This is a genomic window from uncultured Roseibium sp. (assembly GCF_947499295.1).
Taxonomy (GTDB): Bacteria; Pseudomonadota; Alphaproteobacteria; order Rhizobiales; family Stappiaceae; genus Roseibium.
In genome coordinates, this window is record NZ_CANMNP010000017.1 from 1 (window position 1) to 57,671 (window position 57,671).

52 protein-coding genes (1 of these 52 running past the window's edge) are annotated in these 57,671 nt (G+C 55.6%); 36 read left to right on the forward strand and 16 right to left on the reverse strand.

All coding sequences use genetic code 11. The features are described from left to right. The coding region (locus Q0835_RS22565) for a hypothetical protein (RefSeq protein ID WP_298964497.1) at positions 1-1,250 on the forward strand (1,250 nt) is incomplete at its 5' end. 80 nt (positions 1,251-1,330) lie between these two features. Here the strand turns inward: Q0835_RS22565 and hemA are convergent. Beyond that, the gene (hemA, locus tag Q0835_RS22570) at positions 1,331-2,548 is read right to left on the reverse strand and encodes a 5-aminolevulinate synthase (protein WP_298822343.1); all 1,218 of its coding nucleotides are present in this window, start codon (positions 2,546-2,548) and stop codon (positions 1,331-1,333) included. A gap of 362 nt (positions 2,549-2,910) precedes the next feature. Here hemA and Q0835_RS22575 point away from each other — a divergent pair, with 362 nt between their 5' ends. The 7 genes from Q0835_RS22575 to Q0835_RS22605 all read left to right on the forward strand — a co-directional run bounded on the left by Q0835_RS22575 (position 2,911) and on the right by Q0835_RS22605 (position 7,531). Continuing rightward, on the forward strand, positions 2,911-3,537 hold the full coding sequence (locus Q0835_RS22575) for a TetR/AcrR family transcriptional regulator (protein ID WP_298964501.1): 627 nt from the start codon (positions 2,911-2,913) through the stop codon (positions 3,535-3,537). After that, entirely contained in the window at positions 3,534-4,322 is a 789-nt protein-coding gene (locus Q0835_RS22580; protein WP_298964503.1) for an enoyl-CoA hydratase/isomerase family protein, read from the forward strand. Before Q0835_RS22575 ends, Q0835_RS22580 begins: the two co-directional genes overlap by 4 nt. A gap of 43 nt (positions 4,323-4,365) precedes the next feature. After that, positions 4,366-5,907: an AMP-binding protein gene (locus Q0835_RS22585; RefSeq protein WP_298964504.1), complete on the forward strand. Its 1,542-nt coding sequence runs from the start codon at positions 4,366-4,368 to the stop codon at positions 5,905-5,907. Positions 5,908-5,912: 5 nt separating this feature from the next. Further along, positions 5,913-6,302, forward strand: coding sequence for a MaoC/PaaZ C-terminal domain-containing protein (locus Q0835_RS22590; protein ID WP_298964508.1), 390 nt, complete (start codon positions 5,913-5,915; stop codon positions 6,300-6,302). Next, positions 6,299-6,670, forward strand: a complete 372-nt coding sequence (locus Q0835_RS22595) for a phosphate acetyltransferase (RefSeq protein ID WP_298964512.1) — start codon at positions 6,299-6,301, stop codon at positions 6,668-6,670. The genes Q0835_RS22590 and Q0835_RS22595 overlap by 4 nt, the downstream gene beginning before the upstream one ends. A gap of 83 nt (positions 6,671-6,753) precedes the next feature. Further along, positions 6,754-7,101 carry a metalloregulator ArsR/SmtB family transcription factor gene (locus Q0835_RS22600; protein WP_298964513.1) on the forward strand — a complete coding sequence of 116 codons (348 nt, stop codon included), beginning with the start codon at positions 6,754-6,756 and terminating at the stop codon, positions 7,099-7,101. Then, positions 7,094-7,531 (forward strand): SRPBCC domain-containing protein, encoded by a 438-nt coding sequence (locus tag Q0835_RS22605; protein WP_298822334.1) that lies wholly within the window; start codon positions 7,094-7,096, stop codon positions 7,529-7,531. Before Q0835_RS22600 ends, Q0835_RS22605 begins: the two co-directional genes overlap by 8 nt. A gap of 26 nt (positions 7,532-7,557) precedes the next feature. Here the strand turns inward: Q0835_RS22605 and Q0835_RS22610 are convergent, their stop codons facing one another. Further along, positions 7,558-7,947, reverse strand: coding sequence for a DUF427 domain-containing protein (locus tag Q0835_RS22610; protein ID WP_298964516.1), 390 nt, complete (start codon positions 7,945-7,947; stop codon positions 7,558-7,560). A 299-nt stretch (positions 7,948-8,246) separates the two neighbouring features. Here Q0835_RS22610 and Q0835_RS22615 point away from each other — a divergent pair, with 299 nt between their 5' ends. From Q0835_RS22615 to ugpC, 8 genes are all read left to right on the forward strand, one after another. Continuing rightward, the gene (locus Q0835_RS22615; protein ID WP_298964518.1) at positions 8,247-9,428 is read left to right on the forward strand and encodes a GAK system CofD-like protein; all 1,182 of its coding nucleotides are present in this window, start codon (positions 8,247-8,249) and stop codon (positions 9,426-9,428) included. Positions 9,429-9,461: 33 nt separating this feature from the next. Further along, the gene (rbsD, locus tag Q0835_RS22620) at positions 9,462-9,872 is read left to right on the forward strand and encodes a D-ribose pyranase (RefSeq protein ID WP_298964520.1); all 411 of its coding nucleotides are present in this window, start codon (positions 9,462-9,464) and stop codon (positions 9,870-9,872) included. A gap of 355 nt (positions 9,873-10,227) precedes the next feature. Continuing rightward, complete coding sequence (locus tag Q0835_RS22625) at positions 10,228-11,334, forward strand: substrate-binding domain-containing protein (protein WP_298822329.1); 1,107 nt, start codon at positions 10,228-10,230, stop codon at positions 11,332-11,334. Positions 11,335-11,336: 2 nt separating this feature from the next. Further along, the gene (locus Q0835_RS22630; protein ID WP_298964523.1) at positions 11,337-12,686 is read left to right on the forward strand and encodes an extracellular solute-binding protein; all 1,350 of its coding nucleotides are present in this window, start codon (positions 11,337-11,339) and stop codon (positions 12,684-12,686) included. A 186-nt stretch (positions 12,687-12,872) separates the two neighbouring features. Next, positions 12,873-14,177, forward strand: a complete 1,305-nt coding sequence (locus Q0835_RS22635; RefSeq protein ID WP_298964525.1) for a sugar ABC transporter permease — start codon at positions 12,873-12,875, stop codon at positions 14,175-14,177. Further along, positions 14,174-15,406, forward strand: a complete 1,233-nt coding sequence (locus Q0835_RS22640) for a carbohydrate ABC transporter permease (protein ID WP_298964528.1) — start codon at positions 14,174-14,176, stop codon at positions 15,404-15,406. The genes Q0835_RS22635 and Q0835_RS22640 overlap by 4 nt, the downstream gene beginning before the upstream one ends. Positions 15,407-15,450: 44 nt before the next feature. Beyond that, positions 15,451-16,740 carry a hypothetical protein gene (locus Q0835_RS22645; protein ID WP_298822324.1) on the forward strand — a complete coding sequence of 430 codons (1,290 nt, stop codon included), beginning with the start codon at positions 15,451-15,453 and terminating at the stop codon, positions 16,738-16,740. 18 nt (positions 16,741-16,758) lie between these two features. Next, positions 16,759-17,817, forward strand: coding sequence for a sn-glycerol-3-phosphate ABC transporter ATP-binding protein UgpC (gene ugpC / locus Q0835_RS22650; protein WP_298822323.1), 1,059 nt, complete (start codon positions 16,759-16,761; stop codon positions 17,815-17,817). A 66-nt stretch (positions 17,818-17,883) separates the two neighbouring features. On the opposite strand, the gene Q0835_RS22655 is transcribed toward ugpC, so the two are convergent. From Q0835_RS22655 to Q0835_RS22675, 5 genes are all read right to left on the reverse strand, one after another. Next, the gene (locus Q0835_RS22655; RefSeq protein ID WP_298822321.1) at positions 17,884-19,323 is read right to left on the reverse strand and encodes a serine protease; all 1,440 of its coding nucleotides are present in this window, start codon (positions 19,321-19,323) and stop codon (positions 17,884-17,886) included. Between the two features lie 135 nt (positions 19,324-19,458). Further along, positions 19,459-20,334: a transglutaminase family protein gene (locus Q0835_RS22660; protein ID WP_298964530.1), complete on the reverse strand. Its 876-nt coding sequence runs from the start codon at positions 20,332-20,334 to the stop codon at positions 19,459-19,461. A 42-nt stretch (positions 20,335-20,376) separates the two neighbouring features. Continuing rightward, on the reverse strand, positions 20,377-22,782 hold the full coding sequence (locus tag Q0835_RS22665; RefSeq protein ID WP_298964533.1) for a circularly permuted type 2 ATP-grasp protein: 2,406 nt from the start codon (positions 22,780-22,782) through the stop codon (positions 20,377-20,379). 88 nt (positions 22,783-22,870) lie between these two features. Further along, positions 22,871-26,203, reverse strand: coding sequence for a transglutaminase family protein (locus tag Q0835_RS22670; RefSeq protein WP_298964536.1), 3,333 nt, complete (start codon positions 26,201-26,203; stop codon positions 22,871-22,873). A gap of 128 nt (positions 26,204-26,331) precedes the next feature. After that, complete coding sequence (locus Q0835_RS22675) at positions 26,332-27,240, reverse strand: hypothetical protein (RefSeq protein WP_298822317.1); 909 nt, start codon at positions 27,238-27,240, stop codon at positions 26,332-26,334. A gap of 573 nt (positions 27,241-27,813) precedes the next feature. On the opposite strand from Q0835_RS22675, the gene Q0835_RS22680 reads away from it, so the two are divergent. The 5 genes from Q0835_RS22680 to Q0835_RS22700 are packed head-to-tail and all read left to right on the forward strand — an operon-like array spanning position 27,814 to position 32,335. Then, positions 27,814-28,950 (forward strand): ABC transporter substrate-binding protein, encoded by a 1,137-nt coding sequence (locus Q0835_RS22680; protein WP_298964539.1) that lies wholly within the window; start codon positions 27,814-27,816, stop codon positions 28,948-28,950. Positions 28,951-29,006: 56 nt separating this feature from the next. Continuing rightward, positions 29,007-29,927, forward strand: a complete 921-nt coding sequence (locus Q0835_RS22685; protein WP_298964542.1) for a branched-chain amino acid ABC transporter permease — start codon at positions 29,007-29,009, stop codon at positions 29,925-29,927. Beyond that, positions 29,924-30,907 (forward strand): branched-chain amino acid ABC transporter permease, encoded by a 984-nt coding sequence (locus tag Q0835_RS22690; protein WP_298964545.1) that lies wholly within the window; start codon positions 29,924-29,926, stop codon positions 30,905-30,907. The genes Q0835_RS22685 and Q0835_RS22690 overlap by 4 nt, the downstream gene beginning before the upstream one ends. Continuing rightward, positions 30,900-31,649, forward strand: coding sequence for an ABC transporter ATP-binding protein (locus Q0835_RS22695; protein WP_298822312.1), 750 nt, complete (start codon positions 30,900-30,902; stop codon positions 31,647-31,649). Before Q0835_RS22690 ends, Q0835_RS22695 begins: the two co-directional genes overlap by 8 nt. Beyond that, the gene (locus tag Q0835_RS22700) at positions 31,646-32,335 is read left to right on the forward strand and encodes an ABC transporter ATP-binding protein (protein WP_298822311.1); all 690 of its coding nucleotides are present in this window, start codon (positions 31,646-31,648) and stop codon (positions 32,333-32,335) included. The genes Q0835_RS22695 and Q0835_RS22700 overlap by 4 nt, the downstream gene beginning before the upstream one ends. A 37-nt stretch (positions 32,336-32,372) precedes the next feature. Here the strand turns inward: Q0835_RS22700 and Q0835_RS22705 are convergent, their stop codons facing one another. Continuing rightward, positions 32,373-33,431 (reverse strand): NAD-dependent epimerase/dehydratase family protein, encoded by a 1,059-nt coding sequence (locus Q0835_RS22705; protein ID WP_298964548.1) that lies wholly within the window; start codon positions 33,429-33,431, stop codon positions 32,373-32,375. 494 nt (positions 33,432-33,925) lie between these two features. Here Q0835_RS22705 and Q0835_RS22710 point away from each other — a divergent pair, with 494 nt between their 5' ends. The 14 genes from Q0835_RS22710 to Q0835_RS22775 all read left to right on the forward strand — a co-directional run bounded on the left by Q0835_RS22710 (position 33,926) and on the right by Q0835_RS22775 (position 48,588). Continuing rightward, a complete protein-coding gene (locus tag Q0835_RS22710) occupies positions 33,926-35,665 on the forward strand; it encodes an ABC transporter substrate-binding protein (RefSeq protein WP_298822309.1) in 1,740 nt (579 codons plus the stop codon). Between the two features lie 127 nt (positions 35,666-35,792). Then, positions 35,793-36,857, forward strand: coding sequence for an ABC transporter ATP-binding protein (locus tag Q0835_RS22715; RefSeq protein ID WP_298822308.1), 1,065 nt, complete (start codon positions 35,793-35,795; stop codon positions 36,855-36,857). Positions 36,858-36,869: 12 nt separating this feature from the next. Further along, on the forward strand, positions 36,870-37,958 hold the full coding sequence (locus Q0835_RS22720) for an ABC transporter ATP-binding protein (protein WP_298964551.1): 1,089 nt from the start codon (positions 36,870-36,872) through the stop codon (positions 37,956-37,958). After that, positions 37,955-38,824 carry a sugar ABC transporter permease gene (locus Q0835_RS22725; protein WP_298964759.1) on the forward strand — a complete coding sequence of 290 codons (870 nt, stop codon included), beginning with the start codon at positions 37,955-37,957 and terminating at the stop codon, positions 38,822-38,824. The genes Q0835_RS22720 and Q0835_RS22725 overlap by 4 nt, the downstream gene beginning before the upstream one ends. A gap of 11 nt (positions 38,825-38,835) precedes the next feature. After that, positions 38,836-39,633, forward strand: coding sequence for a carbohydrate ABC transporter permease (locus Q0835_RS22730; protein WP_298822305.1), 798 nt, complete (start codon positions 38,836-38,838; stop codon positions 39,631-39,633). Next, positions 39,633-39,911, forward strand: coding sequence for a DUF2160 domain-containing protein (locus Q0835_RS22735; RefSeq protein WP_298822304.1), 279 nt, complete (start codon positions 39,633-39,635; stop codon positions 39,909-39,911). Before Q0835_RS22730 ends, Q0835_RS22735 begins: the two co-directional genes overlap by 1 nt. Positions 39,912-40,046: 135 nt before the next feature. Next, complete coding sequence (locus tag Q0835_RS22740; protein ID WP_152500094.1) at positions 40,047-40,442, forward strand: BlaI/MecI/CopY family transcriptional regulator; 396 nt, start codon at positions 40,047-40,049, stop codon at positions 40,440-40,442. Then, positions 40,429-41,586 carry a M56 family metallopeptidase gene (locus Q0835_RS22745; protein WP_298822303.1) on the forward strand — a complete coding sequence of 386 codons (1,158 nt, stop codon included), beginning with the start codon at positions 40,429-40,431 and terminating at the stop codon, positions 41,584-41,586. The genes Q0835_RS22740 and Q0835_RS22745 overlap by 14 nt, the downstream gene beginning before the upstream one ends. A 249-nt stretch (positions 41,587-41,835) precedes the next feature. Then, complete coding sequence (locus Q0835_RS22750) at positions 41,836-42,921, forward strand: hypothetical protein (RefSeq protein ID WP_298964553.1); 1,086 nt, start codon at positions 41,836-41,838, stop codon at positions 42,919-42,921. Positions 42,922-43,308: 387 nt separating this feature from the next. Next, positions 43,309-45,195, forward strand: a complete 1,887-nt coding sequence (locus Q0835_RS22755) for an NAD(P)H-dependent oxidoreductase subunit E (RefSeq protein ID WP_298964555.1) — start codon at positions 43,309-43,311, stop codon at positions 45,193-45,195. Then, a complete protein-coding gene (locus Q0835_RS22760; RefSeq protein ID WP_298964557.1) occupies positions 45,192-45,920 on the forward strand; it encodes a 2Fe-2S iron-sulfur cluster-binding protein in 729 nt (242 codons plus the stop codon). Before Q0835_RS22755 ends, Q0835_RS22760 begins: the two co-directional genes overlap by 4 nt. Beyond that, complete coding sequence (locus Q0835_RS22765; RefSeq protein ID WP_298964559.1) at positions 45,917-46,486, forward strand: NADP oxidoreductase; 570 nt, start codon at positions 45,917-45,919, stop codon at positions 46,484-46,486. Before Q0835_RS22760 ends, Q0835_RS22765 begins: the two co-directional genes overlap by 4 nt. A gap of 85 nt (positions 46,487-46,571) precedes the next feature. Then, on the forward strand, positions 46,572-48,014 hold the full coding sequence (locus Q0835_RS22770; RefSeq protein ID WP_298964561.1) for a Ni/Fe hydrogenase subunit alpha: 1,443 nt from the start codon (positions 46,572-46,574) through the stop codon (positions 48,012-48,014). Positions 48,015-48,072: 58 nt separating this feature from the next. Then, a complete protein-coding gene (locus Q0835_RS22775; protein ID WP_298964563.1) occupies positions 48,073-48,588 on the forward strand; it encodes a hydrogenase maturation protease in 516 nt (171 codons plus the stop codon). A 38-nt stretch (positions 48,589-48,626) separates the two neighbouring features. On the opposite strand, the gene Q0835_RS22780 is transcribed toward Q0835_RS22775, so the two are convergent. The 8 genes from Q0835_RS22780 to Q0835_RS22815 all read right to left on the reverse strand — a co-directional run bounded on the left by Q0835_RS22780 (position 48,627) and on the right by Q0835_RS22815 (position 56,717). Beyond that, positions 48,627-48,902 carry an amphi-Trp domain-containing protein gene (locus tag Q0835_RS22780; protein ID WP_298822294.1) on the reverse strand — a complete coding sequence of 92 codons (276 nt, stop codon included), beginning with the start codon at positions 48,900-48,902 and terminating at the stop codon, positions 48,627-48,629. Beyond that, the gene (locus tag Q0835_RS22785; protein WP_298964566.1) at positions 48,899-50,248 is read right to left on the reverse strand and encodes a metallophosphoesterase family protein; all 1,350 of its coding nucleotides are present in this window, start codon (positions 50,246-50,248) and stop codon (positions 48,899-48,901) included. Before Q0835_RS22785 ends, Q0835_RS22780 begins: the two co-directional genes overlap by 4 nt. A 21-nt stretch (positions 50,249-50,269) precedes the next feature. Next, complete coding sequence (locus Q0835_RS22790; protein WP_298964568.1) at positions 50,270-50,971, reverse strand: histidine phosphatase family protein; 702 nt, start codon at positions 50,969-50,971, stop codon at positions 50,270-50,272. Further along, positions 50,968-52,068, reverse strand: a complete 1,101-nt coding sequence (locus tag Q0835_RS22795) for an HprK-related kinase B (RefSeq protein ID WP_298964570.1) — start codon at positions 52,066-52,068, stop codon at positions 50,968-50,970. Before Q0835_RS22795 ends, Q0835_RS22790 begins: the two co-directional genes overlap by 4 nt. Next, positions 52,065-52,955, reverse strand: coding sequence for a GAK system ATP-grasp enzyme (locus Q0835_RS22800; RefSeq protein WP_298964573.1), 891 nt, complete (start codon positions 52,953-52,955; stop codon positions 52,065-52,067). Before Q0835_RS22800 ends, Q0835_RS22795 begins: the two co-directional genes overlap by 4 nt. Then, complete coding sequence (locus Q0835_RS22805) at positions 52,948-54,582, reverse strand: phosphotransferase (protein ID WP_298964575.1); 1,635 nt, start codon at positions 54,580-54,582, stop codon at positions 52,948-52,950. The genes Q0835_RS22800 and Q0835_RS22805 overlap by 8 nt, the downstream gene beginning before the upstream one ends. Further along, positions 54,579-55,091 carry an NUDIX domain-containing protein gene (locus tag Q0835_RS22810; RefSeq protein WP_298964578.1) on the reverse strand — a complete coding sequence of 171 codons (513 nt, stop codon included), beginning with the start codon at positions 55,089-55,091 and terminating at the stop codon, positions 54,579-54,581. The genes Q0835_RS22805 and Q0835_RS22810 overlap by 4 nt, the downstream gene beginning before the upstream one ends. A 255-nt stretch (positions 55,092-55,346) precedes the next feature. After that, entirely contained in the window at positions 55,347-56,717 is a 1,371-nt protein-coding gene (locus Q0835_RS22815) for an alpha-glucosidase/alpha-galactosidase (protein ID WP_298964581.1), read from the reverse strand. A gap of 92 nt (positions 56,718-56,809) precedes the next feature. On the opposite strand from Q0835_RS22815, the gene Q0835_RS22820 reads away from it, so the two are divergent. Then, positions 56,810-57,671, forward strand: partial view of a helix-turn-helix domain-containing protein gene (locus Q0835_RS22820; RefSeq protein WP_298964582.1) — the 5' portion only. The gene runs 41 nt beyond the window's last position; the window shows 862 of its 903 coding nt (coding positions 1-862); its start codon is at positions 56,810-56,812; its stop codon lies off the right edge, out of view.

The window sequence follows — 57,671 nt, forward strand, 5'->3', positions numbered from 1 at the left end:
CACTGAAGATGTCGTACTTCAGTACCTTGAGAAGCACATCGATAATCCTACCGGCATCAGCCGGTAGTGGTTTAGTCTGCACGATTCTTTTGTTCCCTGACAGAAGTGCGGGTGCGGAGGAAGTGAGTGCGAAACCTGAAGGAGATATTCGGATAGAGCTGGAGGCAGACAGCTTTGCGATTGGCGAAGAAATCAAAATTCATGTTTACAATGAGCTGGCGCCGATTGGAGCCAGCGTTGCTCTTTGGTTGTTACCGGTCATGCCAGATGACTACAAGGAACGAGGATACACCGTTCCAGGCTGCTATGGCGCGCTAACTCCGGTTACACTGCCAGTTGTTCGCGACAAAGCAAATACATTATATTGGAGTGGTCTCTTCACCTGGTGGGCGCCGTATGATGTGCCTATCAAATGTAAACATTTTTCGGCCGGTCGCTTCCAAATACATGCGCAGTTCTATCGCGACAACGATGGTCTAGTAGTCGGGCGGCCTACCAAGTCACAAAACAAAAAATTGCAGCAGTCGGCGACATCTCGGCCGTTTGATTTGACGGGCGACATCGACATGAGCCGCCTCAAAGAAGATCTCAACGATAAGGCGGTTCGTTTCATCTGGGAATTGTTCGAGCTCCCAAATTCTGGCGATCTTTTGCAAGTGGCCCTTTCGAACAGCAATGAGTTGAGCAATTTGGGTGGTGGGTACTATTGCCTGACGAAAGAAATCCCTTTGCTTTTTTCTGGTGTCGTCGAGGCTTGCACTGCTGAACCAGTGGTTACACCACTTGGGCTGAGGCTTCCGCATGGCGACTACATAAGTGTTCGTGGAAAGGGTGAGCTTAAGAGTAATGTGGAAGAATTTGAAAGCATCTCTTCGGCAGCAAGCGGAGCAGTAGCAGAGTTGTTATTGGAAGAGTTCGATCTGACCTTAGACAATTTGGATGAGGATCGCGCTCGATGTCATTCACACGGTCGAATTTTCTGCCGAGTGGCAGCCAGCTATGCGAGCGACAACTCAGAGCTATTCATAACCAGCAGGAATTGGACGATTTTCCCAGCGAAAGAACTCTGGTTGTTCCATTTTGAGACCCGTGCTTCAAGAGGATCCGAGGCACCGCACGAAGGCGAGAGTTTTGTCTGTGTCGATAAAAACGGAGAAGTTCTGCGGATAGCAACTGCGCGGCTAGGCTCAAGTTCAGCCGCCCGATTGCAGGATTCGTTTCACAACAAAACCTTTGATTGCGTTCAATAAGGAACCGTTGTTTGCAATCAACCATAAGAAAACCCGCCCTCCAATGGAGAGCGGGTCTTGAAACCTATACTTCGTCTGGCTTAGGCGACGGCCCGGGCCAAGGCGCATTGCGACCAGAGATCGTTGATCGAATCGGCCAGATGCTCAATGTCGGCGGCCGTGTGCAGCGGGGTCGGTGTGAAGCGCAGGCGTTCGGTGCCAACGGGGACAGTCGGATAGTTGATCGGCTGTACATAGATGCCGTAGGTCTCCAGCAGAATATCGGAGATCCATTTGCACTTCTTGGCGTCTCCCACCATCACCGGAACGATATGGCTGGGGTTTTCCATGTGCGGGATGCCGCGCTTGTCGAGGGCGGCACGAACCTGCGCAACTCTTTGCTTGTGAGCTGCACGTTCAAGCTGGCTGTCCTTCAGGTGACGGATCGAGGTTGTCGCGCCTGCAGCCAATGCAGGCGGAAGTGCCGTCGTAAAAATGAACCCGGATGCGAAGGAGCGAATGAAGTCGACAACTGTCTTGGAACCAGTGATGTAGCCTCCCATCACGCCAAAGGCCTTGCCGAGGGTGCCTTCGATGATCGTCAGGCGGTCCATCAGCCCTTCGCGCTCGGCGACACCGCCACCGCGCGGCCCATACATGCCGACAGCATGCACCTCATCGAGATATGTGAGAGCGCCGAACTTGTCGGCGACGTCACAAATCTCCTTGATGGGGGCGATGTCGCCATCCATCGAGTAGACACTTTCAAACGCCACCATCTTCGGTGCGTCCGGATCGTCTGCTGCCATCAGGCGCTCAAGATCTTCGTAGTCATTGTGTTTGAAGATCCGCTTTTCGCAGCGTGCGTGCCGGATGCCTTCGATCATGGAGGCATGGTTCAGCGAGTCGGAATAAACTATCATGCCCGGAACTTGCGACGCCAGGGTGCCGAGTGCGGCCCAGTTGGAAACATATCCGGAGGTAAAGATCAGGGCGCCTTCCTTGCCATGAAGGTCAGCCAGTTCGTTTTCCAAGAGCACATGATAGTGGTTGGTGCCCGAAATGTTCCGGGTGCCACCGGCACCTGCGCCGCATTTGGAGATCACCTCCTGCATGGCACCGACAACCTTGTCGTGCTGGCCCATGCCGAGATAGTCGTTGGAGCACCAGACGGTCACGTCCTGTACCGAGCCGTCCTCACGGTAACGTTTCGCGCGTGGGAAATTGCCTGCCATGCGTTCCAGATCTGCAAACACTCGGTAATTACCGTTGTCATGCAGCTTGCCCAGGCGTTCCTCGAGATACGCGTTTACGTCCATCCTTCGGCCCTCTCTTCACTGGAAATTCTCCAGCGCCTCTTTTTTCTTCCGCCCCGATAATGCGTCCATGGGCGGGTCAGTTTTGACCAAGATCATCCCTGTAGATCTCAGACTACCAAGTAACGTCTATCTATTCAAAACCGCATTACCAGACAATTAGCCTTGATCAAGGTCAAATCACAGACATGCGTCTATCCGTCCTAGCCAAAAAACTAACGCATGTCCGCCAGATTTATGTGAGACACCGGTCACAGGCAAGATCTTCGTTGCGCGGTAAACTGGGAAATTCCAACAAGCTGCTTGCTTTCACAGAATAAACATGAATACTGATTCATGTTTCATGCTTTTGGGAGGAAAACCTGGTGCGAAAATCGGCCGGAGTTGCGGAAGTGCCGCAAAAGGTGCAGGGAAATCTGCCCAAGACCGCCCGTGGTGAAGCGACGCGAAGAGCGATTCTGGCAGCTGCAGAGCGTGTGATCGGTTCCAAAGGCTACAACGACGCGTCCATTGGGCACATTACCAGTGAGGCAGGGGTCGCCCAGGGAACATTCTACATCTATTTTACCACGAAAGAGCAGGTCTTTTCCGAGCTTGTGCTTGAGATGGGGCGGCTGGTGCGGCACGAGATCGCCGAGGCGACCCAGGGATATGAGAACCGTCTCGATGCAGAGCGGGCAGGTCTGAAGGCCTTTCTGGAATTCGTCCAGGCTCATCCGGATCTCTATCGGATTGTTCAAGAGGCACTGTTCGTCGATCCGGATGCCTATCAGGAGTATTACGAGACATTTGCCGCCGGTTACAAATCCGGCTTGGTTGCTGCGGAGGCGGCCGGGCAAATATCTGAGGGCGACGCGGATACCCGCGCCTGGGCTTTGATGGGCATTGCAAAGTCGCTGGGCGAGCAGCTTGTTGTGTTCAAGTCAGACAAGCCGATTCCTGACATCGTAGAGACTGCATATAGTTTGATTGAACGCGGTATCAGGCCGTGACACCGACGGTGCACAGGTTTGCCGCGATCGAAAACCGGGACGGTGTTGTCTGGATCTGGCTCAATCGGCCCGATCGTCATAATTCGCTTGTCCCAAATCTCATCTCGGACCTGAAAAGCGCGCTTGCGGACGCGGCTCAACAAAAGCCGCGAGCGCTTGTGGTCACTGCAAAGGGCAGCAGTTTTTCAACGGGTGGCGATATCGCCGGATTTCTGGATCACCGAGCCTCCCTGCAAGACCTCAAGGACTATGCACAAGAGCTGGTCAGCGGCTTGCACGGTATCATTCTGGATCTGATCGACTTTCCGGCACCGGTTTTGGCTGCGCTCAACGGTCCTGTCACCGGCGGATCGGTTGGTTTGATGCTGGCGGCGGACCTTGTTGCGATGGCCGAACACGCTTTTTTGCAACCTTACTATTCCAAGGTTGGCTTCGGACCGGATGGCGGCTGGACCGCGCTCCTGCCGGACCGCATTGGAACCGGCAGAGCGCTTGAGATCCAGTATCGCAATGAACGGATTAGCGCAGCCGAAGCGCTCAGGATGGGTCTTGTGTCCGCTGTGTGTCCGCTTTCAGAGTTGGAAGCGCAGATCAGCAAATGGGTGAATGATCTCAGCGAAGGATCATCCCGAACGCATCTTGCGACGCGTCGGGGTGTCTGGGATGAAGCGCGGCGCGAAACGGTCCGTCAACGCCTTGACCAGGAAAAAGACCGCTTCCTTGAGTTGGTCGCCCTTCCCGAGACGGTTGACGGCATGCTGGACTTCACACGCAAACGGGCATGAAAATTTTGAAAATTCTTCGAAGCACCAGGTGTTGGGAGGACACATGGAGTTTTTAACCGATATGGCGGCAAAGCGGGCAGAGTTGACGCCCGACCATGTTGCCTTCATCGATCATGAGAGCGGGCTTAGCTACACTTTCTGTGAAGTGAACAGCCGGGCAACCCGATTGGGAAACCTGCTTTTGGAGCGTGGTCTGTCCAAAGGTGACCGCGTGGCTGTGCTGTGCCTCAACCACCCGGATTTCTTCATATTACTTTTTGCTGCCCAGAAGACCGGAATTGTGTTGGTGCCGCTGAATTGGCGCCAGCCGGTTGCAGAATTGCGACCGGTTCTAGCGGCGTCCCAGGCGAAGATTTTGTTTCACGACCGTTCCTGCGCAGATCCTGCAATCGAGCTGGCCAAAGGCGCCGGCCTTCCTGTTCTCATGCTGGGTGCTGCGGATGGGGGTTCGAGCGAGCTCGACCAGGTGCTGAACGCAATAAGCCCGGCAGCAATCGGGTGTGGCCGGATGAAAGCCAGCGCACCGTGGTATCTGCTTTTTACCTCGGGAACGACAGGTCTGCCCAAGGCGGTTATTCAAACCGCGGGCATGGCCTACGCCAACATGATCAACTATGCGCAGGCAACGGGCCTCAGTGTTGGAGAAAAAGGCGTCAATTTTTTGCCGCTGTTTCATACGGCCGGCATCAACCTGCCAACTTTGCCGATCTACCTGAATGGCGGGTCGTCGACGGTCCTTCGAAAATTCGATCCTGATACCGTGCTCGGCTTGATTGATGCAGGCGCAGTGACCAGTTTCTTCGGCGTTCCAGCAATTTATCAGGCCCTGGCCCTGTCGTCGGTGATTGGGCGAACCGACTTTTCCGGTGTGCGCTCCCTGGGCTGTGGCGGCGCGCCAGTTCCCAAGCACCTCCTGACCGATTTTCAAAAGCGCGGCGTAACCATCTGCAATGGCATGGGGATGACCGAAACCGGACCGACAGTTTTTCTCATGGACCGGAGCCATGCTTCAAAGAAAATCGGTTCGGTCGGCAAACCGCAGATCCTGACCGACGTGCGGCTTGTGGACGGCGAGGGCGGTGTTCTTGAAGGGCCTGGAGAAGGGGAAATCCAGTTCAGGGGCCCGAATATCACTCCCGGCTATATGGACAACCCCGATGCCACGGCCGGTGCCTTTACAGTCGACGGGTGGCTGAAGTCAGGTGATGTGGGTCGACGGGACGAGGACGGCTATTACTTCATCGTCGACCGGATCAAGGACATGTACATTTCCGGCGGAGAAAATGTTTATCCGGCCGAGGTGGAAAAAGTACTGGTCGGTCATCCCGACATTCTTGAGGCCGTCGTTGTCGGTCTCCCGGACGAGACGTGGGGTGAAGTGGGGGCGGCCTTCGTGATCGCGCGGCCGAACCGGAAAATCGAAACTGCATCACTCCCCGCTTGGTGCCGGGAGTATTTGGCTCCCTACAAGATTCCGAAATCATTTGCAGTCGTTGATGATCTTCCCAGAACAGCTGCTGGAAAGGTGCGAAAGAACCTCCTCAAAGACCAATTTGCGACAAGAAAGACACCGGAGGACGCTTAGAACCGATGGACCGCGCAACCGAAGCAGCCATCAAGGCAACATTTAAGTGGGTACCCCGGCAGGCCGACTTTGACGCATTTGCAAAGCTTTCAGGTGACGACAATCCCATACATGTCGATCCGGAGTTCTCCGCTCGAACCCGGTTCGGCCGGACCGTGTCCCATGGAATGTTGCTCTATTCGCGCGTCTTTGCGCATCTCCAGGCACTCTATCCGGGGCGGGACCATCAGATGCAAACGCTGATGTTTCCCAATCCGTCCTATGCCGATGAAGAACTGGCCTTTGTCTTCAGTGAAAACCCGGAGGGCAACGGGGAGGTGCTGATTGAAGTGAGGCGAAGCACAGATGGCGCGGTTACACTTTCAGGTTCCTGCCAGCTGGGAGACCCGTCATGACTTTTCAACAAGGACAAAGGGCTGAATTGACGCGGACTTATTCGCAGCAGGATATGCTCGAGTTCGCCGCGCTTTCAGGGGACGCGGCCAATGTGCCCAACTCGGTTCCAGGCCCGTTGATCGGAGGGCTTTTTTCCTATTTGCTCGGGGTCGAATTGCCGGGGCGCGGCACAAATTATCTCAAGCAAAGTCTGGAATTTCTCTCGCCTGCCCCGGTCGGTGAAGCGCTGACGGCATCTGTCACGATCACGAAGCTGCGCCCCGAAAAGCATTTGGTCGATCTGGAAACCGTCTGCGTCAGTTCCAGCGGTACACGTATTTGCCAGGGCCGCGCACTTGTCTATGTCGAGGATGTCGGCAAATCCTGAGACCAAGAGTTCAATGGACCAACTGGCTCTGAATGATCTACTTCAGGGTTGACGGGAATTGCTATAGGGAGTAATTCAACCATATGGTTGAACAACGGCTTGACGACCAGAAACTCACTGTCATTTTGAAGGCGGTGAGCGATCCAAAGCGCCGGGAGCTGCTCACGCTGCTTGTGCAGCATGGGCCGACACGGGTCACGGATCTCGCCAAGCATTTCGATGTCAGCCTGAACGCTGTGTCGAAACACATAAAGATCCTGGAAGCAGCCGGGCTCGTAGGCCGACGAACCGAATGGCGCGAGCACCTGATTGAACCGGTCATGGAACCGGTCAGCGAAATCGATCACTGGTTTCAGGAATTGAGGTCCATCTGGACCCAACGTCTCGACGCATTGGACCAGGCCCTTTCCGGGGAGACGGATGATGAGTGAATTGACAGTTGTTGTATCCCGCAGGTTTTCAGCTCCGGCTGCCCGGGTTTTCGAGGCGTGGCTGGATCCGGACATGCTTGCGAAGTTCATGATCCCCGGAACGAACATGAGTGTGCCAAAGGCAACGGCCGACCCTCGGGTTGGCGGTGAATTCGAGATCATCATGCAGGCAGATGACCAGGAGATCCCGCATCGGGGGATCTACAAGGAAATCAGCCGTCATAGCCGTCTTGTGTTTACTTGGGACAGTCCCTTTTCAATTGCCGGCAGCACGGTGACGCTCGACTTCCAGGAAGTCGCAGACGGAACGGAGCTAACGCTTACGCACGTGAAATTTCCGTCTGAGGAAAGCCGTGACAATCATCATGCGGGTTGGGGTAAAATACTGGAAACACTGGATCTCAGTCTTTCAGGAGCCGGTGCCGGATAGGCGGGAGCGGTCGGGGTATTCGGAAATCAATCCCCTTCCACCAGGCGAACTTTGGCCGGCCAGAACGCATAATGTGACTTCAACTGGCTGGCCATGTCTATCGGCGACTTATAGACCCAGCCGATTTCCTCGCCGTTGAGTGCAGCATAACTCGCGTCACCTTTGATCGGGCAATGCGTGGATTTCTCAACTGGATCGAATTCAGATTTTAGATCGGCCTCAGGTACATAAACCACGGGGTCGTAGAAGGCCTTGCCAATTTCCAGGACGCGCAGAGCGGCAGAGGTATCGGCAAGCAGAGTATCGTCCTTGTAAATGCGGATACGGCGGGGCACGGCCTTGATCACCATCAGGTGCTCAGGATTGCTCGGGTTGCGAGCTGCATTGGCGAATGCCGCGGATTGATGTGCAGTCATCTGGATCTCCTTGTTTCCTGAGAACTAGGTGAGTATCGGCACACAAGAGCGCAAAAACAATTTTCTGACATTGCCGTGAACACCCCTTTTGCAGACTGCCGGGGCCAGCGTGTAAAACCTCGGTTGGACACCCGAAATTCTCTGAGCGGAAAAGGCATCTTTTGGCCGGTATTCGAAACGCCTATAGTGTCCGTTCAGATATGTCATCGCGGGGTTGTCCAATCTGTAACCACTTCTGTGCAACGAGGATTATCAACCGGCGCAAAATGCGACCGGCTTCCGCTTAGAAAGGGTTGGAAGTGTCGGAAATAACCATTACCCGTGCGGTGCGGATGCCGGACCCGTTCCGGATCGAGCGATTTTCCTCCAATCCGAAACTTGGGCCCCGTGTTCTGTTTTTCAGCGGAGGATCCGCTCTTAATGGCCTGTCTCAAAGGCTCAAGAAATACACCCACAATTCCATTCACCTGGTGACGCCGTTTGACAGTGGAGGAAGTTCTCAGGGGCTCAGGGTGGCTTTCAATATGCCCGCGATAGGAGACTTGAGAAGCCGTTTGATGGCGCTGGCGGACGAGACCGTTCTCGGTCACCCGGAAGTGTTTCGGCTGTTCACGCATCGATATTCCAAATCGGCTCAAAGAGACGATCTGAAAGGCGAACTCGATGCCATGATTGCGGGCACACACCCGTTGGTAACAGCCATCGAACAACCGATGCGAACGCTCATACAAAACCAGCTTGGCATGTTCCGCGCGGCTTGCCCGCAAGGCTTTGATCTGCGCGGTGCCAGTATCGGCAACTTGATCCTTGCCGGCGGCTACCTGAACCAGAACCAGCAATTGGAGCCGATTATCTTTCTCGTCTCCAAGCTTGTCGGTGTTCTGGGAACTGTGCGGGCAGTTTCTGATGACAATCTGCATTTGGGCGCTGAACTTGCCAATGGCCACGAGGTCATCGGACAGCATTTGCTGACCGCCAAGGAACATCCGCCGCTCACATCACCGATCAAGGATCTTTTCCTCAACAAGACGCTGGCTGGACGGGACCCCGCCGTGACAGCGTTTCCGAAACGAAATCGGAAGCTGGTACAGACAGCGGATCTCATCTGCTACGCGCCCGGCAGCTTCTACACCAGTCTGATTGCAAACCTGTTGCCGGAAGGTGTCGGTCGGGCGGTTGCCGAACGGACCGTCCCCAAGGTCTATGTTCCAAGTCTCGGACTGGATCCGGAAACGGGAAACATGAACCTGTCCGACAAGGTACACACCTTGCTGAACTATCTGCACCGGGACGTTGGACCTGATTGTCCAACCCACAAACTGATCAACTTCGTTGTCGTCGATCAAACGATTTCCGACGACGAAACGCATGAAATCAGCGCTCGCGGGATCACGGTTTTGAAACTGGATCTCGTCAGCACTCAGTCCGCTCCCTATTATGATCCTGAACCGCTGTGTGAAGCCCTGGTCTCGTTGACCTGATCGGACAAAAAAGAAATCTGCTGGAAAAACAACATGAAACGTACACCGCTGCTAAACCGTCACTTAAGTCAGCTTGTTGCCTCGCTCGGGCATCTGGACGAGATCGTGGTTGCCGATGCCGGCTTGCCAGTGCCTGCCGGTGTAGAGGTTATTGACCTTGCTGTTACTCCGGGCATTCCAGGTTTCTTCGATGTTCTTGAGGCCTTGTCCCGCGAACTTATTATCGAGCAGGCAGTGTTTGCCGATGAAACATCGTCCGAGCTAGGCACGGAAATTGAGGTGAGGCTGGCGCACTGGGAGGCGGATACCGGCAAACCGATCGCGCAGTTGAAAATCTCCCACGAGGATCTGAAATTGAGATCCGCTAAGGCACGGGCTGTTGTGAGAACAGGCGAGTGTACGCCTTATGCAAACGTCATTCTCGTTTCCGGGGTTCCGTTTTAAACCAATTCCCGGATTGTTTTTTCGATCTTGCCGTTGTTGGCGTTTCAACACCGGCAGTTGTTGCTAGGGGTCGAACGGCTGTCTTTTTTTCCTCCTGCAGCCTGCAATCCCGTTTCCGGATGTCATTGTTTCGGAAATGGAGGCAGCTTCCACAAAACACATCGGCGCAAGGTTTTGTTGTAAAGACAGCACCTTCCCGCTATGCGAAAAAGATTCTGCGGAGCACCAAAACCGATTTTGTTGACTTACAAAATCGGTTTTGTAACACTTTTTGTTAAGAAAGGCGGAATTGAAGCCAGATCTTCGATTTGCGCTAAAAACAATCAGGACATTCCAATGTCCAGCGGGAGGAAGCATGTCGCGGTTACGCGGTTCCGTCACAATTGATGATGTGGCACGCCATGTCGGCGTCGCCAAGGGAACTGTTTCGCGCGTTCTCAACAACTACACAGACATTTCCGACGAGACCCGCAAGCGCATTTTGAAGGCGGTCAAGGACCTTGGCTATCAACCTTCCGCAACCGCGAGAAACCTGAAGCGCGGTCGTCAGGATACGCTCGGGATTATCATCCCGGTCGGACATGGCAATGGTGCCGATCCATTCCTGTCTGAATTCATCGACGGCATCGCCCGCGCATTGGATGAGCTGGACCTGGACCTTCTTGTGACCACCGCGCATTCGCGCGAGCACATGATCGAGTCGCTCGAGCGGTTGATTGCACGCCGCAAGGTGGATGGTTTCATCGTCACGCGGACCGAAGTCAATGATCCACGTATTGCCTATCTGCAGGAGCGCAACTTTCCGTTCGTTGCCCACGGGCGCACGGCAAATCCGTCCGGATACGCCTGGTACGATATCGACAACGAGGCGGCGTTCGCCGAGGGCGTTCGTCATATCTACAGCCTCGGTCACGAACGCATCGGGCTGGTCGGCGGCACATTGGAACTGAATTTCGCGCGCCAGCGCAGAGAAGGATACCGTCAGGGACTGAAAGACCTGGGTGTCAAACATGATCCTGATCTCGAAACCATTCAGACAGTCAGCGAAAAGGGCGGGATCCTAGGTGCAGAAGAATTGTTGGCGCTGGACCAGCCTCCAACAGCCTTGCTGTGCGCAACCGACGCTCTGGCCATAGGTGCCGTTCAATACTGTCGCAAGATCGGATTGAAAGCCGGTGCGGATGTCACGGTCATCGGCTATGACGGATTGCCCGTCGGCGAGTATCTCGACCCGCCACTCACAACCTTTTCCCAGAGTGCGCAGGAAGCGGGTGGCCGTGTCGCGCGGATGCTCACCGATATTCTGGACGGGAAGTCACCGACAAGTTTGCAGGAGCTGTCCAAGGCAGACCTGATCCGACGCGCCTCTGATGGTGCGCCGGCAAAGACACCGGCAGCGTTGGCGACAGCGCTCCGGGAACGGCTGAAAGACCAGCCATATTCTGGCAACAAGGGAGAATGAGAATGTTTGGGAGGACTAAATTCCTGGCCTCGACCATCGCGGGTGTGCTCGCACTCGGGTTGACAACGGCCCAGGCTGACACTCTGCGTTTCTGGACGACGGAAGAGCAGCCGGAAAGACTGGCCAAGCAGGAAGAGCTGGCGGCTGCCTTCAAGGAAAAAACGGGTATTGAAGTCGATGTCATTCCGGTTTCGGAATCCGAACTGGGTACCCGCGCAACAGCTGCCTTTGCTGCAGGCGATTTGCCGGACGTGATCTATCACACGCTGCAATATGCTCTTCCCTGGGCGGAAGCCGGTATTCTGGACACGGAAGCTGCCACCGAAGTGGTTGAAACGCTCGGTAAGGATACCTTTGCACCAGGCGCTGTTGCCATGGCAGCCGTCGATGGCGGGATCGCATCTGTTCCGGTCGATGGCTGGACCCAGATGGTGGTCTACCGCAAGGACCTCTTCGACGCGAATGGCCTTGCAGCTCCCGACAGCTACGAGAGCATTCTGGCAGCCGTTGAGAAGCTGCACAATCCGCCGGAAATGTTTGCGTTCGTTGCCGCGACCAAGATTGATGAGAACTTCATGAGCCAGGTGCTGGAGCATGTGCTTCTGGCAAATGGCGTCAATCCGGTGAACAACGAAGGCTTCAAGCCGCTTGATGAGAAGAAGACCATTGAAGCGCTTGATTTCTACAAGGCGATCGCGAAGGCCTCGCCCCCAGGCGATTTGTTCTGGAAGCAGTCGCGCGAACTGTATTTTGCCGGCAAAGCAGCGATGATCATCTGGTCTCCATTCATCCTGGATGAACTGGCCGGTCTTCGCGACAGCGCGCCGCCGACCATCACCGATGACCCGACCTCCAGTGAGTTGGCATCGAAGACCGGTATCGTGACCACGTTGAGCGGTCCGTCCAATCCGGACGGCGCAGCGTGGGGCGATGTCCGCTACTTCGGCATCACCAACGATGCCGACACGGAAGCTGCGATGCAGTTCATCGAGTTCTCCATGGACGATGGCTACATGTCGACACTGTCGATTGCACCGGAAGGCAAGTTCCCGGTTCGCCGCGGTAACAAGGACAACGCAACGGCTTTCGTCGATGGCTGGTCCAAATTGCCTGTTGGTGTCGATCGCAAGGCGCCCCTGACCGATCTGTATGACGCAGAAACAATCCAAACAATCGTCTCGGGTCTGGACACCGCCAGCCGTTGGGGTGTCACGGAAGGCCAGCTGTCGCTTGCATCCAAGATCATCAACAGCCAGGTGATCAACCGTCTGGTGCGCGAGTATATCGACGATGAGCGCGACGCGGCCGCAACGGTTGCCAAACTCAATGAAGAACTGGCGAAAGTCCAGTAACTGAACACCCGCCACGCCTGGTGGCGGGGCCCCATCGACAACCGCATGGGACCGGACATTGCCGTCCTGGATTGCCCGGTCCACCTCCCACCTCCCGCACGACTGTGTGCGGGAGGGCCGGAGGAGATCTGCCCGGACGCCTGCGTCCTGCGGGACGCACGCATAGCCGAAAGCTGAGCTGGAACGATGAGCGCAACTGACCAACAGTCTGTTTCTTCAGGTCCCCCAAAAGTGATCGGACCCATGCAGCGCCGCGAAATGTGGCTGGCCTATCTGATGTTGGCACCGACTTTTGCCATCATCCTGATGATTGTTGCCGGTCCTCTTCTGGCCAATTTCTGGATAAGTGTGAAACCTGTCCAGCTTGCCGATCTGAGGCCCCCGACCGTCCTCGTCAACGAGCGTGTCCGCGGTCGCCCCGCGGCAGACGGTGACGAAGCAACGCTGGAATACAGGCTCCGGAATTCGTCCCGGACCGAGGAAATCCGGAATGTTGTCGTGAAGGATCAGGTGCCGGCCGGGTTCAATGTCGCTGTCGTGCCGGATGTTTGCGCACTCGATGGGCGTGCTTTGACTTGCACCATTGGCACGGTTGAACCTGGCTGGAGCGAACGGCTTCGCCTAGAGGGAACGGTCACCGAGGCTTTCCTGTCAGCCAATCGTCCGGAGCGTGCGAGCGAGCCTGAAGTATCCGGTGACGCCAACAACGTGCTCACCAATTTCGATTTCACGTTCGAAAACTTCCAAAGAATTTTCAGCGCCGATGAATTCTGGTCGGTTCTCCGGGTGACGTTCTACTACACGATTTTCGGCACTGGCGGTGCGCTTGTGCTTGGTCTCTTCGCAGCACAATTGCTCAATACGGTGTTTGTCGGGCGCGGTTTCATGCGCGGCCTGTTTCTCTTTCCGTATGTTTCACCAGTGATCGCCGTTGCCTTTACATGGGTGGTGCTGTTCGACCCATTCTCGGGGACCGTCAACGCGCTTCTAACGAAGATGGGCGTTGTCTCCGACCCGATCAATTTCTTCGGCCAGCGCGCGATCGAATACTCGATATTCGGCATCCAGATGGAGTTCCCGCTGGCTCTGACAACCGTGATCGCATTCGAGGCCTGGCGGTATTTTCCACTGTCGTTCCTGTTCATTCTTGCGCGCATGCAGTCGATCAATACGGACATGTATGAAGCCGCCGAGATGGATGGCGCCACACCACTGCAGCAGTTCTGGTACCTTTCTTTGCCGCAACTGATGGGCATTTTGTCCGTCCTGTTCCTGCTGCGTTTCATTTGGACGTTCAACAAGTTCGACGACATTTTCCTGCTGACCGGCGGCAACGCGGGTACGCGGACTTTGACGGTCGATGTCTATGAACAAGGTTTCGCGCTCTCCAATCTCGGGGCAGGTGCTGCCGTTGCGGTGGTCGTCTTTGTGGTGCTTGTCACCTTTGCCACCTTGTTCATCCGCTTCTCACCGAAGGAGGAAGGCCTATGAGACCGGGAAGTGTATTGCTCACGGCCATTACAGGCCTGATCTGGGGCGTGACCGCAATGGTGGTGATCGGTGTGACACTGACGCTGATCACCGGCGAAGTGGCTCTGCCACAGGCAACCGCCGCTGCTGTTGCCGGGTCGTTGAGTTCACTCATCTTTGTGTGGCGGCAGTCTTCAACGGCAGCTGGTGGTCTTCCGGCCTGGGCGCTGTCCGCTTCGGTTCTCTTTCTTGTGCTGATGGCTGCGACTTTTGCGGCGCCCTTCGGGCTTCCGCTCAACAAGGAGCCCGTGTGGCAGGGTCTTGCACTGATCGCCTTCATCTTTGGTGTCACCAGTGCCAACCATTTGTCGCTCTCCGGCGCATCCCTCGGTGCGATGACCCGCTACGAGCGTGAGGTTGTCTACATATGCATCGCCAAGGGTATCGGCTTCGTGCTATTCACCATCGTCGTCGCTCTGCCGTTTTATGTGATGGTGATGACGTCTCTGAAAAGTCAGCAGACCTTGCTCGCCAATCCGCTCGATCTGTCCATCGACTTTTCGCAAGGTCTTTACGGTCTGTTCCGCTCCTATGTGGAACTGTTCACAGAGTTCAACTTTGGCCGTTACTTGCTGGTGTCGACCTTCGTGTCGATTGCGACGGTGGTTCTGACCCTCGCTTTCTCCGTGCCTGGGGCGTATGCGGTCTCAAGGCTCCGGTTCCCGGGCCAGGCATTCCTCGCGCGATCCGTGCTGCTCATATACATGGTCCCGGCGATCGTTCTCGTGATCCCGCTCTATGCAGTCTTTTCGCAGCTTGGTCTTCGCAACACGTTGACCGGACTTCTGATCGTCTATCCGGCAACAACCATCCCGGTCGCACTATATATGCTGCAGGGTTACTTTCGCGGGTTGCCGTCCGAACTTGAAGAAGCCGGTCTCATGGATGGTCTTTCGCGGATTGGCGTGATCCTGAAAATCACCCTGCCGCTTTCATTGCCGGCGTTGGCGTCCGTGTCGCTCTACGTCTTCATGATTGCCTGGAATGAATTCCTCTTTGCATTCATGTTCCTGGATGATCCGGACATCTTCACCCTGTCTCGTGGGGTGGTCTCTCTGAATTCGTCAGAGGTGCCACGCCAACACCTGATGGCGGGCGCTGTTATCGCGACCGTGCCGGTTCTGTTTATCTTCCTCTGGTTCGAACGCTTCCTCGTGCAGGGCCTTACGGCCGGCAGTGTGAAGGGTTAGTGGAATATTCAAAAGGGCTCGTGAGAGGCCCATAGGAGTTACCTGTGTCAAACGCAGATCTAGACAAAGCTGCCCGGACTATCCTGATTGAGAATGATCAGGGCGGTTATACAATCCCGACCAAGGGGCTCTACCCCTATCAATGGAACTGGGACTCCGTCTTTGTTGCGCTGGGCTTTGCCACTTTCGATCAAAGCCGCGCTTGGCGCGAAATCGAAATGCTGTTCGAGGGACAATGGCGTGACGGCATGGTTCCGCACATCCTGTTCCGAAAGGACGATCCGAGTTACTTCCCCGGTCCATCTGTCTGGGGAACCGACGGCGGACCGATCCCGAGTTCCGGGCACTCTCAGCCGCCGGTCGCCGCGACCGTGATCAAAGATCTGGTTGATGCGGATGGCTCAGGCAAGGCTCTCGAACGGGCAGCAAAGCTGATGCCGCAACTGATGAACTGGCATCGCTGGTATCTTGCTTATCGGGATCCCAAGAACCTCGGCGTTCTCGCGGTCATCCATCCCTGGGAGTCGGGCCGTGACAACCTGCCGGATTGGGACGAAGCGTTGCGTGCGGTCGAGGTCAAGGATATTGGACCTTACGAGCGCAAGGACACATCCCACGTGGATCCGGCGATGCGTCCGCACAAGGAAGACTATGATCGCTACCTGAGCATCATGGCGGCCTGCCGGAATGTGGGATGGGACCCTCAGAAAGTTGCCGAAACCTGTCCCTTCTTTGTGGCAGATCCCGGCGTGACCTTTATTTTCCTGCGTGCCAACCGTGATCTCCTGATCCTGGCGGAAAGACTCGGTTTGGATGCCGACGCTGAAGAGATCCGGGGCTGGATTCTCAAGATGGAAGCTGGAGCCAAAACGCTCTGGAACGAAGAACTGAAGGCTCATGTGGCCCTCAACGAACGAACCGGACGGCAAACCGACGGCATTTCCAGTGCGTCCTTCCTTGCTCCGTACGCGGGCCTTGCGGATCAAGCGACGTTGACGTCGCTTCAGGGCCATTTCGATCGTATCGCCTCGAAAGTCCGCTATCTGATGCCATCCTACGATCCCGACCACAGGACCTATGAGCCGTTGCGATATTGGCGCGGCCCGGTCTGGGCCATGATCAACTACATGATCGCAAGAGGGTTTGCGGAGGCAGGTGACAGTGAGCGCGCCGGCAGGTTGCGTCAGGACACTGCCGACCTGATCGCGACAGGCGGTTTTGCCGAGTATTTCAGCCCGGAAAACGGTGCCGGTGCCGGAGGAGGGACCTTCTCATGGACGGCGGCCATCTGGCTTACCTGGGCGTCGCCCTCACACCAAAAACAGGCAGCTTAACGAGCGGGGTTTAATGTCATGGGAGCGATCCAGCTCAACAAGGTCGAAAAGTGGTTCGGCAGTCTTCAGGTCATCAAGGGTATCGATCTGGATATCCAGGACGGTGAATTCGTGATTTTTGTCGGTCCGTCCGGCTGCGGTAAATCGACATTGCTGCGGTTGATCTCCGGACTGGAGGAAACCAGCCGGGGAGACATAGAGATTGACGGCAAGGACGTCACTGCGCTGCCTCCGTCCGGCCGTGGCCTGTCCATGGTGTTCCAGTCCTATGCGCTCTATCCGCATATGTCGGTGCGGGAGAACGTCGGTTTCGGTCTGAAAACGGCAGGACTGCCCAAGGACGAAATCGATAAAAAGGTCAATGCTGCGGCCGATGTGCTCAAGCTCGACGAATATCTTGATCGCCGGCCAAAGGCGCTTTCCGGTGGCCAGCGTCAGCGCGTTGCCATTGGCCGTGCCATCGTGCGTGAACCGAGCGCGTTCCTCTTTGATGAACCGCTCTCCAACCTTGACGCAGCACTGCGGGTCGAAATGCGTTTCGAGGTCGCAAGGCTTCACAAGAGCCTCGGCACCACGATGATCTATGTGACGCATGATCAGGTCGAAGCCATGACGCTGGCGGACAAGATCGTTGTTTTGCAAGCCGGACGTATCGAACAGGTGGGTTCGCCGCGCGAACTTTATGAACGCCCGGACAATCTGTTCGTGGCCCAGTTTATCGGCTCGCCGAAAATGAATGTGCTGCCATGTTCAGTCGAAGGAGATCAGTTCTCGCTTCAAGGCCACGGAGGGGGACACTACCCGCATCAGGGCAAGCCCCAGAGACCTGTCAAACTTGGCATCCGCCCGGAACATATGAGCATCGTTGCGACCGATGAAGGGCACTGCACAGGTACGGTTGAAGTTGCTGAATATCTCGGTGCCGACACCTTCCTCTATGTGGCGCTTGACGGGCTTGAGACTGTTCTGGTGCGGATCAGTGGAAGCGATCAGGTGGAAGAAGGCTCCCGTGTCGGCCTTCGTTTCGATGAGAGCCGGATGCATTTTTTCGACAACAAGGATCAGGCTGTTCGTTAACTCGATCAGCTTCGGCGAGGCCTGTGACACTGCTTGAGGATTGAGGCTGTCGGTAGAGCCGGAGTTTCAGTTCCTGCACAGGATCTGAACCGTGTAGCGGGCAGCTTCCTGGTCTATTGCGGTCGGGGTCATGATGCTGGTCATGGTGTTGTAAGACGGCGCAAGGCCAAGGTTTTCCATGAACTCGGCCATCAAGCGGCCGCGAATGGCGAAATTGATATTTTCCGGAAGGTCGCCTGCGACCCTGAGAGTCTTCAACTTGTCTAGCCGTGAGAGCACGGTTCCGATGACGGATCCCGTCCGATCGAGAACCGGTCCGCCGGAGTTCCCCGGCTGTACGGGCGCGGACACCATGAAGTGGCGGATGTCGCCCTGAACACCGGCAAGCGAAGAGACGATGCCGTAGGTGAAGTTCAAATTGTTGTCCAGGATCTGCGCGAACGGATACCCCAGAACAAACACCTCCTCGCCACGAACGATAGGCTGCCTGGCCCGGAACTGAGCAAAGTGGTCGGCTTTTTTGCTGTCGAGCTGAATGATTGCAAGGTCATTGGTCGTGTCGGAAGCAACCATTGCTGCTGCGCCGTATCCTGCGACCTCAAGATTGTCGCAGTTGCCGACGACATGGGCATTTGTTCCCACGTGCCCATCGGGCGAGATAAAAAAGCCCGAACCGGTCGACGAACCGGTTTCGCCTGTTGTCGCAGTTTTGTTTCCAGCTGCCAGTTCACCCAACCGTTTTTCGGCATCCGGTGCGTTGTCAATGGCAGGAGCTGAAGTCACCGCATCCATCCGGCCAGTCGCCGAGCGGTCGTAGAAAGTCAGGCTATTGGACATTGCAACGGCGACCCGATCCATGAACACCGCATGTTTGGGCTGCCAGAAAAGCGAGAAGCCGCGGCTGTCCGCACCGGTTCTCATCATGCGTAGGTAAAAGTCGCGCCCGTTTTGGGTGCCCGACACGACAAAGAAGTCATTGCGGAACTGCTTGCTTTCAATCTCCCTGCCATCGTCTGTCGAGGTCAGGCGCCGATAGAGGGCTTCATAGTCGGATTTTTGACCGTCAACGCGCAGCGTCTCCAATTCGATGCTGTCGTCAAAAGCGCGCCAGAGGTGACCGCGCTCGGATTTCTTGGGAGGCCCGAACAAACTGGCGGGAATGCCGAGTGTGATACCAGCGGTCGGATCGTTCCGGGTTCTGAAGCCGACGCGTTTGACCAGATCCAGTCCATCCCGGTGAAGAATTTGTAGTTCCTCGGTGTCCAGGACCCCGTCCCGGCGAAATTCCCGGTTTCTTTGAAATTCCATAAGCGCGCCATAGGTCTTGGGGCCAAAGGCACCGTCGACAATGGCCGCGTAGTCTCCAGTAAAAACCAACAGGAACTGCAGGCGAATGCGCTCGTTTCGACTGAGGGAATTAAACCAGTCTTTCGACTGATCATAGTCGGCCTGTACGTTGCCGATAGATAAAACGAGAAAGGCAATTGCACAGATCAATGCACGCATCATGCAGCTCCCGGCCCAATGGTCGCTGAACAGACTTTATCAAAACCCGTGACATTGGAACAGGCGCCAGGCGCTCTTTGGGGGATATCTTTCGATTATCGCGCTGTGTTTACTCCGGCTTCATGTTTTGAAGTTTCAGCGCGGGATGACATCCACCTTGTGATCGGTCGTTTGCGACCCGGCTGTACGCAGCACACCCTTGACCGGCGCGGCATCACCGTAGTCGCGTCCTCTGGCGACAACGATATGATCCTGACCCACACGTGTTGCATTGGTGGGATCGTACTCGATCCAGCCGACCTCAATTCCGCACCATGCCCGCACCCATGCATGCATCGCATCAGCGCCTTCAAGGCGGGGCTGGCCTTCCGGCGGGATCGTTCTCAAAAACCCGCTGACATATCCTGCCGGAATGCCGATGCTCCTGAGGCAGGCGATCATGATATGTGAATAGTCCTGGCAAACACCGTGCCGACGCTCGAAGGCTTCAAGAGCCGGAGTGTCCACGGTGGTCGCGTCCGCATCGAAGCGCATTTCCCTGTGCAATGCTTTGCCAATGGCTTCAACCGCAGCAATTGCGCTCATGTTCGGGTTCGCATGCGCTTCAGCATAAGCCGCAAAGACCGGATCCAGCGGCAATCGCGGAGAGGTTGACGTGAAATGTACAGGGGCCTCTGGTTGGAGAGACTGAATCGCCACCAGTTCTCTGTCGAGATTGTATAGTGGTGGAGAGATATCAAATTGCTCGGCAAAGGCGGTGCGGTCGATCCGCGCCCTGAGCTTGAAGGTCAGTTCGCTATGGGTCTTGCGGTAAGCCACGTCGGTGACCGCATTGCCGTAGAAGTCGGTGCGATCGTGACGCTCCGTGGGACCTGGGGCCAATTGAATCTGGCCGGAGATCAGTCTTTGTTCGCCGGGGATCGTCGCGGGCATCAAGCGCAGCGCATGACGACCCGAATTTGCCGGACTGGCGTAGTCATAAGTGATTTCCAGGGCGACATCGTAGAGCACGCTTGACCTCACTTGGAAGGAGTTTTGTGCAATGCCCCGATGCTAACGGATATAGGCATCAGTCAGTTCCACGGAGAGGTAAGAAATCTGGTCACGCAGCTCGCTAAGCACTGCCGGATTTAGCGTTTCGGGCGTCGCAATGGCAAGACTGGTGTGAATCTGCAGTACCGAGCGGGCAAGATCGGACAGGTGCCCGTGCTCCGTCTCGCCAGGCAGGTCGTCTATGTGGTCTTTTATGTCCGTAAGTTGATAAAGCACCGCTCTCGGGTTCTTCCCGTCCATCGCCAAAAGATCCAGCACCGTCGCCTTGCTGAGCGACACCGCGTAGCGGCGGCTCATCGACATTGCGCTGTCGCCGACCTCCAACAGCAGTTCCAATGAGCCTTCCGGAGCATCCGGTTCGGTGAAAACGGACAGGAGGTCCGTCATCCGATGAGCGCGTTCAAGTGCCCTGCCTATGCTCAGGAACCTCCAACCCGTGAAGCGGTACATATTTTCATGGACGAGGCCGGAAAATCCGGTGATCTTTCGCAGAAGCAGACCCATAGCGCGTGGGATATCGCTATTGTGGCGCATCGCGCGCTTGGCACCGTTTGCGGTTTGGGACAGATCGTTCAAGGCGAGCCATCCATCGACCGAGAAACGGTCGCGGACCTTGCCGGCACTTGAGACGGCCGATTGCAGCATTGCGATCAGCGCGTCTGGTACCGGATCTTCAGATGCAACGCCTATTTTTTTCAGATAGTCCGCTGTCTGGGAGACCAGTGGGGCATCGGGATCGGCCGTTTCCATCAATCGCGCATGATAGGCACGCAGAAGGCGGACCGCACCTTCAGCCCGTTCCACATAACGGCCCAACCAGAACAGATTGTCGGCCGCCCGCGATGGCAACGCCCCTGGTTGAGATTTGAAATAGGGTGATTCAGTCTGGTGCAGCAAAGTGTCTTTCGCAGGCTTTTTGCCGCCAACGATCCAGACATCCGCCGTTGAGCCGCCGGCTTGCATGGCAATCGCGCTGGCATCTTCCGTCCGGCCTATGCGGGCAAAGCCTCCGCTCATGACCTCCCAGCCCTTCGCGGTTCTTGCCAGAAAAACGCGCAGGCTCATCGGCCTGGGTACAAGTTGCTCTTCGAAGTAGGCAGGGGTCGTGGAAAGCGTGACGGCTTCCTGGGCAATCAGCGTGTCGCTCTTATTGTCGATCCAGGTCTCGAGCATTCCCTGGTGGAACTTGTGGAAGTCTTTGCCGATAAAATCGGTCTGCGCAGACGCAAAGGGCAGAGCCGTTGAAAGTGCTGGGCTGAACATCATACTGTCAGCATGCTCTTTCACATAAGAGCGTGTCGCCGCTTCGCCGCACCACCAGGTCGCGACATTCGGCAGTTTCAGGGTCTCGCCCAGTAGGTGCTTGCTGACACGCGGCAAAAAAGCGAGCAGAGCCCTGGTTTCCAAAATGCCTGTGCCGAGTGCATTGACCATTGTGACGGAGCCGCGACGGACGGCTTCGACCAGACCTGGTGTTCCGATATGGGAGTTTTCGTTCAGCTCCATCGGATCGGACCAGGCCGCGTCCAATCTGCGCCAAAGAACACTAACCGGTCTGAGACCCGCGACGGTTCTTACCATCAGGCGTTCGTTTTCAACCGTGAGATCTTCGCCTTCCAACAGCATGAAACCGAGGTATCTGGCAATATAGGCATGTTCGAAATACGTATCGTTCAATGGGCCCGGCGTAAGGATCGAAACCCGACTGTCGCTTTCATCGCGCAAGTCCACCAAATGGTCTCTGAACCGCCTGAAAAAGCCTGCCAGTCGATGGACGTTGGCCTTGGCAAAGAATTCGTTGAATACCCTGCCGGTCGCGACACGATTTTCCAGCGCGAATCCGGCTCCTGAGGGGGCCTGCGCACGATCGGATAGTACCCACCAGGTGCCGTCCGGACCGCGCCCGATTTCAAAGGATAGAAAATGCAGGAAGTGTCCCGAGCTGGGCTTGATCCCGACAAGAGGGCGCTGCCATTCCGGGCTTTTGGCAATAAGATTGGCGGGCAGGAAGCCTTCGCTGACAAGTCGGTTATCGCCATAGAGATCTGCGACCACCTGCTCCAGGAGTTCCGCCCGCTGCACGAGGCCTTCGGCAATCACTTGCCAATCGTCTTCGCTTATGACGACAGGAATATGGCTGAGCGGCCATTCCCGCTCATTGGCGCCTTCCTGGCCGTATTGACGGAAATAGACCCCGGCATCATTCAGATACTGGTTACCCCTGGCAAAGCGGTCGCTGATCTCTTCCGATGTGAGCGAAGACAGATGGTTTAAGAAGGGCCGCCAGACGGGACGGACGTTTCCTTGAGGGTTCAAAAGCTCATCCGAAACGCCCGGAAAGGGCCGGTATGCCTTCAACAAGGCATATCCAGGCGCTCCAATCTCTGCGTTTTCGTCAAGACTCATCTACGTGTTCCTGAGCCGAAGCCGACATTCGGCCCGCTGACATAACCCTATCCGTATTCAAGCACTTTTCGATGAACGCGGATCGCCCTTATACATTTTGAGGCCTGCGCAGGTCTAGGGTCAACGGAAACTCCGGATGTGGATGCTCGACTGTTGGCACATACAGACCTGGTGTGTGGCCATGAGCTTCGAAGCGGGACAGCCGTCTCGCCTCGGCCTCGTTGCCGTTGACCGGGAACGTATCGTAGTTGCGCCCGCCTGGATGTGCGACGTGATAAACGCAGCCGCCCAGAGCGCGTCCGCTCCAGGTATCGAAGATGTCGAATGTCAGGGGCGCATCAACGGGATGCACCGGATGCAGGGCCATGGAAGGCTGCCAGGCCTTGTAGCGTACACCTGCGACGGAAACGCCATTCGTTTCCGTTTTTTGCAGCGGCATCATCCGGCGATTGCATGTCACGGTGTAACGGTCCGGGTCACTGGTCGTCAACTTGACCTGCAGACGCTCGGTCGAACTGTCAGTGTATCTGACTGTCCCGCCAATCGCGCCTGTCTCGCCGAGCACGTGCCAGGGTTCCAGGGCCTGTCTTAACTCAAGATGCACGCCTTCCACCTCGATTTCACCACAGAATGGAAAGCGGAATTCAGCCTGTGCCTCGAACCATTCGGGCCGCATCGGAAATCCGTGATGTTCCAGGTCCTTCAGGACTTCAAGGAAATCAGTCCAGACATAGTGCGGCAGCATGAACCGATCGTGCAGAGCTGTTCCCCAACGGGTCAGATTGCCTGACAAGGGATGCTGCCAGAGGCGGGCTATCAGGGCGCGCAGAAGCAACTGCTGCGCAAGGCTCATTCGCGGGTCGGGCGGCATTTCGAACCCGCGAAACTCCACCAGTCCAAGACGTCCGGTCGGACCATCCGGCGAATAGAGTTTGTCGATGCATATCTCGGCTCTGTGCGTGTTGCCGGTGACGTCGACAAGAAGGTTTCGCAACAACCTGTCAACCAGCCATGGGAAAGGTGCGGCACCCTCGTCCGGGCTGTGGATCTGTGACAGGGCCACTTCCAGTTCATACAAGCCGTCGTGACGAGCTTCGTCGACCCGGGGTGCCTGCGAAGTCGGGCCGATGAACAGGCCGGAAAACAAATAAGACAGGCTCGGCCGTCTTTGCCAGTGCAAGATCAGGCTGCGCAGCAGATCCGGGCGCCTCAGGAAAGGGCTGTCCAGCGGCGTTGCGCCGCCGACAACAACGTGATTGCCTCCACCGGTGCCGGTGTGTTTGCCGTCGATCATGAATTTTTCAGCGCCAAGGCGAGACTGGCGGGCGTCATCATAAACGCCTTCGGTTATGGCGACGCAGTCCTTCCAGCTCGTGGCCGGATGAATATTCACTTCCACGACGCCCGGGTCTGGGGCAACGCGGATGACATTCATGCGGGGGTCGGTTGGAGGGGGGTAGCCCTCGATGTGAACTGGCAAATTCATGTCGCTAGCCGCAGTTTCCGCCGCCGAGACAAGTTCCAGGTAGTCCTCAAGACGTTCGACCGGTGGCATGAAGACGCAGAGCCTGCCGTCGCGCGGCTCTACCGACAGTGCCGTCCGCACGGCGGCCTCGCCCAACTCGTCATTTGTCAGTTGCTGCTCGCGACGGTCCTGCTGTGCACCACCTGCCGTGAAATGCGCAACCCCCTGAGGTCTGTCACCCCGCTTTCCGACAGGAAAGTCGGGCAAGGGCTCCCGTGGCAACGTCGGGTCCATGATGTTTGTGTACGGATATTGGGCCGGGGGAACATGAGGCAGGGATTCAAGTGGAATTCGATACCCGACCGGACTGTCACCCGGAACGAGGAACAGGGCGTCACGCCTGAGGTTCCAGCGTTCTGAGCGCCACCCGTTCCCTGCCGCTTTCGATTGCCAGCGCTGTACGGGAAGAACGTAACCGGACGGCGTTGCCAGGCCTCGGTCAAACACGCGCGCGATGCGATGGCGCGCCTCTGCGTCTTCCAGTTCCGAGTTGTCCGTGGTGACATTTACGGGAAGGCCAGCTTCCTTGACCAGCCAGACAGCCGGGTCTTCAAATGCGGGAACAACATAGCTGGGTTCGATTTCCAGACTTTCCGCAATCCGCTGCATCAATGCTTCAGCTTTTCCCGCATCTGCGCCGGTCTCCTGACCTTCGTCGGCGATCAGCTCAGGGTTATGCCAGATCGGCTTCTCGTCTCGCCGCCAGTAGAGGGAAAACGTCCAGCGGGGGAGCGTTTCACCCGGGTACCATTTGCCCTGTCCGTAGTGAAGAAATCCGCCCGGGGCAAACCGTTCGCGCAGGCGGCGGATCAGAACATCAGCCCGGTCGCGTTTGGCCGGACCGACCGCGTCCGTGTTCCATTCGTCGGATTCAAAATCGTCGATTGAGACAAATGTGGGTTCGCCGCCCATTGTCAGGCGAACGTCCTCCTGTTTGAGGATACGATCGACATCTTCTCCCAGAGTGTTGAGGGCGTTCCAGGCTTCGTCTGAAAAGGGTTTTGTAATGCGCGGATGTTCGGCAACCCGCGCGATCTTCATGTCGAAGGCAAAGTCGACATTCGCATCGCTGGCCATGCCGACGATCGGCGCTGCATTCGTATAGTGTGGCGTTGCAGCAAGCGGGATGTGGCTTTCGCCTGTCAAAAGCCCGGATGTCGGGTCCAGTCCGATCCAGCCGGCACCGGGCAGGTAGACTTCAGTCCAGGCGTGAAGGTCGGTGAAATCATGATCCGTTCCCGATGGCCCGTCGAGGGCCTCCAGATCCGGCTTCAACTGAATGAGATATCCTGAAACAAAGCGGGCGGCAAAGCCAAGGTGGCGCAAGGTCTGAACCAGAAGCCAACTTGAATCCCGGCATGAGCCCGTACCTTTGTTGAATGTCTCTTCAGGTGTTTGAACGCCCGGTTCCATTCGGATGACATATCCGACCTCTTCTGAAACCCGCGCGTTCAGCCCGACGACAAAATCGACCGTGCGTTCTTTTTCTCTCGGTATGGACGCCAAGAATTCCGCCAAACGCGGACCTGCCGGATCGGGGCGCGTGTAGATCAGGAGATCTTCGCGAAGCTCTTCGGGATAGTCGAACGGCCATTCCTCCGCACGTTCTTCAACGAAGAAATCAAAAGGATTGTAGACGGTCATGTCCGCGACAAGGTCCACCTCAATCTTGAATTCACGAACGGGCTCGGGAAACACAAATCGGGCTAGCCAGTTGCCGTAGGGATCTTGCTGATGATTGACGAAATGATCGGCTGGGGAAACTTTCAGCGAATGAGAAAGCACCCTGGTACGGCTGTGAGGAGCAGGTCTTAGGCGAATGATCTGAGGGCTCAACGTGACCGGACGGTCATATCGGTAATGGGTAAGATGATAAATGCTTGCTTTGATTGACATGAACGGACCCTGGTCAGGACGAGCTTGTAGGTCGCGCTAGCGTTTCACAGTTCTGCGCCCCGTACCACGTCAAACTGTAGGCAGATAAAAGTGTTGCCACCTGACCATGGGTGTCCGGCCGATTACGATCAGCTGTCTGAATCAGATCCTTTGCCACTCAGATTGCGCGGGTCGAGCCATAGCGATTTGTCATCGAGCGGGGTCAATGGGCTGAGGTTCGGATTGGCGATTGAAAAAATCTTCCTGCTTTCCAGTTTTGCCAGCGCAATATCGTTTCCGTGAAAATCCAGAAAGTGCTTGTCGAAACTACCGTCCGAGATCATCTGTCTCAGTCCCGCTTCGATCTGTTGAGCGAGCTCGGGATGTTTGGGGCTGACAAAAAAGTAGGTTGGCAAGGGAATGAACAGACAGAGCGTTTCTTCAATGACCAGGTTGGGGTTGGTCTTGCTGAAGACCTGTTGTTCCTGAAAAATTTCATTGAGTCCGCGGCCGAATGTCGTGAAGCGCTGGAGTTTCAGCATATCGAAGAGTGTCTTGTATTCGGGTGCCGTGACAACCTGAAAACCTGCGTCTTCCATGACCCGGCGTGTTGACCACTGCGTGCCCGAACCTGTCGGAAAAGCGCGAAGGTCTTCAAGTGTTTCAACCTGCGAGATCGCGGGTTGATCCTGTTTGTTGATGAGGAACAGCCGATGGCCTTGTATTCCCTTTCTTATGGGAATTCTGATTGTCAGAAGGTTTTCTTCCCAGCCCGGCTTCGGGGCCTCTGCAACAACGTGAATAATTTCGCCGTCGATCAGCTCTGGCAGTAACCTGTCCCGGGAGAGCTCCGTGTCCATTTGTCGAACGCGAGCGGTTTGTCCGGCTTTCTCAAGGGACATTTCCAGGAGAATTTGAGCGTAGCGATATCGCTGATCGTCCTGACCGTAAGGCTTGATTGTAATAACTTCTGAAGTTCCTGCGTGAGCAAGGCCGAGCACACCGGAAACAAGTACCGCGATATTTGCGAGTGCAATTCTCAAATACGCAGTTCGCATGATCAAAATCCTGCACTTCCAGACGAAAAAGGTCACTGTATCTTACACCATCGTTCGTGATTGACCGAGAGACAGTTCCAGTGTTTCCACGCCTTGGAGGCCTCTGAAGCAACAAAGAGTTTTGCACTGAGCGCAACAGTTTTCCCTTCATTTCTCGATCTTGATGAAACCCTGCAAACGCAACGCTTGTTCAGGATGACAGATGCGCGGTCTGAAAAAGGGAACGTGGCGGCTGATTTGAGCCGGATCGTCGGCCTGTTCGCAAACAGAGCTCAACTTCGAGGGACAATCTTCTTTAAGGTTTAATATTTCATACTTGAAATTTATTTTCTGTCTGACTAGGCTTCAATTGCGTGTCAGGCAAGGTTTGCGATCAGATGAACCCGGACATGTGGGCTCAAATGCTTCGCGAAAACAGAAAATCGCGTGCAATATGTGGAACATACGGTCCGAAAGGTGCTTTATTACGACGCTATCGGCCTTGCGAAAAAACACCAGTCTGTTTGAGTAAAGGGCGACAACAACAATAGCCCATCCAGAAATCGGGAACACTGGAACCAACAGGAGAGACAGATGAAATTCTTTAGCCTTGCAGCGAGTGCCGCGCTGGCACTCGGTGTGGTGTCTGCGAATGCCGAACCTTTAAAAGTCGGCATGATCACCACGCTTTCAGGAGGAGGCGCAGGTCTTGGCATTGATGTGCGCGATGGTTTCATGCTGGCGGTCAAACAGGCCGGCAACGAGAATATCGAAGTCATCATTGAAGACGACCAGCGCAAACCGGATATCGCCGTACAGCTTGCTGACAAGCTTGTTCAGTCGGAAAAGGTCGACGTGTTGACCGGGATTATCTGGTCGAACCTTGCGATGGCGGTGGTGCCTGCGGTCACCGCACAAGGAAAATTCTACTTGTCGCCCAATGCGGGTCCATCCGCGCTTGCCGGCAAGGGCTGCCATCCGAACTATTTCAATGTGGCCTGGCAGAACGACAACCTGCACGAAGCTGCCGGCGCGTATGCCAAGGAAACCGGCTACAAGAAGAGCTTCATTCTTGCGCCGAACTATCCGGCGGGCAAGGACGCCTTGACCGGTTACAAGCGTTTTTACGATGGTGAGCTTGCCGGCGAGATCTACACCAAGCTTGGCCAGACCGACTATGCAGCAGAACTTGCGCAGATCCGCGCTTCTGATGCGGACAGTGTCTTTTTCTTCCTGCCTGGTGGAATGGGCATTTCCTTCCTCAAACAATATGCCGACAGCGGCGTCGACCTGCCGGTCGTCGGGCCGGCCTTCTCGTTTGATCAGGGTATTCTTCAAGCCGTTGGCGATGCTGCACTGGGTGTGAAGAACACCAGCCAATGGAACAAGGACATCGACAACGAAACCAACAAGGCTTTTGTTGAGAGCTTCCAGGCCGAATATGGCAGGTTGCCGTCGCTCTACGCTTCCCAGGGTTTCGATACGGCAAATCTGCTTTTGTCCGCAATGGGTTCAGCAGACGTAAACGATGCGGATGCCTTCCGTGCTGCGCTTTTAGCAGCCGACTTCAGCTCGACCCGGGGCGACTTCGAGTTCGGACCGAACCATCATCCCGTGCAGGATATTTTTGTCCGCGAAGTGATCAAGGAAGGTGATGTCTACACCAACAAGATCATTGCCACTGCCATGACTGACCGTGCCGATGCTTATGCGGCCGAGTGTAAGATGTAACCGAATTCAACTCTGGCCGGCGCGCGGATTGCGCCGGCCGTTCTATCGGGATTTTCATGTCACTGTTATTGCTCATAGAGCAGGTTCTGAACGGCCTGCAGTTCGGTGTCATGCTGTTTTTAATGGCTGCCGGTCTGACACTGATTTTCGGTGTGATGGGGCTTATCAACCTTGCGCATGGTTCGCTTTACATGATCGGCGCTTTTTGCGCGGCAGCTGTTGCGGGAGCCACCGGTTCCTTCGTGCTGGCGCTGGTGGCGGCACTCGCCGGAGCGGCCATCGCGGGAGCACTGGTCGAGATTCTGGTCATTCGGCGGCTTTACGGAAAAGACCATCTGGACCAGGTGCTGGCCACTTTTGCCTTGATCCTGATTTTTTCAGAAGGGACGCGGTGGCTGTTCGGTTCCTTTCCGCTGTTTCTTGATGTTCCAGATGCCTTGTCCGGCCCGGTCACACTGCCGGGGGGTATCGAATACCCTTTTTATCGACTGACGCTGATTGCTGTCGGGTTGATGGTTGCGCTTGGGCTGTTTTTGCTGATTTCGCGAACGCGCATCGGCATTCAGATCCGTGCGGGCGAAAATGACCGCGAAATGATTGCTGCGCTCGGCGTCGATATTGGCCGCCTCTACACAATCGTTTTTGCCCTTGGTGCGGCGCTGGCCGGACTGGCGGGTGCGCTTGTGGGAGCCATTCAGTCCGTCCAGGTGGGCATGGGCGAACCGGTGCTGATCCTGGCATTCGTCGTTATCGTGATCGGCGGGATCGGGTCCATCAAAGGTGCTCTCGTTGGGGCGCTTCTTGTTGGGCTCACCAATACGCTCGGCGGAATTTTTCTGCCCGAAGTGATGAAACTGTTCATGGAACCGGCGGTCGCCACATCCGTCGGTGCCTCGCTGGCTTCCATGGCGATCTACATCCTGATGGCTGCCGTCCTGATCCTGAAACCGACGGGTCTTTTCGGAGCGCGCGTATGACCCGGGAAAACGGTTTAAATATGCTGATCGTCGCCGGCCTTGTGCTGGTGCCGCTTTGGGCTTTTTTCGCGGACGAGCCCTTTACCATCACGCTGGCGACGCGCGCGGTTATTCTGGCTATGGCAGCAGTCGGACTTAATATTGCACTTGGTCTCGGCGGGTTGATCAGTCTCGGGCATGCAGTGTTCTTCGGCCTTGGCGGCTATGCCATGGGAATCTTGGCGTATCACGCCCAGACCTACACACCATTTGTCGAATGGCCATTCGTGATCGAGGGCACCAAGTCCATGCCGATCATCTGGCTTGTGGCTGTGGTGATGTCATCTCTTGCGGCCTTTGTGATCGGCCTGCTGTCACTCAGGACATCCGGGGCCTATTTCATCATGATCACCCTGGCTTTCGGGCAGATGTTCTTTTTCTTCTCGATCAGCTGGAGCGCTTATGGCGGGGAAGATGGCGTCTCGATCTATCTTCGAAACGGTTTCCCCGGCCTCAACACGTTGGCACCTATTCAGTTCTACGGACTTTGTTTCGGTCTTTTGATGCTGGTGCTTTTGTTCGCGTCGCTCCTCGCACGCTCACCTTTCGGCCTTGCCTTGAACGCTGCGCGTCAGTCCGAACAGCGCGTTCAGGCTGTCGGGATGATGCCGTTTCGACTGCGCCTTGCAGCTTTCGTTATCTCAGGTGCCATTACCGGGCTTGCGGGCGCGCTTTTTGCAGATCTGAACCGGTTCGTCAGCCCGGCCATGTTCTCCTGGCAGATGTCCGGCGAGATCATGATCCTGGTAATCCTTGGCGGCGTCGGCAGGCTATATGGTCCGGTCGTCGGCGCTATCGTCTATGTGATGCTTGAGCATGTACTGGGGGACCTGTCGGATTATTGGCATATCTACCTGGGTGTCCTGCTTCTGCTTGTGGTGCTTTTCGTCAAGGGCGGGATCATCGGGGCCGTCAGTGGCCGGAGGACTGCTCATGGATGATGTGGTTCTGGAAACCAGGGGGCTATGCAAAAACTACGGGGCTCTGGAGGTCAGCAAGAACATCTCTCTGACGCTGCGAAAAGGTGAAGTTCACGCCGTGATCGGGCCGAACGGTGCCGGCAAATCCACGCTCATTCATCAGATCTGCGGAACGGTGCGACCGGACTTCGGCAGCATTTATCTTCTGGACGAGGACGTTACCCAAAAGCCTGTCGACGCACGGTCAAAGGCGGGCCTTGCACGTACCTTTCAGGTTTCGGCATTGGCGATGGAAGACACGGTTCTGGAAAATGTCGTTCTTGGATGTGTCGGTGCGAGCGGCAAGGCCTTCCGGCTGTTCCAGCCGGTGCTGACGGACAGGGACCTGCTGGAAACGGCTCATATAGCACTGGAGCGGGTCGGTCTTGAGGATGTGGCTGAAAAGCGTACGGCTGATCTCAGTCATGGTCAGCGCAGGCAACTTGAGGTCGCCATCGCGCTGACACTTGCGCCCAAGGCCTTTGTGATGGACGAGCCCATGGCAGGTCTGGGTGCGGAAGGGTCGAAACGCATGACCGGTTTTCTCGACACCCTGCGCGCTGAAGCTCCTATCCTGCTCGTTGAGCATGACATGGACGCTGTCTTTGCGCTGGCCGATCGCATCAGTGTTCTGGTCTATGGCAGCATCATTGCCAGCGGTACGGTTGAAGAAATTCGGTCCGATCCTGGTGTCCGTGAAGCCTATTTGGGGGACGAGGCATGACATCGGTCCTTTCCCTTGAACAGATAGAAGCCTCCTATGGCCCTATCCAGGCCCTGTTTGGTGTCTCGCTTGATGTGAGCGAAGGTGAAGCTGTGGCGCTCATGGGGCGAAACGGCATGGGCAAGTCCACTACGGTGAAGACAATCTGTGGCATGTTGCCGGCGCAGGGTGATATCCGGTTTGCCGGAAACCGCATCAACGGGCTGCCCAGTCACAAGATTGCGCGGCTGGGTGTCGGGCTTGTTCCAGAAGGTCGGAGATGTTTTTCCGGACTGAGCGTTGAGGAAAACCTTGTTGCAGCCAGCCGCAAAGGCGAATGGGACTTTGCCAAGGTGACCGATCTGTTTCCGAGGTTGGCTGAACGTCGCCGGCAACAGGCAGCGTCTCTTTCGGGAGGTGAGCAACAGATGCTTGCCATCGGCCGGGCACTGATGACCAACCCGAGACTGCTTGTGCTTGACGAGGCAACGGAAGGCCTTGCCCCGGTCGTCCGTCAGGAAATCTGGACGGCGATCGAAGCCCTCAAGAATCGAACGGGTGTCTCGATCCTGATCATCGACAAGTCGCTCAAGGAGCTGGCAAGGATTGCGGACCGGGCGGTGATAGTGGAGCGTGGCAAAGATGTCTGGTCAGGTGCTTTTGACGCACTTGATCGGGAAGTTGCAGACAGGCACCTGGGCGTTTGACCACGGCCCGTGGAACTGCAATTTGCCATTGGATGCACTATTTCTTGAACGCACCTGCGTCGATCATCTGCTGGAACATGTCTTCCATGGACGCGCGCATGGGGCGATAGGTAACACCAAGTGCCGATTTGCTCTTCGAGTTGTCCGCCCGCCATTTGACGTTGACATTGTTGGCGATGAACTTCCTCGAGATGTCATTGATAACCGGACCAATCAGCCAGACCATCCATTTCGGCAATGAGTTGCGCGGGACAGGGTAGCTGTTGCCAAATTTCGGGATCAGCGCCTTACCGAGTTCAAGAATGTTGGTGTTGTGACCCGAGATGATATGACGGCCCTCTGCGTCTGATCGAAACCCGGCTGCGACATGTGCTTTGGCGAGGTCGCGGACGTCAACGACGCCGATCCCGAGTTTTGGTGCACCCGGTTTCATCGTCCCATCGCCCATTTGACGGACGATGTTGAAACTTTCAGACGTCGGCTTCTTGGCAAGGGACGGGCCGATGACGAGTGACGGATTGACGGCAACCAGTTTGTACCGGTCTTGCGCTTGCGCGAGCTTCCAGGCTTCCCTTTCAGCAAGTGTCTTGGAATAGCTGTAAGGCTGATGAGACAACGAAGCTGTGGTGTTCCATATCGCTTCGGTCAAAACACCGCCCGGGGCTTTTTCGCAGTCGATGGCGTCCGTGTAGATGGCCGCGCAGGAACTGGTAACCACGACACGGCTCACGCTTGGTGTTTCGTGCGCGGTCCTAAGGACATTTTGCGTTCCTTTGACTGCCGGGTCGATGAGCTCTTTTTGTGGGTTCCTGACAGACACCGTGAAAGGCGATGCGGTGTGAAACACCACTGAGCATCCTTCCATGGCCCGCTGATAGGACCCTTGGCTCAGCAAGTCTGTCCCGAAGAACCTGATCCGTCCGGGAGAATTCGCTGCGAGTGCCGTCAGGTGTGCAAGCTTTTCGGCATCATCTGGATCCCGGACGGCGGCATGCACCGTTACGCCGGCTTCAAGCAGCTCCTTCACGAGCCAGCCGGCGACATAGCCGGACGCGCCGGTCACCAGGACGGGGGTGTCGGTTGGTATGTGTGTCAAGATATCGCCTCGGGTCCTGTCGCGGCTGGGTTTGGAAGGTCTTTTTTTGCGCAACTCCTAAAACAGAAGATAGGTGGTGCGGTATCGGGAGCAAACCATGCGATGCAAATCGGTGGCTGATTGTTCCGATACTATCGACCGTGCATCCATAAAGCAGCACAAGAGTTTTCAAATTTTTTCGTTTGCACTGCAAAATGAGCGTAATTTGAAGGTGCTTGTGTATTCAAATGAAAGAACCGAAACCTTGTTTTTGACTCCATTTACCGACAAATTTGTGCCACACTGCATGTCGCTCTCGCGGTAAAATGAGATGGATCCGGGCATGCTCTTGTTCGGAATGAGCTTAAAAAAGATATATATTTCAGTATCTTGTATCGATCTCTAGATCCCATGAAAATCTACTAAAAAATTAGTTTGACAACGTGGCGACGGTGTGTCCAAGTATGTCCAGCCGGATAAACACGGCGAAAATTTTCTCATGGGAGGAGATCAAGATGCGTAAGTATCTACTCTCCGCAGTCGCAGCAGGTGCTGTGCTTGCGGGAGCAGGGTCCGCTTTTGCCGATGAAGCAGCGGCCAAAAAGTGGATCGACCAGGAATTCCAGCCTTCAGTTCTGTCGAAAGACGAGCAACTTGCAGAGATGCAGTGGTTCATCAAAGCGGCCGAGCCTTTCAACGGCATGGAAATCAATGTTCTGTCTGAAGGTATTCCGACACACTCTTACGAGTCGGAAGTTCTGACAAAGGCCTTTGAAGAAATCACCGGCATCAAGGTGAACCATCAGATCCTCGGCGAGGGTGAAGTGGTCCAGGCTGTTCAGACCCAAATGCAGACGGGCCGGAACCTCTATGACGCTTATGTCAACGATTCCGATCTGATCGGCACTCATTCACGCCTTCAGTTGGCGTACAACCTGACGGATTGGATGAACGGCTCAGCCAAGGATGTCACCAACCCGGGGCTTGACCTGGATGACTTCATGGGCACCCAGTTCACCACGGGCCCGGATGGCGACCTCTACCAGCTGCCCGACCAGCAGTTCGCGAACCTTTACTGGTTCCGCAAGGACTGGTTTGACCGTGAAGACCTGCAGAAGGCCTTCAAGGAAAAGTACGGCTATGATCTCGGCGTACCAGTCAACTGGTCTGCCTATGAGGACATTGCGGAGTTCTTCTCCAAAGACGTCAAGGAAGTCGACGGCGTTCAGATCTATGGTCACATGGACTACGGCAAGCGCGCACCCGATCTCGGTTGGCGTATGACCGATGCCTGGCTTTCCATGGCTGGTGCAGGCGACAAGGGTGAGCCGAACGGTATCCCGGTCGACGAATGGGGCATCCGCATGGAAGAAGGCACATGTAACCCGGTGGGTGCATCCGTGTCTCGCGGTGGTGCTGCCAACGGTCCGGCTGCTGTCTATGCGATCCGCAAGTGGGACGAATGGCTGCGCAACTATGCGCCTCCTGGCGCTGCCAGCTTCGACTTCTACCAGTCACTGCCGGCCTTGAGCCAGGGCAACGTTGCCCAGCAGATCTTCTGGTACACGGCGTTCACCGCCGACATGGTGAAGCCGAAGTCCGAAGGCAACAACACCGTTGATGACGAAGGCACGCCGCTGTGGCGCATGGCTCCAAGCCCGCACGGTCCTTATTGGGAAGAAGGCCAGAAGGTCGGCTACCAGGATGTGGGGTCTTGGACAATCCTGAACTCCACACCGGAAGATCGTGCAAAGGCCGCCTGGCTTTACGCTCAGTTCGTGGTTTCCAAAACGGTTGACACCAAGAAGAGCCACGTTGGTCTGACGTTCATCCGCGACAGTACCGTCAACCATGAGTCCTTCACCGAGCGGGCTCCGAAGCTCGGCGGTCTGGTCGAGTTCTACCGGTCTCCGGATCGCGTGGCCTGGTCTCCGACCGGCGTCAACGTTCCGGACTATCCGAAGCTGGCCCAGATCTGGTGGCAGCAGATCGGTGACGTGAACTCCGGTGCCTTTACACCGCAGGAAGCGATGGACCGACTGGCAGAAGAAATGGACATCGTCATGGCCCGCATGCAGCAGGCTGACGAACGCGCCAACGTCTACGGTGGTTGCGGTCCGCGTCTCAACGAAGAGTCTGATCCGAACGAGTGGCTGTCCAAGCCGGGTGCTCCGAAGGCCAAGCTCGACAACGAGAAGCCGCAGGGCGAAACCGTCAACTATGACGAGCTGGTTGCCCGCTGGTCGCAGAACTAAGCCGAGAGCTTAGTCTCTCACCAAGCTGGACCGGGGCGCGGCCCCGGTCCTTCACCGATCCGATAGCGATGGCAGCGGCAACTGATTGCCGCAGGTAAGTCCAGTCCGGACGCAGGTGCAATTATTCATGTCACTAGAACTCAAAAACGTCAGCAAGCGCGTTGCCAGCATCACGCATGTCAAGGAAACGAGCCTGACCTTGCTCCCAGGCCACTTCAACGTTCTCCTCGGAGAAACAGGTTCCGGGAAAACCTCGCTGATCAAGCTGATGGCCGGGCTCGACAGCCTGGCCTCCGGGCAGATCATCCTGAATGGCAAGGACGTATCCCGCCTGTCTGCGCAAAAGCGCAACATCAGCCTGGTTCATCAGTTTTTCGTCAACTATCCGCATATGTCGGTCTTCGACAACATTGCTTCCCCGTTGAAAGTATCGGGTGTTGCAAAGTCGGAAATCGAAGGGCGGGTGGAAGAAGCAGCGGCGCTGCTGAAACTGAATCCTTACCTCAAACGCAAACCTCATGAGCTTTCTGGCGGTCAGCAACAGCGCACCGCGCTGGCGCGGGCGATCGTGAAGGAAAGCGATGCTGTTTTCCTGGACGAACCTCTTGCGAACCTTGACTACAAGCTTCGTGAAGAACTGCGCGATCAGCTGCCTGAGCTTTTTGCCGGGCGTGGTGCCGTCGTGGTCTATGCCACGTCGGAACCCGAAGAAGCACTTCTTCTTGGCGGCAACACGGCTCTGATGAGCGATGGCAATGTGGTTCAATTCGGTTCGACCGCGGAAATATACCGCAAGCCCAAGGATCTTGAGTCCGCCAAGGTGTTCTCCAACCCGCCGATCAACACAGCGCCGGTCACAAAACAGGACGGCACGATCATTTTGAACGATGATATTCGTTGGACCGCGTCCGGAGGGGCAGCCGGTCTTCCGGATGGGCCATATACGCTCGCCATTCGCCCGAACCATGTGTTGCCGGTGGAGAGCGACAGGCACAGCGTCCGTCTCGATGGGCATGTTCAGGTCACTGAACTCAGCGGATCGGAAAGCAGCGCCCACTTCGACATGCACGGACAATCCTGGGTGTCGTTGTCGCACGGCGTACATCCCTATTTCGTCGGCGAGGTCCATACGTTTTATCTGGACCCGAGCCATTGCTTCTTCTTTTCGCCTGACGGCGATCTGGCGGCTTGAGGAGAGGAATTCATGGCACAGATCAAACTCTCCAATTTGCGGCACAGCTACAATCCCAACCCGACTGGCGATGAGGATTACGCTCTGAAGAAAATCGACCTGACGTGGGAAGATGGTGGTGCCTATGCACTTCTTGGCCCGTCCGGTTGTGGCAAGTCCACGTTGCTCAACATCATTTCAGGCCTGCTCATCCCTTCTGACGGGCAAGTGCTTTTCGATGATCAGGACGTGACGGCGTTGCCGCCCGCAAAACGCAACATTGCGCAGGTGTTTCAGTTTCCGGTCATCTACGACACGATGACAGTCTACGACAATCTGGCATTTCCATTGCGCAACCGGGGGCGTGACGAAGATATCGTCAAACGCCGCGTGACCGGGATCGCGGAAATGCTGGAAGTCACGGAGATGCTTGGAACACGGGCGTCAAACCTTTCGCCCGACAACAAGCAAAAGATCTCCATGGGCCGTGGTCTGGTGCGGGAGGACGTCAATGTCGTCATGTTCGATGAACCGCTGACCGTGATCGACCCGCATCTGAAATGGAAGTTGCGCTCCAAACTGAAGGAGCTGCATCAGCGGGTCAAGGCGACGATGATCTATGTGACGCACGATCAGACAGAGGCTCTGACCTTTGCCGATCAGGTCGTGGTCATGCAGGATGGTGAAGTCGTGCAGATCGGAACCCCGGTGGAACTCTTTGAGCGTCCGGCACACACCTTTGTCGGCCACTTTATCGGTTCACCCGGCATGAATGTGTTGCCATGCGACGTCAAGGACGGCGGAGCATTCTTCGGTGGTGAGCAGATCAATCTTGAGGGCCCGGTCACGGGCACCGGCGACGGCAGGGCAGAGGTCGGTATTCGTCCGGAATTCGTGTCTGTTTCCAAGGACGGGCCGGGTCTTGCCGCCCAGGTCCGCAAGGTCGCGGATATCGGTCGCCACAAGGTGGTGGAAGCCGTTGCCCATGACAGCCGGGTCCACGCAATCCTGGAAGGCGAAGCTCCGAGCACAGGTGATGCGGTGATGCTTGACTTCAAACAATCTCAGACCCGCCTCTACAAGGATGGCTGGCTGGCGAGCAGCCCGGGGGAGGGTGCCTGATGAAAACTCAAAACCAACGTGCCTGGCTGTTTGTCACGCCCGTTCTTTTCCTGGTCGCGTTCAACGCGCTCATTCCCATGATGACCGTGGTGAATTACTCGGTCCAGGAAACCTTCGGCGACAACCTGTTCTTCTGGCAGGGGCTCGACTGGTTCGAACAGGTTCTGAAGTCCGAACGCTTTCACAATGCACTCGGCCGGCAGTTCTTCTTCACCTTCATGATCCTCATCATCGAGGTTCCGCTTGGCATCGCAATTGCGCTCGCCATGCCGAAGAAAGGGCCATGGGTTCCGTTCTGTCTGGTCACGATGGCTTTGCCAATGCTGATCCCTTGGAACGTTGTCGGCGCCATGTGGAACATTTTCACGCTGCCCGATATCGGTCTGCTCGGATATACGATGAACCACGTCCTTGGCATCTCCTACGACATGACCCAGGACCCGGTGGCCGCCTGGGTAACGATCATTGTCATGGATGTCTGGCACTGGACGTCGCTGGTGGTGCTTCTGGCCTATGCCGGTCTGGTCTCCATTCCGAACGCCTACTATCAGGCCGCCGAAATCGACGGCGCGTCCAACTGGGCGGTCTTCCGGTTCATTCAGCTGCCGAAGATGAAAACGGTGCTGACCATCGCGGTGCTGCTGCGTTTCATGGACAGTTTCAACATCTACACAGAACCGTTCGTTCTCACAGGTGGTGGGCCGGGCAACTCAACGACATTGCTGTCGATCGATCTTGTGAAAATCGCTCTCGGTCAGTTCGACCTCGGTCCCGCAGCTGCCATGTCGCTCATCTACTTCGCCATCACGTTGTTCGCCTCCTGGCTGTTCTACACGTTGATGACGCTGAACGATAACAAGTCCTGAGGAGAACCAACATGCGCATGAAAAGCCTGGTTCCCGCGCTTTACATCCTCTTCCTGATGCTGCCGATCTACTGGCTCGTCGCGATGAGTTTCAAAACGACCAATGAAATCCTGGCCGGGTTCACCCTGTTCCCGCAGACCTGGACGCTCGCCAACTACATCGAGATCTTCACGGATCCGACCTGGTATTGGGGCTACATCAACTCGATCATTTACGTCACGTTGAACACGGTGATCTCCGTTCTGGTGGCCTTGCCTGCGGCCTATGCGTTCTCGCGCTATTCCTTCGTTGGCGACAAGCAGCTCTTCTTCTGGCTGTTGACCAACCGGATGGCGCCTGCCGCGGTTTTCGCATTGCCGTTTTTTCAGCTTTATTCCGCTGTCGGTCTGTTCGATACCCACATCGCTGTTGCCCTGGCGCATTGCCTGTTCAACATCCCGCTGGCTGTCTGGATCCTGGAAGGTTTCATGAGCGGTGTCCCGAAAGAACTCGACGAGACCGCTTATGTCGACGGCTATTCGTTCCCGCGGTTCTTCGCGACGATATTCCTGCCGGCGATCAAGTCCGGCGTCGGGGTGGCCGCATTCTTCTGCTTCATGTTCTCCTGGGTGGAAATGCTGCTTTCCAAGACCCTGACAGCCGTTGAAGCCAAGCCGATTGCCGCTGTGATGACCCGAACCGCTTCCTCCGCCGGTTATGAACTCGGGCTTCTTGCGGCCGCCGGGACCCTGACTATCATTCCCGGCGCCATCGTCATCTACTTTGTCCGCAACTACATTGCCAAGGGCTTTGCCCTGGGGAGGGTGTAATGCTTGGTTGGATGGCCTGGACCTGGCCGACTGCCCTGTTGTTTGTCGGTATCTTTTCAGCAGTCGGTTTTCTGACGTTCCTGGAGATCCGGTACCCGGGTGGTGACGCGCGCCAGGGGGTGCTGGGGCTCACCACGACACGCGGTGATCGCCTTTTCATCACGCTGCTTGGAGCTGCCTACATATTCCTGGCATGGCTCGGCCTCATCGGATACCCGCTCTGGGGGGCGTTGGGACTTAGTCTTGCCTGGTGTGTGTTCTGCTTCTGGAAGGTCTAAACAATCGCCATGCCCGGTAAAGTATCGGGCATGGCGAAGATCTTTGATCGACTAAAAGTATAGTAATTTGCGAAAGATTGATGCAAGAATAGGCACTGTGAGTCACATCCATTCCGCGATAGGCGCAGGACCATAATGAGAAAGCGTAAAAGCAACGAGTTTTTGACCGAAGTCGAACTGGAGTTCATGACCGAACTCTGGAAGATCGGCGAAGGCTCCGTGCGCGACATTCTGGATTGTCTGCCGTCGGAGAGAAAGCTCGCCTATACGTCCTGTGCCACCATCATGCGGATCCTGGATGAGAAAGGGTTCGTGGACAGCCGAAAAGAAGGCAAGACATTTATCTATTCCCCCGTGCTGACCAAGGACGCCTACCAGTCTCGTTCCATCCGAAATCTGTCAGAAAAACTGTTTGACGGCACGCCGGCCTCGCTTGTAGCCCGGCTTGTCGATGAATACGAGTTTTCGGAGGACGACCTGGAAGAAATTAGAGCGTTACTGGACAGGAGGAGGACAGATGACGCTACTTAACATGATGCTCGATGTTTACATCGACTTGAATGTCACGCTGGCTGTGACCGCACTGATCTGGATGGTCGTAAAACTGGTGATGGCACGCACAGGCATCAAGCTTGCCTACAATCTTCAACTCGCACTTCTGAACGGCTTGTTCGCCGTTCTCATTCTGTCTCCGGCAGCGGCGGCGCTTTATCACTACCTGGGAACGCTTCAGATGGTCCCGGCTGCGGCGAGCGTCAATCTGTCGGACATGGTGGTTGCCCAGTACATTCGTGGCGGCATTGACATGCCTGCTCAGGATTTTCAGGCCATTCTAGGCATGCGTGGACAGATCAGCGAAGGCATACTGAGCTTCTCGCCTGGCATTGGCGGCACGATCGCTGTCCTGTTGCTTGCCGGTTTCACCTATTTCGGACTGCGGTTGATTTCGAGCTTTGTCCGATTGTCAGAGTTTCTGTCCAACTGCCACGAGTGGCGTCGTTCGGGTCGTGTTCAGCTGCTGTTGTCCGACTGGGCGCTGGTGCCATTTTCCGCAAGAGGGCTGAGGCGCCACTACATTGTCATACCGTCTGAACTTCTGACCCAGCCAGAGGATCTGAAACTGGTGATGCGGCACGAGCTTCAGCACGTGAGGCAAGGCGACGTCACCTGGGAAATTGCCCTTGAAACGCTTCGACCGTTCTTCTTCTGGAATCCGTTCTTCTATGTCTGGAAATCTGAAGTTGAGCGTCTGCGCGAACTGGCTTGCGATCAGAAGGTCACCGAGGACAAGCGTATCGACGTGATGGCCTACTGCATGTGCCTTCTGCGCGCCGCACAGGCGGGCCTCAAAAAGCGCCAGGAGCAAGCTGCAAAGCGTGTGACTGGCGACATCGCAGCGGTTGCATTGATCGAAGTTCAGGACAAGGTTCTGAGGCGTTCCCCGTCGCAGAAACTGCGCCGGCGCGTGGAGGCTTTGCTTGACACGAAACAGGTGCGGCCGCACTGGGGTGTGCTGGGGCTCGCCGTTTTGCCGGTGGTCGCTGTCGTATTCCTGACGGCGCTGTCCATTCAGAAACCGCCTGATTGGACCCATGACCGCCTCATGTTGTCGACGATCGTCAATCTTGAGCGTCTGGAAGCGATCAACACATTCGGTCAAAGACCCTTAAGGTAATTCGCAGGACCTTTTGCCACGCTAAATCCAAAGAGCCCGGATCATTTGATGGTCCGGGCTCTTTGGGTTGTCGTCCTGAATGTCTCGGCCGGCACTTTTAAGAATGCGCGTCCAGTTGACGATAGAAGTTTTCAGTTCTCATTGAGGTAAGGTTGCACGCAGAAAATTGATTGTATAACGTAAGGTCATGCTAGAATAAGTAGAATAATTTCTTTTGGTTTTTTGATTTCAATTAGGGAGGCTTTGAGCATGACTGCGGCGAAAATTTCCTATCAGGAGTATTTGGGACTTTTGTTGAAAGAACCGGCTTTGGATCCGGATGCGTTTGCAGAACAGTCAGAGGAGATACTCAAGTATTCGGTCGTTGTGAAAAACCAGGGCGGCTTCGATCTTGTGCTGGCTCCGGATCCTGAAAAAGTTGAGCTGGATCCGGACCTTCAGGAACTTGAAAACGCGATGGGCACAGCCAATCGCCTGGCCAGATGGCGTCGGCAGAGCCAGTTTAGAAGACGGTTGAACGCGGGTGAAAACCGTCCGGTTCTGGTTTCTGAAGGTGACAGCTGGTTCCAGTTCCCTGTCTTGATCAAAGACGTGATTGATCAGCTCAACAGGCACTTTCTGATTTATTCGGTCGGAGCTGCCGGTGATACGGCTGAGAACATGGTCTATGGACCGGAGAAAAAAGCACACCGTGAATATATGAGCTCGCTTGGGAAGATGCGCGATCATGTTGACGCTTTCCTGTTTTCGGCTGCGGGCAACGACATTATCGGAGCCGATCCGGATACCGGTGAACCCGTGCTCTACGATCTGATCCGGCCGTTCAATGGCAATCCCGGAGACATTGCCGGGCACATTGACCACGCGGTTCTGAAAGACAAGCTGACCTTTCTGAAAACGGCCTACCGAAAGGTTATTTCCGACATCAGAGCGGATCCCGGATTTCGAAATCTGCCGATCGTTATTCACGGTTATGATTATGCATTTCCCTATCCGCACCATCCGACGGGGGGCAAGGACCGGCGTAATCCCAAATATGCGGACAAGAACCAGTGGTTGGGAGACCCGCTCGACAGGCGCGGTATTGCCAGTCAGTCCTTGCGGCGGAATCTGATCAAATACCTGGTGGATGAGCTTTACGGCATGTTGGCCGGACTTTCGGCAAACCCGTTGAACACAGGCGTCTGGCTGGTCGATTGCCGTGGTGCCATGCCCGAAGTTTCGGACTGGAACGACGAGATACACGGTACGGACGAAGGATATACGGCGGTTGCTGCACGCTTCCGTCACACAATCGAGCAAGCACTGGCTCATCGCGCGACGTTGATATCGTAGCTGAGGTTAAGATGTCCGCAGACCGTGCGACCGCGAAGGTTCCGTGCCGGTTGGCTCGGAGGCTTCTCCGACGTTGCGCGTCTGGGTCTGCGGATCAAATTGCTGCCGTCCATTTTCCATATTGACGGAACCTGCCGGGACGCTCGCACTACGAGGCTTTGCTGTTGTGATTGTGCTTGTGCCACGATTGCAGGGCATTTCCTGCACCTATTCCGTGCATCTTGATCTGGCTCAAAGACGTTTCTCTGCATCTTTGGGAGCGTAGAGGTATCGGGAGTTCTGGCGATTGAACGCGCCCATTTGGCGACCATTCCGTGCGAGCGGCAGTTCGTTCAATTCGATTTACCAGCCGGAAACGAACCTGAACGGATCACGAGGGAGCTCACCATGAACAATGGTCGAAATGGCACCGGCGCCAACGGCCTCACTGCTTCATCCTGCAATGTGGCTCCTGTTCCGCAGGCGGAAATTGCAGCCATATGCGACAGGTTCGGCAACGACAAGCATCGAATGCTCGACATTCTGTACGACGTTCAGGACCGCTATCGCAGTATTGCCCCCGCAACCATGGATGCGATTGCATCGCAAACCGATCTCACGCGCATTGAAGTTGAAGGGGTTGCGAGTTTCTATTCCTTCTTTTCGTTGACTCCGAAAGGACGGGTGACGATCCGGTTGTGCGACGACATTGTCGACCGCTTCTGTGGTCTGAAAGATGTTGTGGCCGCATTTGAAGAGGTTCTTGGCATCAAGGTCGGCGACACATCCGCCGACGGCGCGTTTTCACTCGAAACGACACCTTGCATAGGCATGTGCGATCAAGCGCCGGCGGCCATGGTGAACAATGTCATGCTGACCAGCCTGACACCGGAGACAGCCCGCGCCGCCGCAGAGGCGCTGATGGCAGGTCAATCGCCAGAAAGCCTTGTCAGCGACCGTTTTAACGAACTGTCACCGCACGAGCGGGCAGTGCGGATGGTTGAAAACAACGTTCGGCATGCCGGGGCGGTATTGCTTGGGCCCGTGCCGGAAGAGGCAGGCCTCAACAATGCTGTTGGCATGAGGCCGAGCCAGATTATCAATGCGGTTGAAGAAAGCGGACTACGCGGTTGCGGCGGTGCCGGTTTCACCACAGGCAGGAAATGGCGTTTTGCAGCAAGCGAAAAGCTCGACAGGCACTTTGTGATTTGTAACGCCGACGAAGGAGAGCCGGGAACCTTCAAGGACCGGGTACTTTTGACGGAACGCCCACATCTTCTCATTGAAGGCATGACCATAGCGGCGCGGGCAGTTGGCGCGCGCGAGGGAATATTATACCTGCGAGGAGAATACGTTTATCTGCGCGAATTGTTGGAAACGGTCCTTGAGGAACGTCGACGCCGGGGTCTGCTTGGCAAAGAAATTCTCGGCGTCAAAGGCTTTGAGTTCGATATCCGTTTGCAGCTTGGTGCAGGGGCTTATATCTGCGGTGAAGAAGGCGCCTTGATCAGTTCCTGCGAAGGGCTGCCGGGCGAACCAAAGACACGTCCACCATTCCCTGTAAGCCGCGGGTATCTGGGTTACCCGACGGTGGTCAACAATGTTGAAACTTTCTGCCATGCAGCGCGTATCCTGGGCCAGGGCGCCAAGTGGTTTCACGCAATGGGAACTGAAGGATCGCACGGAACCAAGCTTTTTTCAGTGTGCGGTGACTGTCTGAACCCTGGAATATACGAACTGCCTTACGGACACACCGTCTGGGAATTGCTTGAAATGGTTGGTGGCGCTGATGCAGCTGCCGTTCAGGTGGGTGGGCCAAGCGGGACCATGATTGGTCGCGACAGTTTCCATCGCAAACTGACCTTCGACGATCTGGCAACTGGCGGTGCAATCATCATTTTCAACGGACAAAGGAACATTCTGGAAATCGTTGAATACTACATGTCCTTTTTCGTTCACGAGAGTTGCGGTTATTGCACGCCTTGCCGGGTCGGTAACGTCTTCCTTCAGAAGGCGATCCAGAAGTTTCAGAAGGGGCTCGCCAATCCGGAAGACATTGACTACCTGAAGGATCTGTCGGGAACGATCATAGAGACCAGTCGCTGCGGTCTTGGCATGACGTCGCCCAATCCGATCCTGTCCACACTGAAGAATTTTCCGCTTGTCTATGCGGCGGTTTCCAAGCCGAGCAAGGATGGCATTCGCGACACGTTCGACATTCAGTCGGCGATCGATGGCGCACGCAAGATTGCCAAGCGCCGCTCCTACATCTTCGACAAGGATTTCACCCAATGAGCGGCACGGAGAAGGAAACCGGCTTCACCTTCACAATCGATGGGGTGGAGATCAAGGCCCATGCGGGGCAAACCGTCATGGAAGCTGCCGACGCCGCAGGTGTCTATATCCCGCGTTTGTGTGATCATGAGGGGTTGCGACACCAAGGCAGTTGCCGCGTCTGCACCGTAAAGGCCGGAGGCCGGAGTGTTGCAGCGTGCACGCAGCCGGCTGCACCTGGTCAGGCGGTCGAAAACGAAACCCCGCATCTCACAAAAATGCGCCGCGATCTGGTGGAGATGCTTTTCCACGAAGGCAATCATCTGTGCCCGATCTGCGAGGCCAGCGGCAATTGCGAATTGCAGGCAATGGCGTACCGGCTGGATATGACCGAGGCCACCAAGTTTCCATATCTGGAGCCATGCCGTGCGCTCGACGCGTCGCATCCCGACATCGCGCTGGACACCAATCGCTGCATCTCTTGCGGCCGTTGTATTCGCGCCTCGCAGGATGTCGATGGCAAAGGGGTCTTTGGCTATGTCGGGCGCGGCATTCACCGCCGGGTAGCCGTGAATGGCGAGAACCTTGCAGATACGGATGCACAAGTTTCCGATCATGCGATGTCGAGCGAAGTCTGTCCTGTGGGGTGCATCATCCGAAAACGCGTCGGTTTTGCCGTCCCGATCGGCGAGCGTGAGTTCGACAAGGGATTGATCGGCCATGAGATCGAGGAGAAGCGCAAATGAGCGAACTTCCCAAGGCCCGCATAGCGACAGCGTCCTTGGCCGGGTGCTTTGGATGCCATATGGCGATCCTCGATATTGACGAGCGTCTGATCGAGTTGATGAAACTGGTCGACGTCGATCGGTCTCCGCTGACGGACAAGAAACGGTTCACCGAGCGCTGTGACATCGGCATTATTGAAGGGGGATGCTGCAACGAGGAAAACGTGCATGTACTGCACGATTTCAGGCGGAATTGCGACATCCTGATCGCGCTTGGGCAATGTGCCATCATGGGCGGACTTCCAGCGATGCGAAACGCGATCATGCATTCCGATGCGCCTTTGCGTGAGTGCCTTGACGAGGCCTACATCACCGGGAAATACATCCGCAATACAACCCATAATGTGCCGAACGATCCCGCTTTGCCGTTGTTGCTCGATGAGGTCTATCCCTGCTCCCAAGTGGTGGAGATCGACTATCAGATCCCGGGCTGTGCACCGACAGGCGACGTCATATTCGACACGCTCTTCAAACTGCTGACCGGAAAGTTCCGCGGCTTTGAACGCGAAATGATCAGGTTCGACTGACGGCTTGCCGTGACCCCATTTCTGAAAGTGCCACCTGCCTTCCGGCGCACAGATGCAACCCACCAGAGTTGGCTGGAAATTCGAGATGACTGAACCCAGAATGATTGAAATCTCGCCTGTCACCCGCGTTGAAGGACACGGGAAGGTTACCATCCACCTCAACGCGGAAAATGAGGTTGACGAAGCTCGGCTGCACATTGTCGAGTTTCGTGGATTTGAGCGGTTCATCCGTGGCCGCCTGATGTGGGAAGTGCCGGTGATCGTCCAGCGATTGTGCGGTATTTGTCCGGTCAGCCACCATTTGGCCGCAGCAAAGGCTATGGACATGATCGCCGGGGTCGACCAGTTGACCCCAACGGGCGAAAAGATGCGCCGGCTCATGCACTATGGACAGGTCATGCAGAGCCATGTGCTGCATTTCTTTCATCTTGCAGCTCCCGATCTATTGTTCGGTTTCGGGGCTCCCGCGGAAAAGCGCAACATTTTTGAGGTTCTCAAAGAACAGCCAGAACTGGGAAAACGGGCCGTCCTGATGCGGAAATACGGCCAGGAGATCATTGAAGCGACGGCTGGAAAGAAGGTACACGGCACGGGTGCCATTCCTGGCGGTATCAATCGCAATCTGCCGCTCGAAAGACGGGACCATTTCTTGTCGAATGTCGACGAGATGATTGAATGGTGCCTGGACGCGGTGAAGCTTGCGCGCGACTACACTCTTGAAAACGAAGACTTGGTATCCGAGTTCGGGTCTTTCCCATCAAATTACATGTCGATTGTGCGAGAAAGCGACGGAGCCCTGGATCTTTATCACGGCAGTCTGCGCGCCCTGAGCTCGACCGGAGATAAGATATTCGATCAGGTGCCTTACACCAAATATCACGAGCTGATCGTTGAGGATGTCCGCTCCTGGTCCTACATGAAGTTCCCGTTTATCAAGGAGCTGGGCCCGGATGTCGGCTGGTACCGGGTCGGCCCGCTTGCCCGTATGAACACGGCAAGTTTTATCGACACGCCATTGGCGGATGCTGCCCACAAAGAACTGAGGGCCGTCACGAGCGGAACGCCGAACAACTCCACGCTTGCCAATCACTGGGCCCGAATGATCGAGGTTCTCCACTGCGTCGAAAAGATCCGCGAACTTCTGCACGATCCGGATCTGCAAGGCACGGATCTGATCGCCAAGGGGGACAGGCGCGAAGAAGGTATTGGTGTTATCGAAGCCCCGCGCGGCAATCTCATTCACCACTACAAGGTCGATGAGAACGACCAGGTGACTTACTGCAACCTGATCGTTTCCACCACGCACAACAATGAAGGCATGAACAGGGCGGTAAAAGACGTTGCCATCAAACACCTATCAGGCAAGGAGCAGATCACGGAAGGTCTCTTGAACCATGTCGAGGTCGCCGTGCGTGCTTATGATCCATGCCTGTCATGTGCGACGCATGCACTAGGTCAAATGCCGCTTCAGGTGGAGTTGTTCAATGCGGAAGGCGGTCTGGTTGACCGCAGGTCTCAATGCATATGAACGATGAAGAAATACTCCCGGTCATTTTTCCGGATCAGCAATCAGAGGCAAGTTCCGTGTGGCCGGCAAGAGTTTGTTCGACCGCGCGGAGCGGGGTAGTGCGATGATCTTGATAGGCTATGGCAATCCGGGGCGCGGCGATGATGGTCTCGGACCGGCTTTCTCTCAAAGGTTGGCAGACCGGGCACATTCCGAGTTGGAAATCGATACCGATTATCAATTGGTAGCCGAACATGCATTGACGATTTCAAGCCATGATGTGGTGGTGTTCGCCGATGCGCAGATGGGCGGTGAAACGGCATTTTCCTTTCAGGAAATTGCAGCAGGTGCACCTGAAATTCTGGGCAGCCACAGCCTGAGGCCTGAAACAGTGCTTGCGCTTTGCGAGACGCTTTATGGCGCAAGACCGCGCGCCTATGTGCTCGGGATATCCGGTCAGGAATTCGGCGAGGTCAAAGAGGGGCTTTCTGAAAGGGCTAAGAAAAATCTTGAAGATGCCGAAGCGTTCTTTCTGGACTGGTTGTCAAAAAACACGGGTTCTGATGTTCAGTTGCAGCAAAGGGCTGACAGTTGATCCTGGCCTGAGCGCCGGACAATTGGACTTGGAGCCTTCTATCCACCTTTGACCTTGAGCTTGCCGCTTTCTTTCTGGTCGATGCTTTCGTTGGTCCAGGTGATGCGCAAGTCGAGGCGCGACTGGTCGCCTTCGACAGTCGCGGTTACGCGCAGGTTCATGAGGCCGGCTGGCTCCAGTGTGATGTCGCCGGTGTCGTCCCCGAACTCCAATTCTCCCTTGGCGATCCCGCGCTTGATGGCATCGAGCAGCTTCTGGATCGATTTCTTGTCTTGAAGGGACTGGTGCCGGAAACGGCCCTTACGTTCCATCATAGCAACAGTCCGTGTTGTTGAAGAATTTGGTCCGGATTGAACAGTTTGGCATGAGGATAGTCGCGGCTGATACCCAGAATATTGCCATTTGGATGAATGATCGTCGCACCGGTGCCAATGCCTTCAAGGCCTTCAGCGCTTCTGGAGTGCCGGTCAAGCGTAACGTCTGCTTCCAGGTGCAGCAGTCCGTTTTTGGACGTCAGTTCCTGTCCACTGTGCCGATTGACGTGGCCTTGAACCAGCATCTTGATGCCTGCCAGATGCAGCTCTTCTACGCCTCGGGCTGTCAGCGGATGATCGACTTCGCGGTATTTGGTGCGCACCAGATTGGCGATCGTTCCAGAATAAAAAACGAAAGGATCTTTTCGGCTTTCCTTCTTGAAACGTCGGTTCACGTGCGCAATGCCCTTTACTGAAATCAGTGCGGCCATGCTGTCATCGACACCGGCGTGAACAAAAAGCAAAGACCCGCTCTGGTGGACAGCTTTCATGCTTTGAAAAAACCAGGCGTATTGCCCTTCGGAATTCATGAAGAGCTCCCTGCACGCCAACGCCGCCGAATAGAGCTGACGCATGGTGAACCCGTACTGTTCCGCATGTTGGGAAAATCTGGTTGTCTTTTTCTTGAGCCGGCGCATTTCCTTTTTGACAGCGGCTTCATTCAGAAAGTTGGCAGCTGCTATCGGAAACTGTTTTGCCCACTTCTTGCCGGGTACCATCAGATCAAGACAGGTCTTTTCGTCCGGCAGACCGTCCAATACGGTGTCCGGGTCAACATATCTGTCGAAGACTTCCCGAAGCAGAGGCATGACCTTTTTGCCCATGCGCACAAACATATGTGCGTTGAGGGAGCCGCGTTTTACAGTCAGCGATTCAAGGCCGAGATAAAGACGCAGGTCATGGTTTCCCGCCAAAAGAACCACGTCAGCACCTGATTTCATCAGTGCTGAAAGGCTGTCGAGCAGATCGAGATTGCTCGGGCCCTTGTCGATACAATCCCCACCAATGATGATCTGGCAGCTGCGGCCGAAAGACGTCAACTCAAAGTCCGTCAGGCCACTGCCAATGCGTATAATTGCACCCACAGCAACAAGCGAGCGGAGAAGGCCTTCGGCGTCTGCGTGCAAATCCGAAATGAAGATCACGGGTTTGTCTGGCCAATCCCAGGAGCCCAGAGCGTTGGCTTTGGCGACACTGGATACCAGGTCAGGGGTTCGTGCGTGAACGTGTTGCTCATTTCCTGCGCTGAAAAGTGGCCAGGGAATGCAGCTGTTTGGAACTCCCAGATCGCTGAGATCTTTCGCAGCAATAGGAGGTAGCATCTGTGCAACGGCTTTGTTGGTCATCATACTTTGCCTGAGGTCCAATCAGTCCATTGTGAGTTCCAGAACCTGGCGTTCTTTCCAGGTACCGGTGTGATGGCTCCAGCCGGCATTTGGGCTGTATCTCAAGACCACAGCCTTGGCATGATGCATGCTAACTTTCCGGATTTTCGGAAAGGAAAGGATGCCCAGATGATGAGCCGCGTGGCGTAATGCTGCTCCGTGACCGACACAAATCTGGGCTGTTTTCCCACTCACGTGGGGCATTGTCTCGACGCGTTTTTGCAGGAACTCTGCCACCCGCGCCCCAGCTTCCATCAGGCTCTCGGCTCCCTGAACCGGCAGTTTGTAGTGGCTGTCCGATTTCCAGTTTTCCGGCGGTGCTTCATGGCGGGGATCTTCCATCAGCACGTGCTCGATTTCAGGAATGGTGAGATTGGCAAGGGCTCCGACCGATCTCTCAGCGAGCGCTTCTGTTTCCGTTATTTCAAAGGTCCGGCCTGTCGTCTCCGAGATGGTCTTGCCGAGCAGAGTTGCTGTCTGCCAGGACCGCAGCTGGCGCGAGCAAAAGATTTGCGGTGAAAGCTGCCAGCTCTCGGCTCTTGCGAGTTTTGCAAGTTCAAGACCGGCTGCCTTGGCCTGCGCTTTTCCGGTTTCGGTCAGGTCGAATGGTTGCAGCGCGCTTGGCGTTCCAGGTTTTTGCCGATATGCGCCATGGCGCAAGAGGATGATGAACTTGTCGTTCATGATGGGGTTCCCAACAATTCCATTCCAGCATCAAACAATGCGTCGAAGTCGATGAGGCCAGAGACTTCCCAAACACGAATGTCTGAAAGCGTTGCCAGGTAAGCGCTCGTTTCCAGAGCCGATCTGTCGGTCCAGAAAGCGCCATTCGATTTTTGATAAAAAGGTCCCGGGTTTTTGGTGATGGCAGACAAAAGATCCGGCCGTGATTTCAAGTCCACTTTGGATATATCGGTCTGCGCAACGCTGTCGTGGGACCAGTTCAGGACCCAGAAATCCGTCAGATGCGTTTCGTGCGAAATGCGGCCCGGCCCGTATATGTCATCAATGAAGAGGTCGTATTTTTCTTCCAGGTGCCAGAGCTCGTCAGGTTCCAGGTTGCGAAGCTCTTCCTCCCGTTCCTCGTCGATGAGGCCGGTGAGCCTGGCGTTGGTGACGATGGTCCCGGGATTGATGCGCGGTAATTTGGGAATGCCGAGTGCATCCGTCTTACTTCCGTTTCTGCGAACCAGCAATCGGTCGTTGGTGACGTAGTGCGTATCTGCGATTTCCATCAGGCGGAGGATGCTGGTTGATTTGCCGCCACCGGACAGACCGGAAATGGCCAGGCCCTTGTTGCTGGTTTTGACGGCCGCTGCATGGCACGCCAGCCAGCCTTCGCGCTGAAACCGGTTCAGGATCTGAGTGTTGATGAAATTGATAACTTGATTGGCATTTTGCTCAGTTGGTCCAAAAGCAACAACCCAGGCCGGCGACTGCAAAAACTGAACACCTGTTCGAACCTTGAGGATCAATCGGCCATCAGGCAGGTCACAGATGGCATCCTTGCGCCCGCGCTTGCTCGCCTCGCGCACCCAATCAACATATTCAAGCTGAAAAGGCAGTTGTGCATCGCCAAGAACATGAACAATGGTGTCGGGCTCGCAAGGAGCTGAAATGACGTGCTGAAAATACCTCAGCAGTTCGGCCAGCAAGGTGCTGGAGACACACCGCACTTCGATCACAAACCCACCCACGCTCAAGCAGACCGGATCAGCGTCCTTGGTTGCCCGGTCAGGCGCAAGTGCGTCGACCACTTCCTGAAGGCAGGGCTCTCTCATGAACGCACCTTTTTGATCGCATGGGCCGCATAAAGGCTGGCTGCATCGATTGTTGCGCCTTCGAGTGCTCCCTTGAAACCACCGAATGCGGAAACCTCGAAGACGATGGGTCCATCGTCTGTCAGCCCGACGTCGACCGTTGTGAAATCCAGATCAAACGGTGCCTGTGCGCGGTGCGCGAGATCTATCAACGACGGTTCAGGTATAAAGGCTTCGTAGCGGCCGCCGTCATGAATGGTCGTGTTCCAGCTGCCTGCTCGGGCAACGCGTGCATAGGTCCCAAGATATTCACCTCCCAAAAACACCATGCCGAGATCCTGACCGGAGAGGTTGACCTTCTGCTGCAAGTACATGACCGGATTTTCTGCCTTGAAGGCAGCAATGTCTCTTCGAAGACGGTCACGGTCTGATTTTGCTTCGATCAGCGTCATTCCGCGCGCTTTCGTTGAAAACAATGGCTTGAATACCGCAGTGCCAAATCGTTGAACTGCGAGAATTGCTTCGTCGATGCTTTCAGTGATGTATGTCGCCGGCATCGGTATGCCTGCGTTGGCAAGCGTAATTGTGCAACTGAGCCGGTTGACGAGACCCTGGATGGACCTGGTCTTGGAAAACACCCGCACACCTGCAGCTTCGGCGATACGCAGAAGTTCCATGCGATCCAGCGTCGCGGGGCTGTATTTCTGGCTGATCTTTTTGATAACCAGCCCGTCAAAATTGCAAAGGTTATGGTTTCCGGCGACAAGCGTGCGGGTTTCCAGGTCAAGCACGACATCAGCCATGTCGATGACGCAGCGAAATCCGGTTCTGGCTTCAAGCGCATCTGCCAATATTTCGGTAGACCATTTGCCGGGTATACCGACCACGCCGATTTTCAACTCAGTCAACGAAGATCTCCTTCAAAGGGAGACGGAACCTGGCCTCCTCGCCGACGGGGCAGGCGAGGGCTTTCTCAATCAGGTAACGGGAACGCAGCCACATGCGTCTGGCATGAACCTTGTCGAAGATGAAGCGGGTAGACGTGGCAAAGGAACGTGCCAGGCCGAGCGCGAGGCGGTACTCGAACGTGTCGTCATTCTGTTTTCGTGCAAATGCCCGCGCCGACTTAAAGAAAGTCTGTGAGGCATTCATGATGCGGTTGCGAGTCTCACGGTCAAGAACGTGCAGCCGGTAATTCGATACCATGAACACGGAGATATCCTGGACATAATCCATGTAGCGCGACCTGTGCAGATCGATGAAATGGATTCTGCTTTCGCCTGGGTCGAAGATGATGTTGTCGACATTGAAGTCGCCATGGATATAGACGGAAAACGGGGCAGCCACGTTTGCCTCGCGCGTTGCCGCCTGTTCGACCAGAGTGTCGAGCGAAGGTATGGCTTGCCCGCAAAACCGCACCTGAGTTTCCTGGAACTCCGGGTGAACACGGCGAACCTCTGCGAGCCGTTCGGACAATTGTTGCATGCTGCCCAGCTCGGCGGGTTCTTTGGTCCTGGTCTGCTTCCAGATATCACGCAGCGTTTTTGAAAGGCGCGCGAGCGCCTTGTCGCAAAGATCGCTGTTTTCGTTAAGCAGAATGTGTTCAAGTGTGAGACCTGGCAGATGTTCGATCAGAAGAGCAGCTGACTGGTTGCGCTTCTTGTAGGACAGGATTTTCGGGGCGAGGCCCGGATATATGGAATGCCAGCTTTCAACGCCCTGGCGTTCCTCCTTCACCTTGTTTTTGTCACCATCCTTGAAGACGGCGGTGACGGTTTCGGTTTTCGTATTTCTAATTGCGGAGATTGAGCTTCCCGAACGGGTTTCTGCCATGGTTTCTATGGCCAGTTCGCCATTCGGTTCCTCAAGCTCGGACATCAGGCTCTGCAGCGAGAAGTAACGTTCAAAATTGACGGCCTGTCCGATGTTCGACGAAATCAGTGCTTCACTGATGGACTTGAGGGAGTCGCCCATGCGCTGAAACTCGCTTGCAACGAGCAGACTGTTGGCGATATCGGACGGCTGCGTTTTCGGGTTGCGCATTTCCCGGGTGTAGACTTTGAAAACCTTGCGGTAGTCGGCCTCGATCTTGTCCTGCATCTGGCCGATTTCGATGGCCAGATTGCTGTCACTGCTGTGTATGGCATTTTCGATCCTGCTGACGCCGCTGCGGACATGTCCGACGATCACCGGATAACGTTCCGGGACCAGTGTTTTAAAGGTATCGATCCGTTCCACGTGTCTCAGCGACTGGCGCGCGAGGTTGGACAGGCGTTGCAGGTCGACAGCCACAAACTCCAGGCTGCGCAAAGTCAGGTGTCTTTGATTGTCTTTTTTCGCACCCGCCATCTGGCGTACACAGGCATCCAGGATGCGTGTCTTCAGATTATGCGCGTAGCCCGCCCGGTCCATTATCCTGCGCGCGAGGGCGGCTGTCGGATCCTGGAAAAAAGCTTCCAGCAGGATCAGCTGCCCATCGATTTCAGCGCATAGAAAATGGAGATTTTCCCGGATGGTCTTCGGCAGGCTAGTCATTGTTCTTCATTATGCGATCCGAGATAGATTTCTACGTCCCGCCTACAGCCATGTGAAAACAGTTTTGTGACATAGGACGGACGAAGTTGTTGAGCATTTTCGGGCGTTATCCAGCATGTTGCAATCTGATGAGGGTCCGGGGAACAACCAAGAACGGGTTCGTAGCCTTCCGGGACGCTGCAATTGAAGACGAAATCAAGCTGATGCTGGTAGTCGTTGGTGCCGCTCTTGGGACGAAAAACTTCGGCAACATGCAAGAGTTGTTTCACCGTGACAGCGGCTCCGATTTCTTCCCGGCATTCGCGGCGAAGCGCGTCTTCAAGCGTTTCACCAGCCTCCTGTTTTCCGCCGGGAAGTGTGAAATAGCGGCCTTTGACGGGATGTTGTTTCTCCTGCACGAGCAGCTTTTCACCACGGCAAATAAATGCGCGGGGAGTGGACCGGATCGTTGGCCGAAACTGAGGCTCCGCTGATGCGGGTCGTATGGGAATGGCGGCCTTTCCTCGCATTTGCTGACGTGGCCGGAATCCAGGACCCCTGGTCCAACAGTGCGTCGTTGGCGCGGTGTTCAATCGCTCAGACAAAGTTTAGCTGAGTCGTGGGTTGCCGGCCAATCAGCGCCGGACAGAATAGGCTGCGCCAATGCGTGAACCACCCCAGCAAAGTGTTTCGCAAGGGTGGTCGGACAACTTCGTGCTGGGCACATCAGTTTTCGCGTGGTGTTTACCGTGGCCACAAGGTCACCTGAGCGCGAATGATGCCGATCAGGCGGCCTGCCGGTCCGCCGCCAGCCAGTTGGGCAGCCATTGGCCATGGGCACTGATCAAATCATCGACAAGGCCGCAGATCTGATCGAGATCCAGTTCGGCAGCCGTGTGCGGGTCGAGCATTGCCGCATGATAGACATGTTCAGGAGCTTCGTCGACGAGTGCCCGCACAGTCAGTTCCTGGACGGAGACATTGGTTCTCATCAAGGCTGTCAGCTGCGGCGGGATACCATCGACACGCGTTGGCTGAACACCGTTGCTGTCGATCAGGCAGGGAACCTCTACGGCACATCCCTTTGGCAGGGCGTCAATCAAACCGTGGTTGGGCACATTTCCATAGATCGTAGTAGGCGTGTTGGTCACGACCGCGTTGATGATCTCCGACGCATATTCAGGCGAAGCCTTCACCTCGATTGGGTCAGGTCCCAGAAACGCTTTTGCCTGCTCTTTCCAATCCGCCACCTGCTCAATGCAGCGTTTCGGATATTCATCCAGTGGAATAGAGAAGCGATCAATCAGATCCTTGCGGCCTTCCTTGATGAACCAGGGAACATATTCGGCGAAGTGTTCAGAGCTTTCGGTCACGAAATATCCGAGCTTCTGCATGACTTCATAGCGAACATAGTTGGGGCAGCGCGGATTCCACAGATTGTCCGTTTTCGGTATGGCTCCACTGGCGTGAAGCTTTTTCAGCGTCGGATAGAGGTCCCGCGTTGAACCGTCATCCAGCACTTCATGAAGGTGCAGGTAAAAGGCCATGTGATTGATGCCGCCAACCTTGTAGCGCAATCGGCTGAGGTCGACATCCAGGTCTTCGGCCAACTCGGCAGCTGTCAGGGGCACCGAGTGGCACAGGCCCACCTGACGAATGTCCGGATATTTTCCGCTGATCGCCCAGGTGTTGATCGCCATTGGATTGACGTATTGCAGCATCAGCGCATCCGGGCACACAGCCCGCATATCTTCGCAAATGCTCCAAAGATGCGGAACGGTGCGCAAGCCGCGCATGATGCCGCCGATGCCGAGCGTGTCGCCAATCGTCTGGCGAAGGCCATAGGATTTTGGAATCTCGAAGTCGGTGACAGTGCAGGGCTCGTAGCCACCGATCTGGAAGGCTACGACGACAAAATCAGAGCCTTCCAGGGCTTCCCGCTGGTCCTTGTGGCATGAAACCGTTGCCCTGGCACCTAGCGAGGAGACCATTTTGGATATGACAATCTCCGATTCGCTGAGGCGTTCAGGGTCGATATCCATGAGCGCAAAATGAGCACCGGCAAGCGCAGGCCGCAGCAAACAGTCGCCAATGATGTTCTTGGCAAAAACGGTGGACCCGGCACCGATAAAGGTAATCTTGACTGGTTTGGACATGAGCAAAGACCTCTTGGTTGTGAAACCAGATTGCACGACCGCTCAGGACATTCTATCCTGTAATCAAAGTAAAATGTCCGGAATTTACAGGTATGCCCGATTTGCCGTTTCGCTCCGTTTTTGGACCTGAAGATGCAGACCGTTCGACATTTGCCGGTGGCAAGCCTGTTGTCTTCGGTCAGTTTGCCATGCGCCGTTTTGCACCGGTTCTGCATGATCTGGACTGGCACGGACATGTGGAGTTCAACTGGCTTGCCGGTGGCGAGATGACATACAGGTTCGAAACGGACAAGGTCGTGCTGCCGGCAGGCCAGATGTGTTTCTTCTGGGCTGGAATTCCTCATCAGACAGTCGGTCTAAATCCTGTTGAGGCCTCGGCCTACCAACTCACGAACATGTATTTTCCACTCGATGTCTTTTTGTCTTTCAGAGGAATTGGTCGCATTCAGCGCGCACTGCTGTCCGGGGCCGTTCTGGTCGTGCCGGAAATCCTTGCGGACAGAGACATTCCGGCCCGTTGGCACCGGGACTATCAATCAAAGGAACTCAGTCGTTTCGAATGCCTGACAATGGAACTTCATGCACTCATGCGACGGCTTTCCATTGAAGAGTGCATCAAGAACCTGCGGAACAAAGACAGGCCGGTTAAAGACGATGGCAGGCAATCGGGACCGACAGAGCATGTGGTGCGAATGATTGAGGCCGTCATTCAGAACTCTTCTGTTCCGGTATCGACCCGGGAGATCGCGACGATCACCGGTTTGAATGCCAATTACGCATCCAACATGTTCAGGAAAACGCTTGGAATCACACTCAAGCAATTTATCGTTCGCATGCGGTTAATCAGAGCGCGGGAGCTTCTCTTGTCTTCCGACGTGTCTGTGTCGGAAGCCGCATTTCAGGCCGGATTTTCGTCCGCCAGTCAGTTCTATGACAATTACAGATCGGTTTATG

Coding starts and splice junctions, on each gene's coding strand:
- hemA (WP_298822343.1), bottom strand. CDS start 2,548: ATGGACGTAAACGCGTATCTCGAGGAACGCCTGGGCAAGCTGCATGAC.
- Q0835_RS22585 (WP_298964504.1), top strand. CDS start 4,366: ATGGAGTTTTTAACCGATATGGCGGCAAAGCGGGCAGAGTTGACGCCC.
- Q0835_RS22590 (WP_298964508.1), top strand. CDS start 5,913: ATGGACCGCGCAACCGAAGCAGCCATCAAGGCAACATTTAAGTGGGTA.
- Q0835_RS22595 (WP_298964512.1), top strand. CDS start 6,299: ATGACTTTTCAACAAGGACAAAGGGCTGAATTGACGCGGACTTATTCG.
- Q0835_RS22600 (WP_298964513.1), top strand. CDS start 6,754: ATGGTTGAACAACGGCTTGACGACCAGAAACTCACTGTCATTTTGAAG.
- Q0835_RS22605 (WP_298822334.1), top strand. CDS start 7,094: ATGAGTGAATTGACAGTTGTTGTATCCCGCAGGTTTTCAGCTCCGGCT.
- Q0835_RS22610 (WP_298964516.1), bottom strand. CDS start 7,947: ATGACTGCACATCAATCCGCGGCATTCGCCAATGCAGCTCGCAACCCG.
- rbsD (WP_298964520.1), top strand. CDS start 9,462: ATGAAACGTACACCGCTGCTAAACCGTCACTTAAGTCAGCTTGTTGCC.
- Q0835_RS22625 (WP_298822329.1), top strand. CDS start 10,228: ATGTCGCGGTTACGCGGTTCCGTCACAATTGATGATGTGGCACGCCAT.
- Q0835_RS22630 (WP_298964523.1), top strand. CDS start 11,337: ATGTTTGGGAGGACTAAATTCCTGGCCTCGACCATCGCGGGTGTGCTC.
- Q0835_RS22635 (WP_298964525.1), top strand. CDS start 12,873: ATGAGCGCAACTGACCAACAGTCTGTTTCTTCAGGTCCCCCAAAAGTG.
- Q0835_RS22640 (WP_298964528.1), top strand. CDS start 14,174: ATGAGACCGGGAAGTGTATTGCTCACGGCCATTACAGGCCTGATCTGG.
- ugpC (WP_298822323.1), top strand. CDS start 16,759: ATGGGAGCGATCCAGCTCAACAAGGTCGAAAAGTGGTTCGGCAGTCTT.
- Q0835_RS22655 (WP_298822321.1), bottom strand. CDS start 19,323: ATGCGTGCATTGATCTGTGCAATTGCCTTTCTCGTTTTATCTATCGGC.
- Q0835_RS22665 (WP_298964533.1), bottom strand. CDS start 22,782: ATGAGTCTTGACGAAAACGCAGAGATTGGAGCGCCTGGATATGCCTTG.
- Q0835_RS22670 (WP_298964536.1), bottom strand. CDS start 26,203: ATGTCAATCAAAGCAAGCATTTATCATCTTACCCATTACCGATATGAC.
- Q0835_RS22675 (WP_298822317.1), bottom strand. CDS start 27,240: ATGCGAACTGCGTATTTGAGAATTGCACTCGCAAATATCGCGGTACTT.
- Q0835_RS22680 (WP_298964539.1), top strand. CDS start 27,814: ATGAAATTCTTTAGCCTTGCAGCGAGTGCCGCGCTGGCACTCGGTGTG.
- Q0835_RS22685 (WP_298964542.1), top strand. CDS start 29,007: ATGTCACTGTTATTGCTCATAGAGCAGGTTCTGAACGGCCTGCAGTTC.
- Q0835_RS22690 (WP_298964545.1), top strand. CDS start 29,924: ATGACCCGGGAAAACGGTTTAAATATGCTGATCGTCGCCGGCCTTGTG.
- Q0835_RS22695 (WP_298822312.1), top strand. CDS start 30,900: ATGGATGATGTGGTTCTGGAAACCAGGGGGCTATGCAAAAACTACGGG.
- Q0835_RS22700 (WP_298822311.1), top strand. CDS start 31,646: ATGACATCGGTCCTTTCCCTTGAACAGATAGAAGCCTCCTATGGCCCT.
- Q0835_RS22710 (WP_298822309.1), top strand. CDS start 33,926: ATGCGTAAGTATCTACTCTCCGCAGTCGCAGCAGGTGCTGTGCTTGCG.
- Q0835_RS22715 (WP_298822308.1), top strand. CDS start 35,793: ATGTCACTAGAACTCAAAAACGTCAGCAAGCGCGTTGCCAGCATCACG.
- Q0835_RS22720 (WP_298964551.1), top strand. CDS start 36,870: ATGGCACAGATCAAACTCTCCAATTTGCGGCACAGCTACAATCCCAAC.
- Q0835_RS22730 (WP_298822305.1), top strand. CDS start 38,836: ATGCGCATGAAAAGCCTGGTTCCCGCGCTTTACATCCTCTTCCTGATG.
- Q0835_RS22735 (WP_298822304.1), top strand. CDS start 39,633: ATGCTTGGTTGGATGGCCTGGACCTGGCCGACTGCCCTGTTGTTTGTC.
- Q0835_RS22740 (WP_152500094.1), top strand. CDS start 40,047: ATGAGAAAGCGTAAAAGCAACGAGTTTTTGACCGAAGTCGAACTGGAG.
- Q0835_RS22745 (WP_298822303.1), top strand. CDS start 40,429: ATGACGCTACTTAACATGATGCTCGATGTTTACATCGACTTGAATGTC.
- Q0835_RS22750 (WP_298964553.1), top strand. CDS start 41,836: ATGACTGCGGCGAAAATTTCCTATCAGGAGTATTTGGGACTTTTGTTG.
- Q0835_RS22755 (WP_298964555.1), top strand. CDS start 43,309: ATGAACAATGGTCGAAATGGCACCGGCGCCAACGGCCTCACTGCTTCA.
- Q0835_RS22760 (WP_298964557.1), top strand. CDS start 45,192: ATGAGCGGCACGGAGAAGGAAACCGGCTTCACCTTCACAATCGATGGG.
- Q0835_RS22765 (WP_298964559.1), top strand. CDS start 45,917: ATGAGCGAACTTCCCAAGGCCCGCATAGCGACAGCGTCCTTGGCCGGG.
- Q0835_RS22770 (WP_298964561.1), top strand. CDS start 46,572: ATGACTGAACCCAGAATGATTGAAATCTCGCCTGTCACCCGCGTTGAA.
- Q0835_RS22780 (WP_298822294.1), bottom strand. CDS start 48,902: ATGATGGAACGTAAGGGCCGTTTCCGGCACCAGTCCCTTCAAGACAAG.
- Q0835_RS22785 (WP_298964566.1), bottom strand. CDS start 50,248: ATGACCAACAAAGCCGTTGCACAGATGCTACCTCCTATTGCTGCGAAA.
- Q0835_RS22790 (WP_298964568.1), bottom strand. CDS start 50,971: ATGAACGACAAGTTCATCATCCTCTTGCGCCATGGCGCATATCGGCAA.
- Q0835_RS22795 (WP_298964570.1), bottom strand. CDS start 52,068: ATGAGAGAGCCCTGCCTTCAGGAAGTGGTCGACGCACTTGCGCCTGAC.
- Q0835_RS22805 (WP_298964575.1), bottom strand. CDS start 54,582: ATGACTAGCCTGCCGAAGACCATCCGGGAAAATCTCCATTTTCTATGC.
- Q0835_RS22810 (WP_298964578.1), bottom strand. CDS start 55,091: ATGCGAGGAAAGGCCGCCATTCCCATACGACCCGCATCAGCGGAGCCT.
- Q0835_RS22815 (WP_298964581.1), bottom strand. CDS start 56,717: ATGTCCAAACCAGTCAAGATTACCTTTATCGGTGCCGGGTCCACCGTT.